The following is a 57,671-nucleotide window of genomic DNA, read 5'->3' as shown; positions in this document are numbered from 1 at the left end:
CCTAATAATAAGAAGATTACTGAGACTAATACTAAGAATTGATTTTCAACAAATGCTTTCCAGATAGGCTTACGCTTCTCCGCTACCGGCATTTCAATTCCTTGAGCAGAAGCAAACTTATTAAGTGTGTTGTTTACCAAAAACAATACAGCAACAAGAAGCAACAACACAAATCCAAGAATCGCAAGGATAAGGTTATTTGAAACTCCACCTCCTTTATTTCCATCTGCACCTCCAACGACAGCTGTTGGTGCTGGCGCTTCTGGTTTTGGCGTATCCGTATACGCAAGAATGTTATCTATATCTGCATTAGACAATGCAGGAAAAGAGTTCATCACTTTATTACCATTCTCCTCATATACTTTTACAGCAAGAGGGTCTCCAGACTTAATAAGTCCCTGGCTATTCTTGATCCACTTATATAACCACTCACGGTCGTACTTCTCAGAAACCTGATGAAGTAACGGCCCAGTCATAGGCTTATATAATTTGTGACAAGCTGCACAATTTGCTTTAAATAAAGCCTCACCAGCCTTAGCATCTGCCGCAGGTGCATCTTGTGCAAAAAGAGAACTAGATAAAGTGAGAAGCACTACCGCAGCTAGGGTAAGTATTCTCGAGAATGAATTTTGGCGTTTAACCTGTATCATATTAATATTGAATTAGCTTCAAAAAGATGGCACGGTTTTTATACTGTTAAGCTCGTTAAGAACCTGTTAAACCCGCGCACAAAATGGTATGCAAAAATACTACACAAACTGCATTTTTTGGGGCACCTTACAGGGGTTCTTACTAATTTATAATAGTTCTAAATAATAATATTAATTTGTTTAAGTTTTTATCTTTTACCTTTGTTCAAAATCAGCAAATTATGAGCGTACAACCGTTTCAACATATCGTAATTGCCATAGCAGTTACCCTTACTTTTTCCGCTTTCGCGAAAGCGCAATCTGCACAAGTAACCGTAAATCAAGACAATAGAATTACCGAATTACTTGATTTAAAAAGCAGCCTTACAAAAGACAACAAACTAGCAGACAGATATAAGATACAACTATACTCAGGGAGCTTAAACACTGCCAGCGCTACACTTAAGAAGTATCGTAACCGCATAGGCACCTGGACATCTGCCATTAAACACGAAACACCTAACTATAAAGTATGGATAGGAAACTTTAGAAATAGGCTAGAAGCAGATCGCGCTCTTATGGAAATAAGAAAGGAATTTTCTAGTGCTTTTATTTTTAAGCCAGATAACTAACCCACACGTAAAGACCCTATAAAACATCCTCAATACCTTTTTGATATTGAGGATTTTTTATGCTTTTTAATCTAAACAAAGCTCACACTCGCAGTGCATAATTTAAGGAGCTCAAACTACTAAGCAAACGTGCTCTCACAAATGACAGCACAATCCGTATGAGAAAGTCATATAAACGCCCTAAAACTGCTCAAAGGATATTTTTTTTAAGGCAATAATGCGCTTTCGCGAAAGCGCATAAAAAAATCGCCTTAGATATACTCTAAGGCGATTATATATTAAATATAGCTTTCTATTATTTAAGCTTCTTCTTTACAGCTACTTCTTGGAATGCTTCTATAACGTCATCAAGCTTGATGTCATTATAGTTTTTAATCTGCATACCACAATCGTATCCTTTTGAAACTTCCTTTACATCATCTTTAAAACGTTTAAGGGCAGCAAGCTCACCTGTATAAACTACTACACCATCACGTATAAGACGTATGTTTGAATTTCTAAATATCTTACCATTTGTAACCATACAACCTGCAATTGTACCAACTTTAGATATCTTAAATGTCTCACGTATCTCAGCCGTACCTGTAATCTCCTCACGCATCTCTGGTGATAACATTCCCTCCATCGCATCTTTAAGATCATTGATCGCATCATAGATGATAGAGTATGTACGGATATCGATTTCTTCCTTATCTGCTACCTGTCTAGCATTACCTGCTGGACGCACATTAAACCCGATTATAATCGCATCTGAAGCTGAAGCAAGCAATACATCACTTTCTGTAATAGCTCCTACACCTTTGTGTATAATATTTACAGCTATCTCCTCTGTAGATAATTTTTGGAAACTATCTGTAAGTGCTTCTACAGATCCATCCACATCACCTTTAAGGATAATATTAAGTTCTTTAAAGTCTCCTAGAGCAATACGTCTACCTATCTCATCAAGTGTGATGTGACGTTGTGTACGCACGTTCTGCTCACGTTGCAGTTGTGTACGCTTAGTAGCAATATCTTTTGCCTCACGCTCATCTGTCATTACAACAAACTTATCACCTGCTTGTGGCGCTCCATCTAGTCCTAAAACAGATACTGGAGTAGAAGGCCCAGCCTTCTTAATTTTCTTACCACGCTCATCGTGCATCGCTTTTACTTTACCAGAGGTAGTTCCCGCTAGTAAGTAATCACCCACTTCAAGCGTTCCTGCCTGTACAAGAATTGTCGATACATATCCTCGACCTTTATCTAAGAATGCTTCTACAACCGTACCATTTGCATTTCTATCTGGGTTTGCTTTAAGCTCTAAGAGCTCAGCTTCAAGTAATACTTTCTCAAGTAATTCTTTCACTCCCGTACCTTTCTTTGCAGATATTTCTTGTGATTGGATTTTTCCACCCCAATCTTCTACAAGAAGATTCATTTGCGCAAGTCCTTCTTTAATCTTCTCAGGGTTTGCCGCTGGAAGGTCAATTTTATTTATTGCAAAAACTATAGGCACTCCTGCCGCCTGAGCGTGAGAGATTGCCTCTTTAGTTTGTGGCATTATATCATCATCTGCAGCGACTACAATAACAGCAATATCTGTTACTTGAGCACCACGAGCACGCATCGCCGTAAAGGCCTCGTGACCTGGAGTATCTAAAAAGGCAACTTTTTTACCATCTTCTAGTTGCACACCATATGCACCTATGTGCTGTGTTATACCTCCACTCTCGCCTGCAATTACATTTTCCTTACGGATGTAATCCAGTAACGATGTTTTACCGTGATCTACGTGACCCATAACGGTTACAATAGGAGCTCTTTCTACTAAGTCTTCTGGAGAATCTTCAACATCTTCTATTGCATCTTCAAGATCTGCAGTTACAAACTCTACAGAGTATCCAAACTCATCTGCAACAATAGATAATGTTTCTGCATCTAGACGCTGGTTCATCGTTACCATCATACCCAGTGACATACACGCAGATATAATTTGTGTTACACCCACATCCATCATTGTAGCTACTTCACTTACTGTAACAAACTCCGTTACTTTAAGGATTTTGCTTTCTGCATCTTGTTGAGCTAGATCATCTTCTGTCTTTTGACGGTGCTGATCCCTCTTATCACGACGGTATTTTGCTCCTTTACCTTTATTAGACTTTCCTTGAAGTTTTTCAAGAGTCTCACGTATTTGTTTTTGTACTTCTTCTTCTGTAGGCTCTGCCTTAACAACACGCCCTCTACCCTTTCCAGAATTACCACGGTTGTTGTTATTATTGTTTCCGCCACGGTTATTTCCTCCCGGCTTACCTCCACCTGTACCTGGTTTTGTAATACGACGGCGACGTTTTTTCTTATCGTCTGAAGATGATTTCTTTTCTGGCTTCTTAAACTTAGAAAGGTCAATTTTTTGACCTGTGAAGTTAGGTCCGTCCAGTTTTTTATAGTCAGTCTTGATAACTTCATCACCTAAACCCACTTCTTTTTCTGGAGCATCAGCTTTCTTAGGCTCTTCCTTTTTAGCCGCAGGAGCCTGAACTTTCTTTGCTTCTTTTTCTATAGGAGCAGCTTGTTTTGGCTTTTCTTCTTTTTTCTTTTCTTCTACAGCAGGTTTTGGAGTAGGTTTTACCTCCTCTTTTACAGGGGCTGCAGAAACTTCTGGCTTTTTAACCCCTTCCTTCTTGACCTCTGGCTTTTTCTCTTCCTTAACAGGTGCTGGTTTTCCAGATCCCTTTGAAAGATCGATTTTCCCTACTTGCTTTGGTCCATCTAACTGTGCTTTAGCTTTAACGACCTCTTGCTTTTTAGGCGCTGCTGCTTTCGCTTCAGCTTTTGCCTCAATTTCTACTTCACGAGCGGCGCGCAATGCTTCCTTCTCCTTTTCTTTTGCCTCTGCAACCTCCTTAGAAGCTACTCTCTTGTTGGCATCCGTTTGAAACTCACCCGAAAGCACCTCGTAAATTTCAGTCGAAATTTTCGTAGTCGGACGTGCCTCTATCTCGACACCCTTAGAATTTAAAAATTCTACGGCACGATCAAGAGAAATGTTCAATTCCCGTAATACCTTGTTTAATCGCATTGTTGCTGCCATAAACTGCTCTAAATTATTATCTATACCTACTTTACTATTGCGAGTAGGATACTTTATTCTTCAAATTCTTCCTTGAGGATACGCATCACATCAAGTACTGTTTCTTCTTCTAGATCTGTACGACGTACAAGATCACTTACTTCTTGCTCGAGTACACTACGCGCTGTATCTAGCCCTATTTTTCCAAAAGCTTCGATTACCCACGCTTCTATCTCGTCTGAGAATTCTGTAAGCTCGACATCTTCTTCTACACCTTCTCTATACACATCAATCTCATAACCAGTAAGCTGGCCAGCTAGACGTATATTATGACCTCCACGACCTATTGCTTTACTTACCTCTTCTGGCTTAAGCACTGCTTGCGCGGTCTTATTTTCTTCATCTATCTTAATACTCGTGATACGAGCAGGACTTAAAGCCCTAGTAATATATAAATTAAGATTAGTCGTGTAATTAATAACATCAATATTTTCATTACCCAACTCTCTCACGATACCGTGTATACGAGATCCTTTCATACCTACACAAGCCCCTACTGGATCTATACGATCATCATAAGAATCTACTGCTACTTTTGCCTTTTCACCAGGGATACGCACTACATTTTTAACAGTAATTAAACCATCAAACACTTCTGGTATCTCTGACTCAAACAACTTCTCCAAAAACAATGGAGATGTTCTAGACATAATAATTGCAGGCTTATTACCCTTAAGCTCAACGCTTTCTATTACCCCACGTACATTTTCTCCTTTTCTGAAAAAATCTGAAGGTATCTGGCGGTCCTTTGGTAATATAATTTCGTTTCCATCATCATCAAGCAATATTATTGCTCTGTGACGTATATGGTGAACCTCTGCTGTATACAAATCACCTTCTAGCTCTTTAAACTGCTTGTATATGTTTGTATTATCGTGCTCGTGTATTTTACTTATTAAGTTTTGACGTAGTGCCAAAATAGAGCGACGGCCTAAATCTATAAGCTTCACCTCTTCTGATACATCTTCACCTACCTCAAAATCTTCTTCAATCTTACGTGCATCTGTTAATGAGATCTCTTCATTATCATCTTCCACCTCTCCATCTGCAACAACCACACGGTTACGCCAGATCTCTAGATCTCCTTTATCAGGGTTTATAATTATATCAAAGTTATCGTCACTTCCAAAACGTCTCTTTAACGTACTTCTGAACACCTCTTCTAAGATGGCCATTAGGGTCACACGATCTATTAATTTATCGTCCTTAAATTCTGAAAAAGAATCGATTAACGCTAAATTCTCCATATCAACTTTTGTTAAAATTTAATCATCACTTTTGCTTGCACTATCTCACTATAAGAAATCGTTTCTGTCTTTTGAACAGTGACTTTCCCCTTTCCAACAGGTTTTGGCTCTCTTGTTTTCCAAGTGAGCGTTACATCTGTATCTGTAGCATCGGTCATTAATCCTTCGATTTTTGTCCCATCCTCTTTCTTAACCTCAAGATGCCTTCCTACATTCTTTTTATACTGCCTAGGTATAGCCAAAGGGCTTGTAGCACCAGCAGACATTACCTCTAAAGAAAAATCTTCTTCTTCCCTATCTAGGTTATGCTCTACCTTGCGACTCACTGCAATACAATCTTCTACCTTTACACCATCATCTCCATCTATGATAATTTTAACCTCGTTATTCCCTTGAATATCAAGACTAATCAAAAACAAATTAGGATTTTCATCCAGTGCCTCTTGTAGTAAATTGGTTACTTTTTCCTTCAACATATAAGCCTATAAAAAGAGGGGACCGCTGTCCCCTCTGTATTCACTGCGTCTTTCAACGGTGCAAATATACTATAAATTATCCGTTATTAAAAGCCTTAATAGCTCCCTATTATTTTGTAGATTTAAGAGACCCTTCTTTTAAAGTATTTAAAGCCATATAACTAGCCCGCAAGGCATAGCACTATGGTATTGTTTAACTATAAACTATGCTCTTATGATCAAAAAAATACTTGTACCCACAGACTTTTCAGAACAGGCCGAAAATGCCCTAAGAGTTGCAGCAGATCTTGCAAGGAGACACAAGGCCTCCATAAACCTTCTTCATATGGTAGACTTACCTATGCAACTGGTAGATGCTGTGTCTGGACAACAAAGCGATTTACCAGAAGCTATTTTCTTTATGAAACTCGCACATCAAAAATTTGAAGCAATGATGAATGCTCCATATCTAGATGGTATCACTGTAGAAGAAACTGCCGAGTTTGATGGAGCCTTTGAAGGCATTATGGACTACGTAAACAAATACGAATCAGACATAATCGTGATGGGATCCCACGGCGATAGTGGCTTACACGAATTTTTTATAGGCTCTAATGCTGAGAAAGTAGTAAGAAACTCAAAAGTGCCCGTTCTTATTATTAAACAAAAGCACGAATTGTTCAAACTAGACAAGTTTGTGTATGTATGTGATTTTAAAGAAGAAAATCATACTGCCTTTAAAAAAGCAGCTGCTTTTGCTCAAGATAGCGACATAAAACTACATATGCTTTACGTAAATACCCCGAGCAACTTCCAGACCACACACGACATAGAAGAGGTAATGAAAGAATTTATGGCAAAAGAACCAGACATTAAAAATTACTCACTCAATATTTATAATGACAATAGTGTTGAGAGTGGGGTTCTCCATTTTGCCGAAATGATTAATGCAGGAATTGTAGGCATAGGCACTCACGGCCGAAAAGGACTCTCTCATTTTTTAAACGGCTCCCTAAGCGAGGGGCTTGTAAACCACGCCAAAAGACCCATCATTACTTTTAGAATTTAAATCAATACTTAATTATTATACATCAAGACACTTTCACTCACTATGAAGGTGTTTTTTTATGCTTTCGCGAAAGCGTAATTACACCACATAAATGTGTTAACTAATTGCTAATTAGCATTTTATTACGATTTTACAAAGAGAGATGTGAGTACTTTTAAACAAAATATTGGTTATGAACAGATCATTAAAACACACCGTTCTCACAGAGTTGCATAATCTTATAGATTATAGTTGCAAATCACACCCTAGCCAACCTGTAGATTTTACAAGTCTTCACAAAGCACTTATTAAAAAATATTTCCAAGCAGAGGCAGTACATTTTGAACCACAAAATCAAGTTGTTATCCTTGAATTAATGGTAGACAGTGCTCTTAAAGAGACTGCACGCGTTCAAGTCCCTGTAGATTACAGAAGATTTAATGAATTTTTAAAGTCGTGTATAGAAGATACGCATAGCTCATTACGCTTTTATAAAAATATGCTCACTTATTACCACGTGATACAGCCACTGTCTGCATAGACCTTTTGTCAGACAAGCCGCACGAATAACCGATTAATTTCCCCAATTTATTTCGTGATTATTGAAATAAAAAAACCCGACCTAATAAAAGGTCGGGTTTTTAAGTTGGCCCACTAGGTCTCGAACCTAGACTCTTCTGTACCAAAAACAGACGTGTTGCCAATTACACCATAGGCCACTATGTTTTTTCAATAGCGAGTGCAAATTTAAAGGAAAGTTTTACATTCACAAACATTATTTAAAAAAAAATGACTCATTTTTAAAAAAATGTTTGTGATGGCCCTGAAAACTCGTGATAACCAGCTATAAATGAATCTCAGAGCATAATTGTTAAAATTTCAAACATTCATTTTTATGAAATAATTAATGCCACCACTACGTTACCACAAATCAGGGGTATTGCTTAACTTCGTCCCTTTACAAAATATAACATAATGAGCGACTTCAACTTTGCGAAGTATAATAAGATTTTAGGGTGGACCGTATTTGCCATTGCCCTTATAGTATATTCTCTTACCGTAGAGCCTACGGCTAGTTTTTGGGACGCAGGAGAGTACATATCTACCTCGTCAAAACTTGAGATAGGCCATCCACCAGGAGCGCCTCTTTATCAAATACTAGGAGCCTTTGTTTCTATTTTTGCTCCAGACCCAACTTATATAGCGCTTGCTGTAAACTACCTGTCTTGTTTAAGTAGTGCATTTACCATACTGTTTATGTTCTGGTCGCTTACTTTGCTTCTTACAAGAACGCTCACAGAAGAAAAGGAACTTCTCACAAAAACTAAGCAGCTTGCCATCCTTGCAAGTGCAGCTATAGGATCACTAGCATTTACATTTACAGACAGCTTCTGGTTTAATGCCGTAGAGGCAGAGGTTTATGCACCTGCTGCAGTTGTACTATCCTTACTATTCTATCTTGGGTTATTATGGGAACGTGATATGCACAAACCCCGTGGTAACCGCTGGCTCATACTTATCTCATTTATTGTGGGACTCTCTTTTGGGATTCACTTTATGGGATTACTCACCATACCAGCAATAGGTCTTCTTTACTTTTTTAAAAATACAGAAAAGGTTACCCCAAAAAACCTTCTTATCGCGCTAGTTATTGTGGTAGCCATATTGATGTTTATTTTCAAACTACTGCTTCCTTACACTCTATCTCTTTTTGGATACCTAGAAGTATTCTTTGTTAACTCTATAGGGCTTCCATTTAATAGTGGGACTATTATTGCTGGCTTACTTCTAGTAGGATTGTTTTATTATGGGTTAACGCTTTCGCGAAAGCGTAACAAACCCCTCATACATACAATGCTGTTATGTATGTTATACATTTTTATAGGATTCTCAAGCTGGATGATGCTTCCTATACGTGCAAATGCAGGAACAACTATAAATGAGAATAATCCTTCTAATGCACGATCACTACTCTCTTACTATAATCGTGAGCAGTATCCAGAAACAAAACTGTTTTACGGACCACAGTTTACAGCAGACTATGCAGGGCTAGATCCAGATACGCCCTACCTAGACAAGCCAAAGCTTTATGAAAAAGATGAAAAACTAGGCAAGTATGTAGTTGTAAACCAGTGGCGCAATGCAAAGCAAAATCTTGATGATGCACATAGTGCCATTTTACCGAGAATGTGGAGCCCAGAAAATAATGCAAACTATATGCAGTATACAGGGCCACTTAAGTTTAGTATTAAGTACGACCCAAATATGTCTGAAGAAGATCGCCAGTATCTTCAAGATGTCGTAACTCAGTTCAAAATAGACTTTAGAGAAGGTAAAGTAAACTATGAGGGATATGATGCCTTCTTAAAAAGCCAGATAGGTCAATATCTCGATGTAGAAAAACCATCTTTTGGTGATAATATGAACTATATGTTCAGCTTCCAGTTTGGGTATATGTACTGGCGCTACTTTATGTGGAACTTTGTAGGTCGCCAGAACGACATCCAAGGTAAAGGTGATGACTTTAACGGTAACTGGATTTCTGGTATAGACTGGCTGGATGGTATCTTTTTAGGACCGCAAGAAAACCTACCGTCTGATGTTGAGAACAACAAGGCACGCAACACGTACTACTTCTTACCATTATTATTAGGATTACTAGGTCTACTCTTTCACGCAAGTAAAGACTGGAAGCGCTTTGCAGTGTTACTCGTGTTTTTCTTGTTTACAGGCCTTGCCTTAAAAGTATACCTCAACGAGCGTGCTTTCGAACCTCGTGAACGCGACTATGCGCTTGTAGGCTCCTTTTATGTGTTTGCAATGTGGATAGGTTTTGGTGTTTATGCCCTCTTTGATATTGTAAAAGATTTTATAAAACCTAAAATAGCAATGCCTATTGTGGCTGTAGTATGTTTACTAGCTGCACCTGTACTTCTAGCATCTCAAAACTGGGATGATCACGATCGTTCTGGCAGAAAGACAGCGCTAGCTATGGCTAGAAAATACCTAGACTCTGTAGATGAGAATGCCATCATATTTACCATAGGTGATAATGACACCTTTGCCCTATGGTATGTACAAGAGATAGAAGGCTATCGTACAGATGTGCGTATTGTAAATACAAGTTTAATAAACACAGACTGGTATTTTGACCAGATGAAGCGCGCAGCTTATAAAAGTCCACCGGTGCCTAGCACCCTCACTCACGACAAGTATGCGGCAGATAATAGAGAGGCCTTGTTTTATCAAGAGACCAAAGACTCCATTATCCCAATCGCACAATGGATGAACTTTATCGCAAGTGACGACCCAAGGACTAAGGTTGAGTATGCAAAAGGACAGTTCTTTAATACCTTCCCTAGCAAGAAAATAAGAATCCCAGTAGATAAGGAGTCTGTACTTAAAAACAAGATTGTCCCTGTAGATGATGCAGATGAGATTGTACCTTACATAGACATCGAGTTAAGTGGCAATGTGCTTTATAAAAACAGACTGCTTATGCTAGATATTATAGCAAGTAACAACTGGGAGCGTCCTATTTACTTTACGGGTGGAAGCTTTGGTGATGATGATTACTTATGGATGAAGGATTACCTGCAGCTAGATGGTGTTACCTACAAGCTCATCCCTATACGCACACCTATAGACCCTCGTAACCCTTATGATATGGGTCGCGTAGATGCAGATAAGATGTATGACATTGTAAAGAAATGGTACTGGGGTAATAGCGGTAGTCCAGACATTTATCACGATCGTGAGACGCGCACAAACGCAATTACCTACAGAGGTAATATGGCACGTCTAGTAGAGCAATTACTAGCCGAAAATAAGCCAGAAAAGGCTAAAGAGGTTATGGATCTCGCGATGGAAAAAATGCCAGTAGACATCTTTGAATTCTACACACTGGTTGAACCTTACATCACAGGCTATTATGAGATAGGAGAAAAGCAGCGCGCTCAAGCCATATGGCAAGAAGTAGCTGCAAAATACCAAGAACAACTCAAATACTTTAGCGCGCTAGATGCAGAGCTACAATACAAGTACTACGAAGAGATACTTACAAACATTGAGAAGTATAGAAGCCTTGTAGACCTACTTATCATAAATGATGATAGAGAACTCTTTGAAAAAGAGGCTCAAATTTATGACAACTATATGCGCTCATTCCCCTATCTACTAGGAGATGATGAGGAGCCAGAAAATGGTGCTGTAGTAGCGCCATTAGAAACTGTACCAGCAACGGATGGTGCGATTAATGCTGACTCAATTATAGAGGAGTAGATATATTAGCACGTGTACTTAAAACTGTCCAGAGTCCCAGCATTCCTTAAGTGGTTATATCCACAATGGTATGTTTGGGACAAAAAGACTAGTAAGAAAACGGTCTATCTCACTTTTGATGATGGCCCGGTACCGGAGGTGACAGAGTTTGTTTTAGATACGCTTTCGCGAAAGCGTAAAAACCCCATTCCCGCTACCTTTTTCTGTATAGGTGATAATGTACGGAAGCATCCAGAAATTTTTAAACGCATATGCCAAAGCGGTCACTCCATAGGAAACCACACCCAGCATCACTTGAATGGTTGGAAAACAAACACAGACGCATATATAGATAATGTTAGGCTCGCCGAAGAGGAAATATCGACATATCTGCCTAAGACAATAAACACCCCTACTACGCCGCTCTTTAGACCTCCCTACGGAAAGATAAAACGCAAGCAAGCTAGAGTCTTAAAAAAACTTGGTTATACAATTATAATGTATCGCGTGATTGCCTTTGACTGGGATGCACATACTTCTCCAGAACAGTGTCTTGATAATGTAATTAAGAAGGCAAAAAATGGAGATATCATCGTTTTTCACGACAGTGTAAAAGCCTTTAAAAATATGAAATATGCACTACCGCGCGCTATAGCTTATTTTGAAAACGCGGACTTTACTTTTGGAAGGTTAGAATAATCTAAGAGGCATATTCTTGCATAATACCTATAATGGTATTTGCATCTAGCTCACCACTCTGGCGCCATATCATCTCGCCGTTTTTATAGATAATGAGCGTAGGCAAGCTTTTGATGCGTAGCGCATCTGCTAGTTCATTGTTCTTATCTACATCTATTTTTATGACTTTACCCTTATCTCCTACTGCCGCAGCAACATCTCTTAGTATAGGATGCATTGAGACAGAGTCTTCATTCCACTCCGTATAGAAGTCCAGAAGCACTGGAATATTAAGGTCAATAAGTTCACCAAATTTTGACATACCCTACAATTTTAATTAAACAATCAGGGGTTTCAAGCTTCGTAAAGATAGTATATTCTCCTTACTATGCGTTTTTACCACTTTTTTTCAACTCTATAACAGTTATCTCTGGCCAGATTCCTACCCTACCAGGGAAAGCTAAATACCCAAACCCTCGGTTTACATTTATGTATTGCTTTGCATCTTCATAAATACCTGCCCAGTACTTGTAACGCCACTTTACAGGGCTCCACTTAAACCATCCTGGTATCTCAATACCAAACTGCATACCGTGGGTATGACCGCTTAGTGTAAGGTGAAAATGCTCTGGGTGATCTTTTACCTCATACTCCCAGTGTGATGGGTCGTGACTCATCAATATTTTAAAGTCATCTTGAGCAAGTCCAGAGATTGCTTTATTAAGATCTCCAGCTTTTTTAAATCCGCCTTCACCCCAGTTTTCTACACCTACTATAGCGAGACGTTGCCCATCTTTTTCAATATAATGATGCTCATTAAGGAGAAGCTTAAACTCCATCTCTTTTTGAATTTCTTTAAGTCTATCAAGATTTGCAATCTTAGCTTCTGGCGTAGGCCAGTCTATGTAATCACCATAGTCGTGATTTCCTAAAACAGAAAACTTACCGTCACGTGCTTTGAGTCTTGCAAAGGTGTCTTTCCAAGGCTCCATCTCTGCCGCCTCATTATTTACCATATCTCCAGTAAATAATATAGCATCACTTGCCTGCTCGTTTATTAAATCTATAGCGTAGTCTAGCTTTTCGGCATTATCAAAACTACCACTATGCACGTCACTTATTTGAGTAATCTTATATCCATCAAACGCTTCAGGCAAATCATCAAAACTGAGTGTATACTTAAGCACCTTAAAGTTATAACGACCCTTGATTACACCATACAAAATAGATGCAAAAGGTATCGCTGCTAGACCCAGTGCAATCTGGCTTACAAACTTACGTCTGGATGGAATTGCACCGCCCTGTGTATTTCCAGTAAGCTTATTGAGGCCTCCCTTTATAAGCCTGAATATATCCTCACCAAACATTGTCGCGATAATGACCAACTTACAAACTATCAAAATCACAAAAGAGACAATAAAGAACTGTGTAAGCGTGCTCATATTGCGCCTACCTCCTGTAGAGAATTGATAAATCATCCCTCCTATTATAAATAAGGTGATAAGAAAGTATAGTATCGTACCCCATCTTCCTTTTACTAAGAATCTGAATGCTTGGTAGGCATAAATATCTAGGGCAATAATAAAGGCAATAAAAAATATGAGTCTAAGCACAAATAAAGAATTTTAACAAAAATAGCTGGTCACAACCTCTCAATACTGTATTTCACTTTTCTTTAACTATTAGTGAGCTATACAGTTACTTCAAGAATAGTAGCGCGGGCACTTATAAATTGTACAGTATCAACCTTAGCTGGAAGCACAACTGTCTGACCTTGCTTAAAATCATAGGCCTTATCATCATACATAAAAGAAGTACTTCCTGCCACACACATTAGTATGGTAAAAGAATCTTGATGACTATAATCTCTAAGTAATTCACCTTCTAAATCTAACACTGCTGTCGTAAAGTAATGATCTTCTATAACTGGAACAGAAGTGTTAAGCTCAGCCTTATAAGGAGTCTTGTAATATTCACACCCGTTATAATCTAGCACATCTGTAGCCTGCTCCGTATGTAGGTCTCGTTTCTTACCAGTCTTTACATCCACCCTATCATAATCATACACTCTGTATGTCACATCTGAGGTTTGCTGTATTTCGGCTAGCATAATACCAGCTCCTATTGCGTGTATTCGTCCTGCAGGGATATGAATAATATCACCTTTAGAAACATTTTCCTTGTGAAGTAAATCGATTATAGAACCCTCACTAACTGCCTTAGTGTAATCTTCTGGTTTTGTATCATTCTCAAAACCCACTATAATCTCTGCATCTGGCTCTGCATCCATAATATACCACATCTCATTTTTACCATAAGAGTTGTGACGCGCTTTTGCTATCGCATCTCCAGGATGTACTTGCACCGAAAGTGGCTTTTCTGTATCTAAAAACTTTATAAGTAATGGAAAATGGTTCCCAAATTTATCAATCACTGCTTCCCCTAGAAAGTCTGCACCATAACTAGCTATCAACTCATTGAGGGTTTTACCTGCAAGTGGTCCATTTGAGACAATAGTCTCACTGCCAGTAACACCAGAAACTTCCCAAGACTCACCTATATGATCTCCATCAAATTCTTTATGAAGAACTGTACGTAATTTTGTACCACCCCAAAGGCGATATTTAAAAAGCGGAGTGAAATATAAGGGGTATAAATTCATAATAGTATAAGACTGCAAATATACGTATAGCTTACTAAAGTCGCTCTCTGCGTTTATATCTTACCCGTGATCTGTATTTTTGTAAACGCTATGCTTATAATTACAGATGTCTTATTTTCTATTTCTGAACGCTTTAATGTGGGACCTATACAACTTCAAATTGAAAAGGGTACACACGCAGCTATTATAGGCGAGAGTGGTTGTGGCAAGACCACTCTATTACAAATGATTTACGGTCTTTATGATTTAGACCAAGGCTCTATAACTTTTGATAATAAAAAGGTCACTGGTCCCGAAGAAAATCTTATCCCAGGGATGCCATATATCAAATATCTTTCGCAAGATTTTGACCTAATGCCTTACACATCCGTCACAGAAAATATTCATAAATACTTAAGCAGACTAGAGCCAGAAACTAGCCAGGCCAGAACCGAAGAATTACTAGAAGTGGTAGAAATGACTCCCTTTGCTTCTGCTCACGTAAAAACACTTTCTGGCGGACAAAAACAGCGAGTAGCGCTGGCACAAACACTCGCCAAAGAACCAGAGCTCCTATTACTTGACGAGCCATTCTCCCACATTGATAACTTTAGAAAAAACAAGCTGCGCAGGCGTCTCTTTGCATACCTAAAAAAGCAAAACATCACCTGCCTAGTTGCTACACACGACAGCACAGACGTTTTATCATATATGGATAAGACTGTTGTTATGCGAGATGGAACTATAATCGCTCACGAGCAAACTCAAAAACTATATGACAACCCTCCTTCGTATTATGTAGGCTCCCTTTTTGGAGATCTTAATAAGCTACCTAAGCAATGTTTTTTTTCAGATGCACAAAAAGATGAGCAGCTACTGCGCTACCCACACCAGCTCACAATCTCTCCAGAGGGTATAAAGGTTGAGATTACCAGAAGTTATTATATGGGAACCCATTATTTGATAGAGGCTTTGTGTGACGGGCAATCTATACTTTTTAATTCTGAAAGCAACCTTGTTAAAGGAGACACTACATACATTAATCTCAAGTAACTAGTAAATTGTAGTGATCTTTATTACGCTTTCGCGAAAGCGTACTTCATCACCTTCTCGTTTACCCATTAGTAATTGACCTATAGGTGAGCCTATACCTATTGCATAAAAAGTGCGACCATCTACTTTTATAGCTCCTACAGGAATAGAAATAAAATAGGATGCCTGTGAGGTAACGACAACGCTACCCAAGTGCACTGGACCTTCTGAAAGATCAAGCTTTATTCTAAGAAAGATTTGTTCTAGTTTTTCTATAGCTGCCAGTTGCTTGCCGGCATTCTCACGTTCTAATTGCAACATCGCCCTGCCCGTCTCGTGTTTATCTCCAGCTGTACTCTTAGTCTCCTCTCTTAATGAAGTTGCTACATTATCTAGAATTTGCTGCACCACATCTCTGCGTTGCGCAAGATGCTCTTTACAAGATTTGAGAAGTTCTTCTTTTATTTCAGGATGGGTCATAGGTGATATTACGATCTGTAAAAATAGTCTATTATAAACCTACACTACGCAATAAGATTTGCTAAGTCTTCTCCCACAGTAGCGCCTATGGCAACGCCCATACCTCCTAGCCGAACCCCGCAATACGTGTGGTCTGATAATTTTTTAAGTAAAGGCTGTTTCTGGCTACCTACTCCCATAATGCCACTCCACCTATGTGCTATTTCAAACTCTGTATGTGGCAGTATAACTTCGTTAAGTAAGCGTTCTAGCTCTTGCTGTATGACTTCTGTTTGTGCGATTACAGTGGTTTCCTCTCCTGTAAAATCGAGGTTACGACCACCGCCTAAAAGTATCCTGCCATTTATATTTCTAAAATAGTAATATCCTCTATCAAGATGAAAGGTCCCTTTAAGATGCAAATCGGGTATTTTATTAGTTATCAAAACTTGTGCTCGTGCCGGTTTTACTTGATTAAGACCGAGCTTTTTTGCAAAGCCATTTGTAGCAATGAGGAGCTTTTTTGTTTTGAACTGTACAGAGCTAGTGACAACGGTTACTTCACTAGCATTTTCGGCATAAGAAATTATGTTTGTATTGTTCAAAATCAAGATTCCTTTAGACTGAGCGAGTTGCAAAAGTGATTGCATCATACGCCCAGTATCTATTTGCCCCTCACTATTATTAAAGATAACTTGGTCGTGGATTCCATCACATTGCAGGTCATTTGATTTTAAGCTATATACTTCCTTTTTAAAAATAGGGAACAGCAATTTATTTATAGTAGGTATGGCTTCAACACATTGCTTAAAGAGACTGTTGTCCTTCTTTAAAAATAGCTCGTAGCCTCCGTTTTCTTGATAGTCGATACTCTTATCAGTAAGCAACGCTCGCAGTTTTGTTAGGCCTTCTATTCTTTTTTTAATAAGCGCTACGACTTCATCTTCTGAGTGTGATTTTAGATCATCCAGTATTTCTGAAATACTACCAAAACAGGCAAAACCCGCATTTTTTGTACTTGCACCATTAGGAAGCATTCCTCTTTCTAACACGAGTATCTTTGCTTTTGGAAACCTTTCGCGTAAGCGTAAAGCACACGTAAGCCCTACAATACCGCTTCCTACTACGGTATAATCTACATTAGTAAACCACGTTTCTTGCTCCCAAAAACTAAACTCCATACATCTGTTTTTGTATAAAAATACATTTTATGTGTTAGTGACTCTAACTTCTCTCGTCTAAGGTGCTATGACAACCAAAGGTTTTATCATCTTTATTTTTGCCACCCAACTGCTTTTTATAGCAGAACCAAATAGTTACCATAAGGAGTATCATAACAATGGTACTATTAAGGCCGAGGGCTGGGTTATGGGTGAGCAAAAGATTAAGTACTGGAAATTTTACCACAGTAATGGCGAGCTTATGTCTCAAGGTCACTATGCAAACAACCTTAAAACCGACTATTGGTATTTTTACAATTCCCACGGAAAACTAGTGCGCGAGGGGCATTATGAGCAGGGAAAAGCGCAAAATTGGTGGATTTTTTACGATATTGCGCGGCAAGAAACACGCAAAACTCAATATGTTAATAATGAGCAAGAAGGTTTTTGCTTAGTCTATAAAAACAACAAACTCATCAAAGTAGAAAAATACGAAGCAAATCAATTAAAAGGTGAATGGACAAGTGTAAGAGCTTTTCGCCGTGATAATCCAGACATCTCTTTCTACTAGCATTATGGAGCCCCTTATAAAAGTTATTATACCAGCCTACAATGAACAAGATTCTATAGGACTTGTTCTGCAAGACATTCCCGCTATTGTTAACGAAGTAATTGTAGTAAGCAATGCCTCTACAGATAACACAGAGCAAGTTGCTCAAGAAAATGGAGCTACCGTTTTAAGAGAAGAGCAAATGGGTTATGGCTATGCTTGCCTTAAAGGGATGAATTATATTGCGAGCCATACTCCTAAGCCAGACATCGTTGTTTTTTTAGATGGTGATTATAGTGATTACCCAGAAGAGCTTACTAAGTTAATAGCACCTATTGTGCAAGACAACTGTGATATGGTGATTGGTGCTAGAGATAAACGCTTTCGCGAAAGCGGGTCTATGACAGGACCACAAATTTTTGGAAACTGGCTAGCCACAACGCTTATGAGTCTATTTTTTGGCGCACGTTTTACAGATCTTGGCCCATTTAGAGCAATGAAATATGATAGCCTCCTCGCCTTAGAGATGGAAGATAAAACATATGGCTGGACTGTAGAGATGCAACTTAAGGTCTTAAAAAAGAAAATGAAATATACCGAAGTGCCCGTAAACTACAGAAACCGCATAGGCGTTTCAAAAGTATCTGGTACTGTAAAGGGCGCAGTTATGGCAGGAGTAAAAATATTAGGGTGGATTTTTAAATACAGTTTTAAGTAATGATTTTAGAAATATCTATCATAGTTATCTACACGATATCGCTAGTTATCATATTTGCCTACAGTCTATCGCAACTCAACTTGCTTTTTAATTACCTAAGAGCGCAGCGCATTAAAGATGATGCTCCAAAGTTTAATTTTAAAGACCCGGCTCAAATCCCACTAGTTACTATACAGCTACCTGTATATAATGAACTCTATGTGATGGAGCGATTACTAGACAATATTGCGTTGCTAGACTACCCAAAGGAGAAGCTTGAGATACAGGTACTAGACGATAGTACAGATGAGTCTTTTGAGCGTACAAAAAATCATATAGAGAGACTTAAAAATCAAGGTTTAGATATAAAGCACGTTACTCGTGAAGACCGTTCTGGCTTTAAGGCTGGTGCTCTTAAGGAAGGGCTTAAGATTGCAAAGGGAGAGTATATTGCCATTTTTGATGCAGATTTTCTTCCCGAGCCCAACTGGTTGCAACGCACGGTACCTTACTTTAAAGATCGAAACATAGGTGTAGTACAGACTCGCTGGGGGCATATTAATAGAGAGTACTCACTACTTACTCGAGTACAAGCTTTTGCTCTAGATGCTCACTTTACATTAGAACAAGTAGGTCGCAACAGTAAAGGTCACTTTATAAACTTTAACGGTACCGCAGGGCTATGGCGTAAGCAGTGTATTGAAGATGCTGGCAACTGGGAAGGAGATACACTTACAGAAGACTTAGACCTAAGTTATAGAGCACAGCTTAAAAACTGGAAATTTAAGTATCTAGAGGATGTAAAAACTCCTGCAGAATTACCTGTGGTTATAAGTGCAGCACGCTCACAACAATTTAGATGGAATAAAGGTGGTGCAGAGAACTTCCAGAAGATGTCTAAAAAGGTGGTCACAAGCAAGAGCCTTTCTACAAAAACTAAGATGCACGGCATACTGCACTTACTTAACAGCACAATGTTTTTAAACGTGCTCATCGTAGCGATACTTAGCATCCCTATGTTATATATCAAGAACGAGTATGCTCACCTTAAGCCTTACTTTTACGTGATGTCTTTCTTTGTCATAAGTAGTGTGATATTCTTTATATGTTACTGGTTTATGTTTAAGAGTATTTACGGTGGCGGTTTTAAGCAATTTATACGTTATATAGGGATGTTCTTTACATTCTTTAGTATCGCAATGGGCTTCTCATTGCATAACTCTATAGCAGTAATAGAAGGGCACCTAGGGAAACGTAGTGACTTTATACGCACCCCAAAATTTAACATAAGCGAACTCAAGGAATCTTGGAAAGGGAACAAATACATCAAGAAAAACATCTCTATAAATGTGATTTTTGAAGGGCTATTAATGCTATACTTTGCCTTTGGGATGTACTCTGCCTTTGTGGTAGGAGACCAAGGAGGAGATTTTGGATTATTCCCTTTTCACCTAATGTTATTTATAGGTTTCGGGTTTGTATTCTTTAAGTCATTAACGAGCAAAGCGTGATAGCAACCCTGTGGAAATATCAAAAAACCTCATTGCTTCTTGCAGTTATTTCCCTTGTTGTTTACTACCTATTTGCACATCACTTACAAAGATCAGATTTTCCTCTTCTAGTAAGTCTTTACAGTATTTTATTTGCCTCTTTTTATCTAATCGTAAAGAGCAGTAAAAACGATTTTGGCCTCCTCTTTTTAATTGCCATTCTCGCTAGATTAATTTTTATAAATACCACGCCTAATCTCTCTCAAGACTTCTATAGATTTATTTGGGATGGTCGTATGCTCATACAAGGTTACAACCCGTATTTAAGCACTCCACAGAGTTATATTGATGCGGGCACAACAAACATTGTAGCACAAGCTCAAGAGCTGTATGCAGGTATGGGTACACTCAATGCTAGTCATTTTACGAACTACCCACCTGTTAACCAACTCATATTCTTAGTTGCAGCACTTTTCTCAAGTAAAAGTATCCTAGGAAGCGTTATCACATTTAGAATAGTAATTATACTAGCAGACATAGGCACAATCATCTACGGTAAAAAATTACTTACTAAGCTCGGTTTACCCATTTATAACATCTTCTGGTATGCCTTAAATCCTTTTATCATCATCGAGATGACGGGCAACTTGCACTTTGAGTCTGTGATGCTTTTTCTTGTTGTACTATCCCTTTACAAGTTATCGCAAGGCAAGTGGATTTTAAGTGCTGTGTTCTTAGCACTCTCCATATCAACTAAGCTGTTACCGCTGTTGTTTTTACCCCTATTTATGCAATACTTCTTAACCAGGGGTGGCGGTAAGACAACCCACTTTAGAAGTTCATATCCTTGGAAAGTCCGCTTTCGCGAAATAAAAACAAACATACCTAGACTCATTTACTTTTACCTCATCACCCTAGGAGTTATGGTACTCACATTTATACCATTTTTAAGCGGTGCTTTTGCTGAAAATTTTGGCACCACCATTGCCTTATGGTTTCAAAAATTTGAATTTAATGCAAGTATATATTACATCATAAGGTATATAGGCTATCAAGTTATAGGCTGGAATATTATAGGAGATGTAGGGCCCTTGTTACCCAAAATTGTAGTTGTACTTCTTGTAGTACTCGCTTTTATACGTAACAATCGAAGCTTGCAGGCTATGATAACAGCCATTCTCATAGGGATGTTTTTTTACTTCTTATTATCGACTACCGTACACCCTTGGTATGTAGCAACACCATTATTACTCTGTGTGTTTACTCGCTATCGCTTTCCTTTAGTCTGGAGCGCTACAATCATATTAAGCTACGCTGCCTATGGTGCAGATGGGTTTAATGAAAACCTATGGCTTGTCGCTATAGAGTATATCACTGTTATAGGATTTTTTGTTTGGGAAGTGTTTTGGAAGCCAAAACCCGCTACTCAACTAGATAAACACTAGCCACTTTTCTATCTGTATAATTGCGACTAGCTGGGTCTGCTGTATTAAGTTCTAAAGTAAACATAAACTTATGTTGCATATCTGGAAAGGTTTCAGATACGAGCCAATCGTCTTCAAAGAAAACAAGTGTATAAAAACTATCCTTACCTGAGATCACAAGCTCATCATCTTTACAAAGCCTTGGGATTTTTTTACCTGCAGCCCACACCATTTCTGGAGTGGCACCATTAAGTCCATACACAGGTAGTGCCGGTAAGTTCTCAAAGGCTTTAAAAGAAGTCTCAATTCGATTATCTAGTGAGCTACTCTTGACAGACTGGTGAGCATACTTCTTAAATTGAGATCGTTCATTAAAACCGACATTAACGAGTAATACAAGAGCAATAACAAGTGATAGTAAGCTCTTATAGAGCTCCTTTTTTACTAGAAAGTAAATGATACAAACCCCAGCTAAAACAACAAAAACACCGGGTAAGATATCTAATACAGAGAGGTAAGCCAATTGCCACCCCAGTGTAAGCAGCGCTAAACCTCCCAGTATAATTAAAGTGCCTATTAACCCAATATTGAAATAAACCGGCAAGGTCTCTCTTCTATCTGTAAGCTTACTAAAACTCCTTATCAGGTAATGTATATAAAAACCTATTGTAAATGCAAGCGGTATTAAAACAGGCATCAAGTAACGCGACTTTTTCTCTGGTATGATAGAGAGTAAAACGACAGCCAGTAAGGTCCACAATAAGGTAAATGTGTACTCTTTACGGTGTAACACACGCGTTTTTAAATAAGGATAAAGGAGACTTATAAAAGCAGGTATCGTCCAGAGACCACTTTGTACAAAAAAGCTCCAGTAGTAATAAAAAGGACGCACATTATAACTTGTCCAGTTACCTGTCTCCCTTTCGGCGATTCTTGCAAAGGTTACGGGATCTGCACTTCTTACATAAATATACCAAGAGAAACCTATCACGAGCCCCATACATATGGTTATTATAAAGGGCAACCACTTTTTACGACTCGTCTCTCTCCTATATTGTATTAGGTAAGCTATCACAAAAGGTAAAAACAGTGCATAGAGCGACACAGGCCCTTTGCTTAGTATAGATGCACCTATGCATAATGCTGCGACTACCCATTTCAAGATATTACTTTCTCCAGACGGACTTCTTAAATTACTAAAAAGACAATAAATCCCAGAGAGCATAAATGCGTGTGCATAAATATCCCAAGGAGCCTCAAAAATGATGAGCACCACATAAAGAGATGTAACACTTATCAATCCATTAAGTAAACTATGACGAGGAGAAAGAGTAAGCTTTCGCGAAAGCGTAATAACAACACTCCCTAATAATACAACCATAAGTACTGCAGGAAGTCGCATTGCCCAGACACTTTTTATACCAAACACATAGCCTGATAGTGCCGTAAGCCAGGTAGGTAATGGTGGCTTTTCATAACGGGGCTCTCCGTTCATTGTAGTGAGTAGCCAGTTATTATCTGTGAGCATCTCTCTTGCAGAGATAAAATTGCGCGCCTCCATTATGGTTACTTCTAGCGCATCTAGAAAAGGCAATAACATACCAAGCACCACAAAGGTGATGACTAATACAGGACGCTTTTCTAATTGCTCTATCACGCTGTTTTTGATGTATAATAAAGGTAAATATTACGTGCGTAAATGAAAGTACCTAGCGAGTAAGAGAGGACCATCACATAATCTACTCTGTATAAAAAGTATACGAGTGACAGCAGTCCTCCAGTAAAAGAAAATAGCCAAAAGCCTAAAGGTAGTGTCGCCTCTTTATTCTTTTCTGCATAAAACCATTGGTATACAAAGCGCAGGGTAAATAATACTTGTGCTACAATACCTAAAGTAAGTAGCCAGGTAGCCATCTCATCTTTTGAGAAGAGAGCGGCTAGATCAAACTTTCCATTATTCCAGCCATATGTGATAATGCCTATGGGTATGGCTATAATGAGAAACTGAGACCATTTAGGCAAGAGTTTCCACTGCTTTTGTATCTGTAGGTTTCTTATATAAATGATGTATCCCAGCACTTGCCCCAGCATAAGCGGGAAGTCTGTACGGAAGTAACCGTATATAAACAGTACAAAGGACCCCGAAAGACTAAGCCACCAGAAGGTTAAAGGTGTTACTACCTTCTTGCTTTTTTCTGAAAGTAACCACTGCGATAGCATTCTTCCTCCAAAGAGGATTTGGGCAAGCACAGCAAGTAACGACAGACTATCCACGGCTGGAGTTTCCTACTTTATAATTAATATACTTTTTCTTCATCCATAGATAAGCAAAGCAATCCATAAGTGGCCCTAGAAGGCGGTTCCAAACCCCAAATTTTGCCTCACCCGCCACTCGCGGAAAATGACGCACTGGCACTTGTTTTACTTTACCTTCTTGTAATAATATCATTGCAGGCAAGAAACGGTGTAATCCCTTAAACATAGGGATGCGCTGTGCATAATCTGTTTTGATAATTTTGAGCGGGCAACCTGTATCGTCCATCCCATCGTGGGTAAATGAACGACGTATCCCGTTTGCAATTTTTGAAGACATATTCTTAACAAAAGAGTCTTGCCTATCTGCACGTACACCGGTAACTAGGTCGTAAGGTCCTATCTCCTCTATAAGTATATTAAAATCATCTGGAGCAGTTTGTAAATCGCTATCTATATACCCAACTAACTCAGTATCTGCGTGATCAAAACCTGCTTTTATAGCGGCACTTAAGCCACAGTTTTCTGTAAAGGCGATGTACTCAAAATCTGTGCTACGTGCACAAATGTCTTTTATGATATCTAGACTCGTATCCTTAGAGCCATCATTTACAAAAAGCACTTTACTCTTTGCTTTTGCGGTTTTAAAATAGGCGTTAAATTCAGATTCTACTCGTAAGAGATTATCTTCTTCATTATACACAGGTACAACAATGGTGAGACGATACTCCATAACCTATTAACCGTTTTTAAGATTGATCACCTCTTGTTTTGTAAGGTGACGCCAGTGACCACGTGGTAAGTCTTTCTTAGTTAATCCTGCTATAGTAACACAATCTACACGCACCACCTCATAATTAAGATGTTCAAAAATAGTACGTATAATACTATTACCTGTATTTTTAATACGAAGTCCTACTTCTTTCTTAGGAGCTCCATCTACAAAGCTTATTTCCTCTACCATTATCGTCTTACCTCCTATTTTGAGGCCTTCTCTTATACGCTCTGCATCTGCAGCTTTAAGATTATTAGATAGCTCTATATGGTATAATTTATCTACTCCCTTTTTTGAGTTTGTAAATCGTTGTACAAGCTCATCATCGTTAGTAAAGAGCAGTAACCCCATTGCGTTGCGCCCTAGTCTACCTATAGGTTGTATACGTGATTTTGTAGATCCCGCTACGAGATCCATCACCGTATTTCCTTTATCATTACTTGTGGTGGTTGCAAACCCTTTAGGCTTATTAAGTAACACATATGCCTTTGCCTCTGGGTTAATACGACGCCCGTCAAAACGCACATCATCTTCAATTTTTACTTGGTAACCCATCTCATTAATCACCTTACCATTTACGGTAACTTGACCTATAGATATATACATATCTGCCTCTCTACGAGAACACACTCCAGAGTTTGCTATATATTTATTAAGACGCATCGTCCCATCATCTTTCTTACGTTGCGTTTGTTTTTTTGGTGCATCAAAGGCTTTATCTTTTGCCTTTGCGGTAGGTCTTCCTCCTTGTTTACGTACGGGTTGTGTACCACGAGAACCGCTTTTTTGCTTTCCTCCTGCGCCACTGCGTCCAGATGGTTTTCCTTTTCCTCGATTATCTGCTCCTCTGCTCATTACATTTTATTTAAGCTACAAAGGTAAGATTTAGTCTGTTGTGATTAGTAGTATGTGTGTAGAATGTTGTGATAACCGCTTTCGCGAAAGCAATATAAGCCCACCACACCGCCTCAACATCATAAGTCACTCATTTTAAAACAGCTGCTTCGGCACAGAACTTGATTCTGTATAGGTGTTCAACATTTTAAAACTTTATATTATGAGAAGACGTACTACTCCAGAAGTAAATGCGGGGTCTATGGCAGACATTGCATTCTTATTACTTATTTTTTTCTTAGTCACCACCACCATCGAAAAGGACAAAGGCATCGCCAGGCAGCTACCACCAGCACTCACAGATGCTACCGAAGCTCACGTAAAAGAAAAAAATCTATTACAAATTATGGTCAATCCTGAAAATGAAATTCTTGTAGAAGAAAAGCGAGTCCCTATTACAGATCTAAAAGAGGTGGTTATTGCATTTTTAGATAACGGCGGCATACCAATGGGTATGGAAGGTCATTGCGATTATTGTCTAGGTGAGCATAGCCTACTCTCTTCAGATAATCCTCAAAAGGCAGTAATATCCCTCTCCCCAGATAGACTTACAGACTATAACACCTATATACAGGTGCAAGCTCAACTCACTGCGGCTTATGAAGATTTGCGCCAGAGAGCATATAAGCGATTATACAAACAAGACTATTCATCTATTAACAAAGCGGTGCGGGAAGGCTCCTATGATGGCAATCTAGAGAAAGTAAAAATGCAACTTAAAAAAGTGCGTTCCCTTTACCCGATGCTCATCTCTGAAACTACTACAAAAAGAGAGTTAAGACTGTAAACTCATAAAAGAGGTGTAATCATAATCTGGATTACACCTCTTTTACATTAATCATTAAACTTAACTACCCGCTGGCGTTCTCTGTTTACTGTAAGCTGAGTTACATCTGGACGCGAGTAGTGACCTGATGGGTCAAAGTTTTGTCGCTCCTCATATACCTTATTAAAATCTAGGGTGTGATAAATATTACCTTCTGTTGTGATATCTGGTGGCAGTATAAACTCTCCATCTGGCCCGGCAATACAAGAACCTCCATTTGAAGAAACTTCTGGAGCACATTTTAAAACTTCTTGTAAATGAGGTGTCTCATTTGGAAAATCTGTTGCGATTGCCATTCTACTTGATACAGATATAACATAACTGCGCGACTCGCGAGCAATGAATCGTGTGATGTCTTTTGTATTATAATCACTGCCTGGCCATACGGCTATGTGCAAGTTTTCTCCTTGTGCATACATTGCAGCACGCGGTAGCGGCATCCAGTTCTCCCAGCAATTAAGTCCACCTACAGTAAATTGTTTAAGCGGGTGTACTCGTAAACCGTGACCATCACCTGGCGCCCAGGTAAGGCGCTCATCATAAGTAGGCTGTAACTTACGGTGTACAGATTGTATAACGCCTTCTTGATCTATATACACAAGAGAACAATATAGACTAGCTCCACCCCTATCCATTGGTTTTTCTATAATTCCAAGATATATTGCAATATTATAATTTTGAGCAAGATCACATATCTCTTGTAAATCTCCTCGTTCTATATCTACCGCATTTCTAGTATAGTGTGCGTGAAGCTCTTTTACCACCTTTGTGTCCCAAGCGGCTCCATCTGTAAGTGACAACCAGTATGGATAACCTGGCAAAAGCCCCTCACCAAAAATGATGAGCTCTGCATCATTTGAAGCCGCTTCTATTATAGCTGTTTTTATTTTCTCAATCGTGGCATCGCGATCTCCCCAGACTGGAGCGATTTGAGCAAGAGCAACTTTAAGGTGGTTAGGCTGTGACATATAGTGGTTATGATTTGTTTAAATAGGTTATCATCATTAAAAATACATAATAGTAGTCGGTGATAAGTGATTACGCTTTCGCGAAAGCGCACAAAAAGATTTCAAAATCGTTCACTATAATTAGGAATTTATCTTATTGTTAGGAATATTTCCATAATTTTGACATAAATCCCAAATTATGAATTTTGAACGTATTAAAGAAAAACTAAACATCCTTGCAGATGCTGCAAAGTATGATGTCTCTTGCTCCTCTAGTGGTAGTAAGCGTACAAATAAGAATAAAGGTTTGGGAGACTCAAGTGGTATGGGCATTTGTCACACGTACACAGAAGATGGTAGGTGTGTGTCTTTACTTAAAATTTTACTTACCAACCACTGCATCTTTGACTGTGCATACTGCGTCACTCGCAAGAGTCATGATATAAAGCGAGCTGCATTTAAAGTTCAAGAGGTGGTAGATCTTACCATTAACTTTTACCGCCGTAATTATATAGAAGGATTGTTTTTGAGCAGTGGCATTTTTAAAAATGCAGACTATACAATGGAGCGACTTGTTGCTGTGGCAAAAAAGTTGCGCGAGGAAGAAAACTTTAATGGGTACATACATCTCAAATCTATACCAGGAGCTAGTGACGAGCTTATGCGAGAGGCAGGCCTGTATGCAGATAGATTATCTGTAAACATAGAGATCCCATCAGAAAAGGGATTAAAACTACTTGCACCAGATAAGAAACGGGAAGATTTTATAAAACCTATGCAAAAAGTGAAAAATGAAATCATACAGTACAAGAGCGAGAAGAAACTCATAAAAAGCACACCTATTTATGCTCCGGCAGGCCAGAGCACACAAATGATAATAGGTGCAAGCGGCGAGACAGATGCAGAGATTATGTATACCAGTGCATACTTTTATAAACAGTTTAAAATGAAACGCGTGTACTACTCTGGCTACATACCTATAAGCTATGACGAGCGTCTACCATCTATAGGCACAGAAGTACCTATGATGCGAGAAAACAGATTATACCAGACAGACTGGCTGTTGCGTTTTTACGGGTTTGATATACGTGAGTTACTTAATAAGGAGCACCCTAATCTTGAGACAGACATAGACCCAAAGCTAAGCTGGGCACTACGCAATCTAGAGCACTTTCCCGTAGATATTAATAAAGCAGACCGGAGAATGCTCGCACGCATACCAGGTATAGGGATGCGATCTGTGCATAAAATTATACAAGCACGCCGCTATAGAAAACTAAACTGGGAGCACCTTAAAGCGATAGGCATCTCTATGAACAGAGCGCAATATTTTCTCATATGTGACTCTGCAACTTTTGAGACCAAAGACCGTACTGCCGCACAATTAAAGAGCTTGATTATGGGAACATCTGGCAGCAAGTGGCGTGGTGCATATAGCAACCAGCTCAACCTTTTTGGCTCAAATGCTCCTTTAACCACTTCTTGATATGGGAATGATAGATCAATACATATATGATGGCACCTTTGAAGGTTTTCTTTCGGCGGTGTTTGAGGTATATGAGCGCAAACCTTTGGTGGTAAAAATAGTAAGCGAGCGCATCGCTACCGAAAATTTCTTTGATGAAGAGCACACTGTTTACACAGATCAAGTAAAAGCAGACCGCGTATGGAAAGGCATACAAACCAAAATAGGCAAAAAAGCAGGCGACTGGATTTATCGAGCTTTCCTCAGTGAAAAACCAGATCGTGAGCGTGTGCTTCTACGCATTATAAAAAAAGGTTTTTTAGGACATCGGGTTACAGAAGATTATGCAGATGTAGATGTTTTGAGACTGAGCAATCTTGTAAAAATGGTGGGTAGAGAAAAACACAGGATGGATGCCTTCGTACGGTTTAAACTCACAAAAGACAATGTTTACTTTGCAGAGATAGAACCAGATTTTGACACGCTACCACTTAATGCGATTCACTTTAAAAATAGATATGCAGACCAGAAGTGGCTCATTTATGACAGGTGCAGACATTATGGGGTGTACTACGACCTGCATAAAATCTCATACGTAAAGCTAGAGATTTCAAAAGATATAAATACGAGTGAGGCAGCGCCTTTTTATTTCACCCACGACGAGATGCACTATCAGGATCTCTGGAAAAACTATTTTAAGAGCACAAATATTCCTTCAAGAAAGAATATGAGACTGCATTTACAACACGTACCTAGAAGATACTGGAAGTATCTTAGTGAAAAGCAGCCATAGCGATGGTTGCAATACTTAGTTCGCTTTCGCGAAAGCGTAACTACTACTAGTTAATTCCGCGTTTATCAATAAAGAAGCTTTTCATTATTTGCTCACACTCGTGCGCGAGAATACCACGCTCCACTTTAGTTTTAGGATGCAAAGTTGTGCCCATTTTCTCATAACCACGACGTTCATCACTTGCTCCATACACAATACGCCCTATCTGGCTCCAGTACAACGCTCCAGCACACATCTGGCAGGGCTCCAGCGTCACATACAAGGTGCACTGCTGTAAATATTTACCTCCTATATAATTTGAGGCACTGGTAATAGCCTGCATCTCCGCGTGCGCAGTTACATCTGTGAGACGCTCTGTAAGATTATGGGCTCTCGCTATAATCATATTATCAATCACAACAACAGCTCCCACGGGTATCTCACCTTGATCAAAAGCGGCTTGAGCCTCTTGTAGTGCTTTTTTCATAAAGTAGGTATCGTCGTATGGTTCTAGCATCTGTTCTGTTTTATAGGATATAAAAATACAGATTCAAGACGTACCTTTGTGCGATGCAAAAAAGTATTCTAGATACCATTTTAAGTCCAGCGGACTTGCGCGCTTTAACTCCGGAGCAATTACCAGTACTTGCCCAAGAGTTACGTAGGTTTATCATAGATATTATTGCTACCAAAGAAGGGCACCTAGGTGCAAGCTTAGGAGTTGTAGAACTTACCATAGCACTACACTATATATTTAACACACCTAGTGATAACCTGATTTGGGACGTAGGTCATCAAGCTTACGGGCATAAAATCCTTACAGGCCGTAAAGACATCTTTCATACTAATAGACAAAAAGGTGGTATAAGTGGTTTTCCTAATAGAGCTGAGAGTATTTATGACACCTTTGGTACAGGGCACAGTAGTACCTCAATAAGTGCTGCACTGGGTATGGCGATGGCTGCTGGTCTCAAAGGAGCGCACAACCGTCATCACATAGCGGTAATAGGCGATGCATCTATAGCCAGTGGTATGGCTTTTGAAGGGCTTAATCACGCTGGAGTTACAGACGCAAATTTGCTAGTAATACTTAATGATAACGCTATAGGTATAGATCCTAGCGTAGGTGCTCTCAAGAGGTATCTTACTAACGTAAAAAAAGGTACCGCTCGAGAAGAAAATATTTTTGAGGCGCTTAATTTTAGTTACTTTGGGCCTGTAGATGGGCACGATTTAAATGCCTTAACTGAGGTTTTACAGGAATTAAAGAAAACTAAGGGTCCTAAATTTTTACACGTAATTACTACAAAAGGTAAAGGTCTCGCTCTAGCAGAGCGTGAGCAAATCACCTATCACGCCCCAGGCAAGTTTGATGCTACAACAGGCATTAGAGTGGCAAAAGATAGCACTCCACAGCCTCCTAAATATCAAGACGTTTTTGGCCATACCATTGTTGAGCTCGCTACTTTAAATAAAAAAATTATAGGTATCACACCAGCAATGCCTACCGGCAGCTCTCTCAAGTATATGATTGAAGCTTTTCCAGATAGAGCTTTTGATGTGGGTCTTGCTGAGCAACACGCAGTAACACTTTCGGCAGGACTGGCAACTGAGGGTATGGTTGTTTTTTGTAATATATACTCAACGTTCTTACAACGTGCTTATGACCAAGTGATACACGATGTAGCGCTTCAAAACCTACCTGTTATCTTTTGTTTAGACAGAGCTGGGCTTGTGGGGCAAGATGGTGGCACACATCAAGGAGTTTATGATCTAGCGTATCTTAACTGTATTCCTAATCTTATTATTTATGCGCCTAGCGATGAGATTGCTTTGCGTAATATAATGTACACTGCCCAGCAGGGCCTCGACCATCCTATTGTGATACGTTACCCTAGGGGGAGAGGTGTTCATATAAACTGGCAATTACCATTTAAAGAAATCACTATTGGTAAAGGTTACAACATTATCAAAGGAAAGAAGACAGCAGTTGTAACTTTAGGTAGCATTATCAAAAATGTACTGACTGCTGTAAACGAGGTAAATGCAAGTTGTAGTGTGTATGATATGGGGTTTTTAAAACCGCTAGACACGGCTCTACTAGACACTATTTTTACTACTTATGACCATATCATTACTGTAGAAGATGGTTCTAAAATAGGCGGTCTGGGTAGTAGTGTGGGTGATTACGCTTTCGCGAAAGCGTACAAAGGCTCCCTTACCATCTTAGGCATACCTGACAGGTTTATAGAACACGCTACGGTAGAGCAGCAATATGCAGAAGCTGGTATTTCTGTGGCTTCACTTTCTTTACTTCTTAAAAACTTAGCATAAAAAAATCGGCAGGCTTGTGACCTACCGATTTTAAATAATTTAGACTTAAAGCTACTACTCAATAATAAGTTTTGTAGTCTCTGTCCCTAGGTCTGTCTGTACTTGTAGTAAATATATACCTGTTGCCAGACCTTCTGCCTGTAATCTTACTGTATCTTGAAGAACAACATCTTTTGAGTATACTGTACGACCATTAATATCTACAATCTTCACCGTTCCTGCTCCTTGAGGAGTTGCTACTGCAATGTTTATCTCTCCATTAGTAGGGTTAGGGAAAATACTAAATACACCTTCTCCTACCTCTGCAACAGAAAGTGGACCATTACAAGGGTTTAAGTTATCTGGTGGTAAATCTGTAGCAGATGTACCATCTTCTCTTTCTCTCCAGTCACCTTGATCTGCAGACCATCCTAAACCTCTATTTGCAAAAGAATTCCAGATGATACAACCCACGGCTGCTTTTTCATCCTCATCTGCTAGGTAAGGACTCATCTCTACGGCTGCTAGTATGGCATCACGACCATCTACAAATCCTGGGTTACAAGGTTGTAACTTAAGACCATCTATTACTAATTGTAATGCGATGTTATTACCTCCAGTACCGTTGTAAATATCTGCATCAAAACCATATTCTTCTATAAGGTTCCAAGTCATATCCCAGATCATAGTCGTCCAAACATAACCTACTGGATGAGGTGCTGTAGTACTTTCAAAAACAGCAACGCTATCATAAGTTGAGTTATTTACTGCAAAGTCTGTACTATATGGAGTAGGTCGTATTCCACCACCATCTGTATCTTGTCCTATTGCAAAGGTCCCTATACCACGAACATCTGCCCCAGTATCTCCTTCTTCCATTGTAAGCATTAGCCCAAAATAATCTGACCATCCTTCACTCATCACCTCTGTAGCCTTACCAGCAACACAACCATTTGCGTCAAACTGAACGCAGGTACGCATACAGTTAGAATTATTTCTTCCCCCTGTAAGTCTGTTAGACACACCGTGCCCATACTCGTGTGCGATTATACCATTATCAAGGTCACCATCTACTTGGTATGGCCCTGCAAATAAAATAGAAGCGTTTATAGTTTCACCAGCAATTAATGCGGCTATGACAGCCTCACCGTCTTCTAATGACACCATCAGGTTAGGTATCGTTACCTGATCTCCTACGGCTCCAGGAGCCATTGCGATAGGTGCATCTGCGACATTATTGACTACAATAACGGCTACAGCACCAGCATTTTCGGCAGCAAGAACTTTTACCCCGAATTCACAAGCTCCTCTTCTTAATACAGCAATTTTACCTGCTAGGTCTGCCTCATTTGTAATAACATCACAGGCATCTAACTCATCTGTAGACTCTCCTCCAGAGTTATCATCTATGGCAAGAGCAAGGTCTGCGACAAGAGCCTCCTCTTCTGGAATAGGCGCTCCAAACTGTGAAGGAACTCCCACATAACCTCCAGCTAGAGGACCTTCGTCAATAGTAACTAGATCACCAGGAGGGCCTGATGCAGAAAATAAGAACATTTGCATTCTTGGATTAATTCCGTCTGGAGGCGTTGCAAAGTTTGCGTTATTTAATCCAGAACCATCTTGTGCATCTGCAACTACAAAGTCGTCACCATCTGCCATACCCGTATAGTTGGTTTGTTGAAAATTTCCATTTTCTTCATCAAAACCATATTGATATAATATATCGTGTACGATGTTATTCCAATAAAACAAGTTAGTTGTCGCTGCATCTAACATATTTACAGGATTTGTATCAAAGTTGTAAGGAAAGTCAAAATTAAGTGCATCACCCCCGTCTGGTGACGCTCCTATGGTTTCTTCATTATCTCCTGCGGTATCATCAAGTGCATATACATTATTACCTCTTGTAATTGTAAACTCTGCACCCTCTACCCCGTCTGTATCGTGCCACCCGAAAGGTGATGCAACAGGGTCTTGAGGTTCTACTACTAAAGCAGCGTCTCCGTGGTTAGGACTTTCTAAAGGAAGTGGATATACAAAATACTGTTCTCCAGCTAAGGCTCCATTTGTTTGATTTGTCTTAAAAAGTGTAAAGTTGTTTTCTTCTTTTACTTTTCGACTTGTAACAGCTTTGTGGTTATGCGTTCCAAAAGAACAAGACACCACCCAGTCATTCTGGTCAAGAATCTCTCCGCTACTTGCATCTATGCGTACACTCCACCAGTGTTTACCATCTAGGGTATGGATGTTAAGATCCCAAGCTAGCACAAGTGCATCACCTACCGGTACATACACAAGCTCTACAGGTACATCTTCTAGAGAAACATTACCGGTGTTAAGTAAGAACTCCTTGGTAGTAACTGTTTCAATTATTGAGAAAGTCCCCGTACCTAATCCTAATCTCGTTGCTGCAGATGCTGCTGCTTGTAAAGGATTAAGTTGTGGAACCGCTGCATTAACACGTGAAGCTACGTTTGCCTCTAGTGTATTTGTCATATAAACGAGCTCTTGACCATTAAAAGCACCGTTTACAGCAGCATTAAAAATAGAAATATCATTGTATTTCTGTCCAGCATACACGTGCGTGATGCCTGTTTTTTGCGTTCTAGACTGACTGTATACATACAAGTCGTCTACATCTGAGGTTGTAATTCCAGACTCAGATCTTTGATTGATTAATTGTTCTTGCAATAGAGTTACATAATCTTGAGCCTGCAAACCAGCAGCACCAAACAAGAAAAGAATAGCAAGAAATTTTGAGTAGTGTTTGAACATATATTTAGGATTTTAATAAGCTCGGTAAAGTTATGTCAACAAATGTGTTAATACAAATGCAAAATAATGATTAACAGTCTTGTTTAACTGGAAATATTCATTCCCTTAAGCTGTTCAAAAATTTTCAACGACTTGCTATCTGTCATAACAGATACCTGATTGCATATTTCCAACAATTCTTGATAAAGGGAATTATCTTCTCCAGTACGTGTTTTAAATAATTGTATCACCAGCTTATCGTAGTGTGTCGGCTTTTCTGTAATAGCCTTACAACGCGCTGTTAATAATGTATTTAAAATTTCATATCCAGCAATCTCTTTTGAGATCACCTCGTCACTCTGGTAAATATTTGAGACACTTATTTTAAGTACGTCGTTAATTTGTGCTTCATAACTAGATTTATCTAATAAGCCTTTTGCAAAAGTACCATTGAGTATAGCCTCTTCATTATCCATAAATATAGAAACGGCTTCATCTATTAAAGTTCCTATAGCGAGCGCACGCAAGTAACCTACTCGTGCAGACTTCTCGGTAAGAGAAGCATATTTAGACCTATTAATATGAGGAACTAGTTTAATAAGATACTCTAATGCATACTCTTCTGGTATAAGTCCAAGGTTAATACCATCCTCAAAATCTATAATTGTATAACAGATATCATCTGCTGCCTCTACTAGAAATGTAAGTGGGTGTCTTGCATAACTTATATCTTCTCCTGTACGAGTCTGGATAAGCCCCAGCTCCTCTGCAACTTCTTTAAAAGCTTCCTTATCTTCTTGAAAGAAACCGTATTTCTTATCGGCTATATGATTCGTAGGTTTGTGAGGGAGTGACTCTTTTGGATATTTCATAAAAGTACCCAGAGTCGCATAAGAGAGTCTCAAGCCACCATCTGCACCAGGTCTTGACTCGGTGAGAATTTTAAATCCGTTTGCATTACCTTCAAAGCTACAAAGGTCTTCATACTCCTTTTCAGTAAGCTCAGACTTAAATCGTTTACCATCTCCATTTTTAAAAAAATCACCTATAGATTTCTCTCCAGAATGACCAAAGGGAGGATTACCTATATCGTGAGCAAGTGCAGCCGCAGCGACTATAGCTCCAAAATCATTCATCTTATAACCGTGTACTTCTGCCAGATGCGGGTATTTTTCTAAAATACGCTTCCCTACTTGCCTTCCTAAAGATCTTCCCACAACAGCAACCTCTAGACTGTGTGTGAGTCGTGTATGAACAAAATCTGTTTTAGATAAAGGGATTACTTGTGTCTTGTCTTGTAGACTCCTAAAAGCCGATGAAAATATAATACGGTCATAGTCTACCTCAAAACCCAACCTCGTTTCATCTTGCTCTGCTCGTAATCTTTTATTTGTATCTCCCTGTCTTTTGAGTGAAAGTAGGCGTTCCCATTGCATCATAGTTATCTATTTCTTTAAGGTAGACAAGATAGTGGGTTTTACGCTTTCGCGAAAGCGTAATCTACATCTCCTCACAAATGTTAAGCAAAACAAACCCTCTTAACATTTAACTAACATAAATATTACCTGTTAATAAAGGAAGCGTAACACACCCATAACCCACCCGCTAGAAAATGTGATGATATTTGCAGCGAACAAAACAAGATTCAAAACTAACTCGATTAACAATGAAAAAATTCTTTTTAAGCGTAGCATTCGCAAGTGCACTACTAGTAAGTTGTGGAGATGATGACCAACCAATAGTTATTACAGAACAGCCTACTGAAACACCAGGAGAGACAGTTAACGGAACCCTTACAGGTGAAATCAATGAGGATCTTACACTTACAGCAGATACAATCTGGGAACTAGATGGACGTGTTACAGTAACTGCTGGTAATACACTTACTATAGAGCCGGGAACAATCATAAAGGCCTTTGCAGGTCAAGAGGCAAACGCATCTGTACTTGTAATTGCAAGAGGAGCAAAAATAGAAGCAAACGGTACAGCAACTGCACCTATCATTATGACATCTGCTGCAGATGGAATTGCAGTAGGACAGACAGTAGGAACTCTTGATGAAAACACTCGTGGTTTATGGGGAGGGCTTATCGTACTAGGAAGAGCACCTATCTCTGAAGATGGTGATATAGAAGCAACACAAATTGAAGGTATCCCTGCAGATGATACAAACGGACTTTACGGAGGTACAGATGCTGCAGATGATTCTGGAACGATATCTTATGTTTCTATCCGTCACGGAGGAACTTTAATAGGAGAAGGAAACGAAATTAACGGTCTTACACTAGGCGGTGTAGGTACAGGTACAACTGTAGATCACGTAGAGGTTGTAGGAAACGTAGATGACGGAGTAGAATTCTTTGGAGGAACAGTAAACGCTTCTAACCTATTAGTATGGGCACAAGGAGATGACGGTCTTGATATCGACCAAGCATACTCTGGAACTATCACAAACTCTGTAGTAGTAGCTGGAAACATTTCTGACCACGCACTTGAAATAGACGGACCAGAAGGATCTTTAAACGGTGCTTTTGTAATAGATGGTCTTACTATCATAGGTAGCGCTGATGCTTCAAATGGTGAGTATGCAGATTACCGTGATGGTGCTCAAGGAGCAACAAACAACGTATATGCTACAGGATTCCAAGATGGTAAAGATGTAGAGCTTGACAACAATGGAGTTGCTCAAAACTACATAGACGGTTTAGTAAGCTTCTCAAACTGGGTAGTAAACGGACCAGCAGAGGCTAACAGCATCTTTGTAGAAAAAACTGGAGACGGTGAGTCTACAATAATCACTCCTTCATTTACAGATCAAGCTGCAGACTGGGCAACAACAGGAACATCTGGCGGTGCAGACCTTACAGTATTTGGATGGACATTTGCAGCAGCAAGTACATCTGGTGTGATTGACTAATTAATATAATATCACGATACACCAAAATTATCAATTGAGATTTGCCCGCTAGCTATAGCGGGCAATCTTATGAATTATAACACCTATGAAAACTTTAATTTATTCATTCTTTCTTTTAGTAACTGCCATAAGCTTACAAGCTCAAACTGGTACCATTGCAGGTACTGTAAATGACGGTCAACTTAATGACATTTTACCTTTTGCAAACATCCTCGTTCAAGGAACTACTAAAGGAACCACCTCAGACTTTGATGGTAAATACACGCTGGATGTCGAGCCAGGAACGTATGTAATCGAATTCTCGTTTGTGGGATACACTACACAACAAATTTCTGAAGTTGTGGTAAAAGAAGGAAAAACCACTGTACTAGACGTAACACTTTCTGGAGCGTCACTAGACGAGGTTGTCATCACAACTACTGCACGTAAAAACACAGAACAATCTGTTTTGAATCTACAGAGAAAATCTGTGCAGTTACTAGATGGTCTTTCATTAGAAAGCATCAAGAAAAGTGGAGCAAGTAACGTAGCCTCTGCGGTACGTAATGTACCAGGAGTATCTGTTCAAGGAGGTAAATATGTTTATGTACGTGGTCTTGGAGATCGCTACACAAAAACAATACTTAATGGTGTAGATGTACCAGGTCTAGATCCAGACCGTAATACACTACAACTAGATATCTTTCCATCATCACTACTTGAAAACATTATCGTAGTAAAATCATCTACTGCAGATCAACCTGCAGATTTTACAGGTGGAGTTGTAGATATTGTAACGAAAGACATCCCTAACGGAAAGCAGTCTAGCGCATCTATTGGGCTAGGTTACAATCCAGACTTTCACTTTAACAGTAATTATATTACTAACGAATCTAGTGGTACTGACTTTTTAGGTTTTGATGACGGTTTACGTAGTAACCCTTTTAATGAGAACCAAGAATTCAACTTCCCTACGACTACGCCAAATACGGCAGAGTTTCTTGCTGGAAGACTTAACCCCACCCTGGCAGCAGCACGTGAAAATAGTGGTGCAGATATGAGCCTGTCGTTTACCACAGGTAACTCTTATGATGTAGGTGACAACAAACTCGGTTTCCTTGCTTCTGTTTCTTACAAAAACGAAACTACTTATTATGATGATTATGTAGATGGACAACGTTTTAGAAAAGATACAGATCCTAGTATTTTTGAGTTAAATACTGATAGAACGCAACAAGGTGAAAGAGGAGAAAATAATGTACTTATAAGTGCACTAGGAGGCCTATCTTACAAGACAGACCGCTCTAAGTATCGCTTTAATGTACTACACATACAAAATGGTGAGTCTGGAGCATCTCTCTTGACACAAACTAACCGTATAGACAACAGTAACACGATTAAAAAAGACGTTCTTATTTACACAGAGCGTGGTCTTACTAACCTCTTTTTTAGTGGTAAACACACTAATGAAGATGCAAGCTGGACAACAGAGTGGAAATTATCTCCTACCTTTTCAAATGTAGATGACAAAGATTTCAGAACTACTCCTTTCTTAATTAATGAAGATTCTGGAGATTTTATTATAAGTCCATCTGAGTCTGGTGATGCTTCACGTTTTTTTAGGGAGCTAGATGAAATAAATGTAGCAAGTAAACTAGACTTAACACGCAAGCACCAACTTTTTGAAAAAGATGCTAAGCTTAAATTTGGAGGAGCATTTACATACAAACAACGTGATTTTACTACAGTACGTTTTTCTACACCATTTAGAAACTTCGACTCTACAATATTAAACGGAGATCCAAATGCTATTTTAGGTCAATATGCTTATAGCGCAACAGACGACTCTGGATTTTTTGTAAGACAAGATTCAAACGAAAATGATTCTTTCGATTCAAATATTAATATCGCTGCACTTTATGCATCAGAAGAGTTTAGACCTTATAGCTGGTTTACAGCAATTGTAGGTTTACGCGCTGAGAAATTTGATCTTATTTATACAGGTCAAGACCAGAATGGAAACATTTTTGACGAAGAAAAAATCTTAGACAAATTTGATCTTTTCCCTTCAGCAAACTTAATATTTGATATGAATGAAGAAGGTGCTCAAAAACTGAGAGCTTCTTTTGCTAGAACAACAGCGAGACCATCTTTTAAAGAAGCTTCGCTTGCACAAATTTTCAACCCGATTGAAAATGAATTATTTATTGGTAACATAAACTTACAGCCTACCTACATTAATAACTTCGACCTTCGTTATGAGATTTATGGAGAAGAAGAAAAGAAGTTTGGACTAGGTGATTTCTTAGCACTTTCTGGATTTTACAAAAAGTTCAAAGACCCTATAGAACTTACATTCTTTGCAGAGGCTACAGGCCAAGTAACACCAAGAAACTTAGGAGATGCCGAAGTGTATGGAGTAGAGCTTGAGTTACGTAAAAGTCTTGACATTATAGGACTTGACAACTTCTCTCTTAACTTAAATACATCTATCATTGAGTCTAACGAGACATATAATGAAGATGAACTTATCTTAAGACAAGCTTTATTAAAAGATGGAGAAGACTTAGGAGACGGGCGTGTATTACAAGGGCAATCACCTTTCTTACTTAACGCAGGTATTGCTTATGAGTCTAAAGAAAGTGGCTGGAAATCTGGTCTCTTTTACAACGTACAAGGTAAAACACTAGAGATTGTTGCCGCTGGAGAAATTGCAGATGTGTATACACTTCCATTTAACGATCTTAAGTTTAACCTTTCAAAATCATTTGGAGAAGATCAAAATCAAACAATCACCTTCAAAGCAGGTAACTTACTTAATGATGACCGTGAGAGTGTTTTCCAATCGTTTGGAGCACAAGACCAGTTATACTCTAAGTGGAGCCCTGGACAAGATTTTAGCTTAAGCTACAGCTTTAAGTTTTAATCAACAATTATTTGAATTAGCCACAAAAAAAGGTCTCCATAACGGAGACCTTTTTTTTATAATATATGGGGGAAATATGTTCGCTTTCGCGAAAGCGTAAATATTATCTATTGCTTACCACTCGAGTCCCTTCGTTTTTCCAAGTGTTTACCTCTGCAACTCTAGAATCTCTATAGTTAACCTCCGTAAGCTTCTCTGATGACCAGAAAAACCAAGTACCTACTTTTTGTCCCTTATCGTATTGAGCTGTTGCTGTTTTGTTTCCATTACGATCAAAACTTGTCCATTCTCCTGTAATTTTACCATCCTTTGTAAAGTAACCCGTCTGACTTACCTCTCCTGTATCAAAATGAATTGTCGCTTCAATGACATCTCCATTTTCTACGTATGTGTTTTTTACAACATCATCTTGTGCCTGTACAGAAACTACCATTAAAAGTGCTGCCGCTATCATCATTATCTTTTTCATATTCTTCGCTTTTGAATTATTTACCCTGTAAAGATAACTTAAACTTTACCATTAATCAACAATAAGGTAACTTTTTATTTACATAAAATTTACATTAAATCTATATTTATCTCATTTTCAATGATTTATATAATTTATTTTAACAATTATAATTTACATACAGACAGATAGTTAGCATTAAAAAAGTCCATTTTATCATCACATTAGTAATAGTAATATTGTTCTTCACGCTATAAAACTTCTTATCTTTCGCACGACTTAACCTTTAGATAATACCTAGGGTTTTTAGATTTAAGATTTTTGCACTTTTAGCCTTTTCAGTACATTTTTATGGATAACATTTACATATTTATGATTGCCGCTCTTGCAATTCTTGCGATTGCAGATCTTGTAGTAGGAGTGAGTAATGATGCGGTAAACTTTTTAAACTCGGCTATAGGATCAAAAGCTGTCACGTTTAGAACAGTGATGATTGTTGCTAGTGTAGGTATTGCCTTTGGGGCTTTATCATCAAGTGGTATGATGGAAGTTGCTCGTAAGGGAATTTTTGACCCTAGCCAGTTTTACTTCAATGAGATAATGATCATATTTATGGCAGTAATGATTACAGACATCATACTGCTAGATATTTTTAATAGTTTAGGTATGCCTACCTCTACTACCGTATCTATTGTATTTGAACTTTTAGGTGCAGCCGTGGTGATGTCTATTATAAAAATTTCTAACAATAGTGACTCACTCTTACAACTAGGTGAATATATTAATACTGATAAGGCTACAGAGATCATTTTAGGTATTTTGCTCTCGGTATTTATTGCATTTTCTGTGGGAGCTATCATACAGCTCATCACGAGAGTACTCCTAACTTTTGATTTTCAAAAAAAGGCTTCTTGGGTTGCAGCTGTTTTTGGTGGTATTGCCGTGTCCGCAATTTCTTATTTCATCATCATAAAAGGGCTTAAAGGTGCAGATATACTTCCTCCTGCTTTTAGTAGCTGGGCAAATGAAAACCTTATACAGTTTTTAGGAGCTAACTTTATTGTGTGGACCATACTATCTTGGGTATCTCACGCAATTCTAAAACAAAACATTTATAGACTTGTAATTATATTAGGAACCTTTGCTCTTGCAATGGCATTTGCTGGTAATGACCTAGTAAACTTCATAGGTGTGCCTATGGCAGCTTATAACTCTTTTGGAGCGTGGTCTGGCTCTGGTATTTTACCAGAAGCTTTTAGTATGGAGCAACTCGCCGAAAAAGTACCCACACAACCTATACTCCTCCTCATTGCAGGACTTATTATGGTGTTAACACTTTGGTTTAGTAAAAAGGCAAGACGCGTAGTAAAAACCTCTGTAGATTTATCACGTCAAGACGAGGTAAAAGAACGCTTTAAACCTAACTGGGTTTCTCAAAATCTAGTACGCCTAGTTATCATCGCAAATACCGGGGTTAATAAAATATTACCTGCTCCTATTAGAAATAGAATAAACAAAAGCTTTACCCCTGTCTTGATGACAAGCACAAAGGCAATAGACGCTCCAGCTTTTGATATGGTGCGTGCAGCAGTAAATCTTGTTGTTGCGAGTGTACTTATCTCAATAGCTACGGGTCTTAAATTACCATTATCTACCACCTACGTTACGTTTATGGTTGCAATGGGAACTTCTCTTGCAGATCGTGCGTGGGGAGCAGAAAGCGCCGTATATCGTGTTGCGGGAGTACTTAATGTAATAGGAGGATGGTTCTTAACAGCATTTAGCGCATTTACAGCGGCTGGTATCTTTGCATACCTAATGTACTTAGGTGGCAACCTAGCTATAATAGGTCTTTTTATACTCGCCATAGCTATGCTCGTACGTAACTATATAGCAACAAAAAAGAGTAATAAGGAAGCGCAGATAGAAGAAGACTTACGTAAAGCAGAGAGTCACACCATCTCTGGAATTATAGAAGAAAGTGCAGACAATATTGCAAAAACAATCTTACGTACTAATAAGATTTACACAGGCACCCTTAAAGGCCTTGCAAAAAATAAAGTGAGCAGCCTTAAGAAAAGTAGAGGCACCGTAGAGAAGCTAAATGATGAGATAGATGAACTGCGCAACAACATCTTTTACTTTATAAAGAATCTTGAAGAAACCTCTGTACGTGGCTCTAACTTCTACATTGAGATATTAGGCTATCTAGAAGATATCACACAATCACTTGAGTACATCGCAAAGTCTAGTTACAAACACGTAAATAACAACCACAAGCCACTGCGCTTTACACAAATCAAAGACCTACAAGAGATAGATAACAAGCTAAGTGAGTTCTTACAAGAAACAGCCACTGCCTTTAATGATCGCAACTATATGCGCATCGAGGCACTTCTAGGTAAGAAGGATGAGCTTTATGGTCAGGTTACAGACAAAATTCAAAAGCAAGTAGAGCGCACTCGCTCTGAGGAGTCTTCTCCTAAGAATACCACTCTTTACTTTGGTTTACTACTAGAGACAAAAGACCTAATTGAGGAAATTCTAAATCTTCTTGATTTATATAATTCAGAGCATAAGAGATCTTAATCTCATAATTTAGTTTACAAAAAGCCCTATACATCGCGTATAGGGCTTTTTTTATATAGGAGACAAGTACGCTTTCGCGAAAGCGTAACAGCACTAAAAACGTTAATGATACGTCAAAACCGCTGTTAATAATACTTAACGCCAGGCTTAATAGACCTTTGTTCACGTAACTTAGTGATCTAACCAAAAAAATAGATTTATGTCAGATATAATAAAGGATAAAGAAGACCCAACTGAAGAGTATTTACTTCAAGATAATAAGAAAACACGTTTTGGAGCTACGTTTATAATTATCACATTAGTGATTCTTATAATCGCCGTAGCAGCGACCTATTTTGTATTAGGATTCTAAAATTAAAACTGTTTAAATAAAAAACGGCTCTCTATAAAATAGAGAGCCGTTTTTGGTTAGGTATGTTTGACGGTTTATGAACCGCACATTAAACAATCGTCATCACCTTCGGCAGCTTTTGCTTGTGCAATGATAGCCTTCATTTCTTCTGGCGTCATAGGGGCTGTGTTAGGCTGCTGCGCAGTAGTTTGCTCTTTAAGTTGTGCTTGCTGTGCTTCATAAGCAGGAGCAGGCTCTTCTAAGCTCATTTGCACTTGCATATCTGCAACGTTTTGCGCGTGTTGAGCGATAGCATCTACCTTAGATATCTCTGCTTGTGGAGCAGGTATAGGTGCTGGTGCTGGTGCTTGAGTTGCTGTAAGCGTTTGTGCAGCTCTTGCCGCTACTTGCTGTTTTGGCGCTGTAGGTGCAGTAACCGGAGCTTCTTTTTTCTTTGCAGAAAGTGTAAATTTCTTAGCATCTACCGCAGATTTTGTACGGAGGTAATACATACCTGTTTTTAATCCGCTTTGCCACGCATAGAAGTGCATAGAGGTAAGCTTTGCAAAGTTTGCCCCTTCCATAAATAAGTTAAGAGATTGTGACTGGTCAATAAAGTACCCTCTCTGGCGAGACATATCTATAATATCTTTCATAGACATTTCCCATACAGTTTTATACAGTTCTTTTAAGTCTGCAGGTATCACATCTATCCCTTGTATAGATCCATTTGCACGCATAATAGCTGCTTTAAGATCATCGTTCCAAAGGTTAAGTGCTACAAGGTCTTCTAGTAAGTGCTTGTTTACCACAATAAACTCTCCAGATAGCACACGACGTGTGTAAATATTAGAAGTATATGGTTCAAAAGCTTCGTTATTACCAAGTATTTGAGAAGTAGATGCTGTAGGCATAGGTGCTACAAGTAGCGAGTTACGCACACCGTGCTCCATTACTTCTTTACGAAGCGATGCCCAGTCCCAACGACCACTTAATTCCTCATCCTTTATATTCCATAAGTTATACTGGAACTCTCCTTGTGAGATAGGTGATCCTTCAAAACTTTGGTAAGGTCCTTCTACCTTAGCCATATCTTTAGAAGCTGTTACCGCTGCAAAATATAGTGTCTCAAAAATCTCTTGGTTAAGCTTTTTAGCCTCGTCACTTGTAAAAGGTAAACGCAGTTTTATAAAAGTATCTGCAAGCCCCTGCACGCCAAGTCCAATAGGACGGTGACGCATATTAGAATTTTCTGCCTCAATTACTGGGTAGTAGTTACGGTCTATCACCTTGTTAAGGTTCTTAGTAGCGCGTACTGTGATATTGTAAAGTTCTTGGTGATCAAAAGCACCGTTCTTTACAAACATAGGTAATGCTATAGATGCAAGGTTACATACTGCCACCTCGTCTTCTGAGGTATACTCAAGAATCTCTGTACATAAGTTTGAAGAACGTATGGTACCAAGATTTTTCTGGTTAGACTTACGGTTTGCAGCATCCTTGTAGAGCATATATGGCGTACCTGTCTCAATTTGAGACTCCATAATTTTCTCCCACAGTTCACGTGCTTTTATAGTCCTGCGACCTCTTTCTTCTTGTTCGTACTTTGTATAAAGCGCTTCAAACTCTTCTCCGTGTACATTAAAAAGATCTGGACATTCATTAGGACACATAAGTGTCCACTTTCCATCCTCTTGTACTCGTTTCATAAACAAGTCTGAGATCCACATTGCATAAAAAAGATCACGAGCTCTCATCTCCTCTGCTCCGTGGTTTTTCTTAAGATCTAAGAAGTCAAAAATATCTGCGTGCCAAGGCTCCATATAGATTGCAAAAGAACCTTTACGTTTTCCTCCACCTTGATCTACATAACGTGCCGTGTCGTTAAACACTTTGAGCATAGGCACAATACCGTTAGACGTACCATTAGTACCTCCTATATATGCCCCCTTTGCACGTATGTTGTGTATAGATAACCCTATACCTCCTGCGCTTTGAGAAATCTTTGCTGTTTGTTTAAGTGTATCATATATACCCTCTATACTATCATCCTTCATTGTAAGTAGGAAACAAGATGACATTTGAGGCTTAGGTGTACCTGAGTTAAATAATGTTGGTGTAGCGTGTGTAAAGTACTTTTTAGACATTAACATATATGTCTCCTTTGCTGCCTCTAGATCGTTAAGGTGAATCCCTATAGATACACGCATTAACATATGTTGAGGACGCTCTGCTATCTGACCGTTAATTTTAAGTAGGTATGAACGCTCAAGTGTTTTAAAACCAAAGTAATCATATCCAAAATCACGGTTATAGATAATAGTAGAGTCTAGCTCATCTTTGTTATCCATAATGACTTTATACACCTCGTCTGCTACCATAGGTGCTTTTTTACCAGTACGTGGGTTAACGTATTGATAAAGGTCTGTCATCACTTCAGAAAATGACTTCTTTGTGTTCTTATGTAGGTTTGATACAGAGATACGTGCTGCAAGCTTTGCATAATCTGGGTGACTGGTAGTCATAGATGCTGCAGTCTCTGCTGCAAGGTTATCCAGCTCACTTGTAGTAACACCATCATAAAGACCTTCGATAACGCGCATCGATATCTTTACTGGATCTACAAAATCACTCAGTTCATAACATAACTTTTTCACCCTTGCGGTGATTTTATCAAACATAACCGGTTCCTGACGGCCATCTCTTTTTACTACATACATACACTTAAAATATTGTGAGTTCTCATAAGTTTCCCCCTTTTGAGAATTCGGTTAGAATTAGGAAAGTCAATCTCTTTTGGAGAAAGTATCCATTGGTTATTGTTATTGCGATTACGTGTTGTTACGCTTTCGCGAAAGCGGAAAAGAAAACCTCTCCACTATATGTTTTTATCATAACGTCTTAGAAAGATGCGTCAAAGCTTATAGACTGACCACTACCGTCGTCATCTTTATCTTTCACAACCCCTGCTTTTTGATACTCTCCTACGCGCTTCTCAAAGAAGTTAGTTTTACCTTGAAGAGAAATCATATCCATAAAGTCAAATGGATTTGCCGTATTGTATACTTTCTCACAATCGAGCTCTGTAAGTAAACGGTCTGTCACATACTCAAGGTACTGTGTCATTAAGTTTGAATTCATCCCGATAAGACTTACCGGAAGTGACTCTGTAATAAACTCACGTTCTATATCTAGTGCGTTTACAATAATCTCTGTAATACGCTCTTTTGGCACTTTATTTACAAGGTGGTGATTGTGCAGGTGCACAGCAAAGTCACAGTGTACGCCCTCATCACGAGAGATAAGCTCGTTTGAGAATGTAAGCCCTGGCATAAGTCCTCTTTTCTTTAACCAGTATATAGAACAAAATGCTCCTGAGAAAAAGATTCCCTCTACAGCTGCAAATGCAATAAGACGTTCTGCAAAGCTTGGTGAGTCTATCCATTTAAGAGCCCAATCTGCTTTTTTCTTAATTGCAGGGAAGTTCTCAAGTGCGTTAAAAAGTTTGTCTTTCTCTACTTCGTCTTTTACGTAGGTATCGATAAGTAATGAGTAGGTTTCTGAGTGTATGTTTTCCATCATAATCTGGAAACCGTAGAAGAATTTTGCCTCAGAGTACTGTACTTCGTTTACAAAGTTTTCTGCAAGATTTTCATTTACAATCCCATCTGATGCGGCAAAAAATGCGAGAATATGCTTTATGAAATAACGCTCATCATCTGTAAGTTTTCCTTTCCAGTCTACGAGGTCTTGGTGAAGGTCTATCTCTTCTGCAGTCCAAAAACTAGCCTCAGACTTTTTATACCACTCCCAAATATCGTCGTGTTGTATTGGAAATATTACAAATCTATCTTTATTTTCTGCCAGAATTGGTTCTACGAAGCTCATACTTTTTCTTTTAACTATTAATCTTTTTCTTTCTACTTGGGACTAACAAATATCAAGAAAAAAGAGCCGGAGGATTCAGAATTAACAGTGTCGTTATTCACAAAGTTTTCAACACAGCCTAATTTTTACTTTTCATAAAAATTTCTAAAAATTAATACGTAAAATCTTGATATTTAGATAATTAAACTCTATAATAAATCTTATTAACAATTATAATTTTAACGGTTCAAAACTAGCCTAGCAAGGGGTTTTAGGCTTGCTTAGAGCTGTTTTTAATAACGTCTTAATAAGAATTTGTAGAACCCGTTTGTAGGTCTGACTAAAAAGAATCATGACAAAAAAAATTCCGTTCAAGAACGGAATTTTTAAAATTTTTTAAGGGTTATTTAATTAATAAAATGAGCAATGAAATCTCAAATTATACTTTGCCAGGCAGTCTTAATAAATCCTTTATTTAAGAAATGAAAGCAAGTGCAAGCAGTAGAATAACAATAATAATGATCGTAATTTTCATAAATAGGTAAGTGTTTATTGGGGTTGCTTATACTACAAATATCGTCTGTACTAACTTTTTCTACTAGGGTCAAAAGCCCCCTTTTTAAAATATGCTCTAAATCACAACTACCTAAAATACAAGGATTTGTGTTTATTTCGCTTTCGCGAAAGCGCAAAAAAAATCTCAAACCTATATAGTTTGAGATTTTTATATCAATAATTTGTTAGGCTATAACACCTTATATATTATCCTTTTAGACTAGCAGAAAGGTACTCACGATTCATACGTGCAATGTTCTCAAGAGAAATCCCTTTAGGACACTCTACCTCACAAGCTCCTGTGTTTGTACAGTTTCCAAATCCTTCTTCGTCCATTTGTTTTACCATATTAAGAACACGATCTGTAGCCTCTACTTGACCTTGTGGTAATAAAGCAAACTGGCTCACCTTTGCAGATACAAATAACATTGCACTGGCGTTTTTACAGCTTGCAACACACGCACCACAACCTATACAAGTTGCTGCAGCAAAAGCGTCGTCTGCATCTGCCTTTTCAATTGGAATTGAGTTTGCATCTTGTGTATTACCAGAAGTGTTTACAGAAATAAACCCTCCAGCGTGCTGTATACGATCAAAAGCCGAACGATCTACCATAAGATCTTTTATCACTGGGAATCCATCTGCTCTAAAAGGCTCTATTGTAATAGTCTCTCCATCTTTAAACTTACGCATATGCAATTGACACGTAGTTACAAGACGATCTGGCCCGTGTGCCTCACCATTAATAAACATAGAGCAAGACCCACAGATACCCTCACGACAGTCGTGATCAAATACTACCGGCTCTTCTCCCTCACTGATGAGCTTATTGTTAAGCACATCCATCATCTCTAAGAAAGACATATCTCCATCGATACCATCGATAGGGTATGTCACCATTTGTCCTTTAGCTTGTGCGCTTTTTTGACGCCAAATTTTTAACGTTAGTTTCATATATCTTTCTTATTTATAGCTTCTTTGTTTTACTTCAATATTCTCATAGTTGAGCTCTTCTTTATGCAATACTGCATCTTTCGGCGCTCCTTTATATTCCCAAGCAGATACGAATGTGAAGTTTTCATCATCACGTAGTGCTTCACCTTTTTGTGGTCCGTCTAGCTCTACAGATTCTTCTCTAAAGTGACCTCCACAAGACTCGTTACGAGTAAGTGCATCTTTTGCAAAAAGCTCTCCTAACTCTAAGAAGTCTGCCACACGCAGTGCTTTTGCAAGCTCTTCGTTAAACTCATTTTGAGTACCTGGCACTCTTACTTCTTTATAGAATTCATCACGTAATGCAGAGATTTCATCTATGGCGCTCTGTAGGTCTGTCGCATTACGCGACATTCCACATTTGTTCCACATAATCTTTCCAAGCTTTTTGTGGAAATAATCTACTGGTTTAGATCCTTCATTATTAATAAGCGCATCTACCTGCTTACGCACGTTTTGCTCTGCTTCTTCAAACTCTGGAGTTTCTGTTGAGATAGGTCCCGTACGTATATCGTGTGATAAGTAGTCACCTATTGTGTATGGTAATACAAAGTATCCATCTGCAAGACCTTGCATAAGTGCAGAAGCTCCTAAGCGGTTTGCACCGTGGTCTGAGAAGTTTGCTTCTCCTATCGCATATAACCCTTCTACAGTAGTCTGTAAGTTATAATCTACCCAAAGACCTCCCATTGTGTAATGTACCGCTGGGTAAATCATCATAGGCGTGTTGTATGGATCTTGATCTACAATCTTGTTGTACATCTGGAATAAGTTACCATACTTTGTTTTTACAACTTCTTGACCAAGTTTCTTTACAAGTGCTTTATCATTTGCATCAAGGTGTTGTACATAAGCTTGCTCTTTACCATAACGCTCTATTGCTGAAGCAAAGTCAAGATAAACAGCCTCTCCTGTTTTATTTACACCAAAGCCTGCATCACAACGCTCTTTTGCCGCTCTTGAGGCAACATCACGAGGTACAAGGTTACCAAATGCAGGGTAACGACGCTCTAGGTAGTAATCTCTATCTTCTTCCTTAAGATCTGTAGGCTTGAGACGCCCCTCGCGTATTGCGATTGCATCTTCTTTCTTTGCGGGCACCCATATACGACCATCATTACGTAGTGACTCAGACATAAGGGTAAGCTTAGACTGGTGATCACCAGATACTGGGATACACGTAGGGTGTATTTGAGTATAACAAGGATTTGCAAAGTAAGCACCACGTTTGTGAGCTTTCCAAGCAGCAGTTACGTTAGACCCCATCGCGTTAGTAGAAAGATAGAATACGTTACCGTATCCTCCAGTTCCTAATACAACGGCGTGCGCACTGTGACGTTCTATCTCACCTGTGATTAAGTTACGCGTTATAATACCACGTGCTTTTCCGTCTACTTTTACGACGTCTAGCATCTCGTGACGGTTATACATTTTAATCTTACCACGACCTATCTGACGGTTCATTGCAGAGTAAGCACCTAGTAATAATTGTTGTCCTGTCTGACCTTTTGCATAGAAAGTACGACTTACGAGCACACCACCAAAAGAACGGTTGTCTAATAGTCCACCATAGTCACGTGCAAAAGGAACTCCTTGTGCGACACACTGGTCAATAATATTTGCCGAAACCTCAGCAAGACGGTATACGTTAGACTCTCTAGAGCGGTAATCACCACCCTTTACCGTATCATAAAATAAACGGTATGTTGAGTCTCCATCTCCTTGATAGTTTTTTGCAGCGTTTATACCTCCTTGTGCAGCAATAGAGTGTGCACGACGAGGTGAATCTTGAAAACAAAAAGCTTTTACGTTATACCCAAGCTCTGCAAGCGTTGCTGCTGCAGATCCTCCGGCAAGACCCGTACCTACAACGATTACATCTATAAGACGCTTATTTGCAGGGTTTACAAGATTAATGTCATTTTTATGTTTTGTCCACTTATCAGCTAGTGGTCCTTGAGGTATTTTAGAATCTAATGCCATAGCTATATTTTTTAGTGAGGAATTTGGTTAAAGTGTAAGTATACAGCAATAAGTATAAAACCTACTGGTATTGCAACTGCCCAAACCTTTGCAAATTTTGAAAGTCCTTTTGAGTACGCATTATTAAACCCTACAGACTGAAAAGTAGAAGCAAACCCGTGCCATAAGTGTAGTGCTAGTAATACAAATGATATTACATAAAGTGCTACACGCACTGGGCTTTCAAACTTATGCACAGTCTCCGCATAATATCTTGTAGGATCTTCTGGAGCAAACTCAACATATTTATGAATCATCTCTGGAATCCAGAAATCATAAAAGTGAAGACCTAAAAATGCAAGAATCACCAGTCCTGATAAAATCATATTACGAGAAGTCCAAGGTGCTGCTTCTCCTCCTTTATAGTTTGCATACTTGATAGGACGCGCTTTTCTGTTTTGTATTTCAAGCACGAAGCCCATCACAAAGTGAAATACCACTCCAAAAATTAATACAGGCTGCAATGCAAACTGCACAAGTGGATTTGTACCCATAAAGTGGGACCAAGCATTAAACGTATCTGGATCAATTACAGCTGTACTGTTGATCACGAAGTGTTGTGTCAAAAAGATCACAAGAAAGAGTCCGGAAAGTGCCATTGCTACTTTACGCCCTATTGAAGATTTTAATAATCCGCTCATTTAGTTTTAGTTTGGAATAATCCCAACAAAAATACGGCGCAAACGTTGTTTTGGCAACCTTAGAGCGTTTGTATTCTCGCTATTTAGAATCATTATAAAAACCTTAACGTGGCTGTTCAAGATTTAACAACAACCTCTTACTTAAACTAATGTTTGATTAAACACTTTCAATATTTTTGAAAAAGACTTTTACCACATAAAAAGCCCATTAACTCTTGCGAGATAATGGGCTCTAAAAGTAATTTAAATATCCTGCTATTTAACTAACAGCGTGGTAGTTGCAGCTTCTGTATTACCTCCCCCACCGTCTAAAACAACAGTATATGTTCCTTTAGGGAGATAATATTTTCCGTTTTTAGTTTTCTTAATATTAAGAGAACTATCTGCTTTTTCAAGATGTTTTTTTCCTTTTTCAGTAATTGTAAGGTCATATGAGACTTGGTTAATCCCCGCTGCTGGATTTACCGCCATACGCCTTAACTCCTTTCCTTCTGTACTTTTTACGACTAACTCGTATTTACCTGCGTTGCTCGTGTAGTAACTTATAGGCGTAGATGGCTCAAAAGGATCAGACCAATTACTCCAGCTTGTTCCCCATCTTCCGCTATGCTCAACTTCGGCGATATCAAAAATCTCTGCCGTTTTATTAAGAGACACATTTTGAATAGCACTAAGATCTGTTCTGTAGATGCTTCTTCCGTGTGTACCTAGCAAGAGGTGGTTTGCTTTCTTTTGAATTTTCATATCGTGTACGGCTACCACTGGCAGTGGTGCTGTGCTGTCTCCAGATTCCGCTTTCGCGAAAGCGTGATAAGAATTACCACCATCTAGACTCACGTAAGCACCATTATCTGTACCTACATAAACGATATTATCCTTTACTGGGTCTTCTACAATAACATTTACCGGAGACATAGGGATGTTTGCCGAAATGTCTTTCCAAGTCTCCCCATAATTATCAGAAACATAGACGTAGGTTTTAAAATCATCCCATCTATAACCGTTAAGGGTTACGTATACACGCTCCTTTTTATGCTCACTTGCCACAATGCGAGATACCCATAAGTCTTTTGGCAATGTACCTGTAATATCTTTCCAGTCGCCACCACCATTAGTCGTTACACTTACCTTACCATCATCACTACCTGTATAAATAAGTCCAAACTCAAACGGAGATTCTGAAACTGTAGCGAGTGTACCGTAAGCGACGTTACCCGGCTTACCACCGTTAGTAAGATCTGGGCTTATGGCTACCCAATCATCACCTTGATTCATAGATCGCATTAACTTGTTACCACCCAGATATAAGATGTCTTGGTTATGACTACTTAATAAGATAGGCGTCTGCCAGTTAAAACGATAAGGCGTTTCTCCTAACTCGTGCTTGATATCAAATCTCTTGTTTTCACCCGTCTCACGGTTAATACGATAGTAGCTCCCAAACTGAAAACCTGTGTACACAATATTTGCATCTCTATTATCTACCTGTACCTGCATACCATCACCACCCATAATCATCTCCCAAGGGTACTGTCCTCTTTGCAGCCAAGATTTATCTTGCGCGGCATCGCTAGGTGCAACCCATACACCATTATCTTGAAGACCGCCGTACACGTTGTAAGGCTCTTGATTATCTACCTGTATGTAGTAAAATTGCCCTACAGAAGGGTCGTTTGCTTTTATCCAGTTTGCACCATCATCATAACTTATGTTTACACCACCGTCATTGCCATTTATAAGGTGCTTTTCATTTTTGGGGTTAATCCATAGTGCGTGATGATCTGAGTGCACATTTTCTGCACTTATGCTTGTAAAGGTTTTACCTCCATCTTTAGACTTTACAATAGGCACTCCGTAAATATAGATATCTTCCTTATCTGACGGATTTACATTAATCTCTCCAAAGTAATAGCCGTAACTATAGTAAAGAGCGTCTATGTAACCTTTATGTGTTTTTTTCCAGGTCTTCCCTCCATCATTAGATCTATATACCTCTGCCCCTACTACAGGTGTGTCAAAAAGCTGTGTGTTTGCCGTTTGTAAATAGGTTGCAATATCTGCAGGCACAGCATCACCTTGTCTCACAATAGACTTTACGTTTGCAGCTCTGTACTTTTCTTGAAAGCCGTTAGACTTCAAAAAGTTATCGAGTCGCTTGTTATCTAAGCTTAAAAACTGAGCAACACTCATTGTCTTAAAATCATCTTTGTATAAAGCATCAGATTTTTGTGGTCTTTTCTTACCCTCTTCTCTTCTAAACTGGCTATCGTGCACAGCATATACCGTATTTTTATCATACACTGCAAGACCTATACGACCTACTCCTTTACCAGCAGGAAAGCTATATAACTTTGTCCAGGTGTCACCAGCATCTGTACTCTTGTAAATACCAGAGCCACTACCAGAGCCTTCAAAATTCCACGCCTTTCTATCCTTCTCCCAAGAAGAAGCATACATAAGGTTAAAATCATTTGGATCATTATCTATATCAATAATACCAGAAGCATCATCTACATACAGGGTCTTTTTCCAGGTAAGGCCACCATCTGTAGTTTTATAAATTCCACGTTCTTCATTTTTTGAGTATAAGTGTCCTACAGCACCTACCACAACCTCATCTGGATTTTCTGGATTAATAAGGATGCGCCCTATATGGTGCGAGTCTGTAAGACCCATATTTTTCCAAGTCTTGCCGCCATCTGTAGATTTGAGAAGACCTATCCCTGCATAACTAGAGCGCGATGCATTGTTTTCTCCCGTACCTACCCAGATAGTATTACTAGGCCAGTGTACTGTTACTTCTCCTACGTTTTGTGTAGGAGCGTTATCCATCACTGGGGTAAATGTGGTCCCATTATTATTAGTATACCACAACCCTCCAGAGGCATAACCTACATAAAACTCTGATGGCATATCTGGATTAATAGCTAGATCTACCACACGGCCACTCATAATAGAAGGACCTATGTTTTCAAAAGGAATATTTTTTACAAGACTATTTTGAGCTGCTAGCATTTTTTCTTTAACAGCCTGCTCTTGTTGTTGCGTTGTAGATGCAGCTTGCTGTGAGTTTCCATTTGCAAGCGCAAAAAGCAGCGCTCCAGATGCTAGAAAGTAACGTATGTTCATTTGGTTTGGATTTTATAAGGCAATGAAAATACGCAAAGGACTTATTTTAAGAAAACTTTTGGATTTAGTTTAACAAGTAGAAGTCCTTTTTTAGGGTTATGAGTTGTTACGCTTTCGCGAAAGCGTACCCAAATTTGTATTTTTACATTCTAATCTAGAGTTACAATGAAATACGACCTTATAGACAACGCACTTTTTGTAAAAAATCGCAAGAACTTTATGGCACAAATGAAGCCAAATAGTCTAGCCGTTTTTAATAGTAATGATATTTACCCCGTGAGTGCAGATAGCACACTCCCTTTTGAGCAACACCGTGATATTTTTTATCTAAGTGGTGTAGACCAAGAAGAGTCTGTGCTTGTTATGTTTCCGGACTGTCCAAAAGAGAAGTATCGCGAGATTCTTTTTGTAAGAGAAACAAATGATCATATTGCTGTCTGGGAAGGTGAAAAACTTACCAAAGAAAAAGCCACAGCTACTTCTGGAGTTAAAACGGTACTCTGGCTGCAAGACCTAGAAAAAGTATTTGCAGAACTTATGACCTATGCAGAGACAGTATATGTAAATACTAATGAGCACTACAGAGCAAGTGTTGAGACAGAGACTCGTGAAGATCGCTTTACAAAATGGTGGAAAGCGAAGTACCCTGCTCACAGTGTAGCAAAGAGCAACCCTATCTTACAACGCCTGCGCTCTGTAAAAGATCAAATAGAGCTAGACCTTATGCAAAAGGCTTGTGATATTACTAATAAAGGTTTCCGTCGTGTGCTTGGATTTGTAAAACCTGGTGTATGGGAATATGAGATTGAGGCAGAATATATACACGAGTTTTTAAGAAATCGTTCTAAAAAGTTTGCCTACACACCAATTATTGCTTCTGGTAATAATGCAAACGTACTACACTACATAGAAAACAACCAGCAGTGTAAAGCTGGAGATCTTATCCTTATGGATGTAGGTGCAGAGTATGCAAATTACTCTAGTGATATGACACGCACCATACCTGTGAGTGGTCGTTTTACAGATAGACAAAAAGCCGTTTACAATGCTGTTTTAAAAGTAAAAGACGAGGCAACAAAACTCCTAGTACCAGGAACTTTATGGGAGCAATACCACGTAGAGGTAGGTAAGATTATGACTTCTGAGCTACTAGGCTTAGGACTACTAGACAAGGTAGATGTACAAAATGAAAACCCAGACTGGCCAGCATACAAGAAGTACTTTATGCACGGTACTTCTCACCACATAGGTCTTGACACCCACGACTATGGTTTACTACACGAACCTATGCAGGCAAATCAAGTCTTTACCGTAGAGCCAGGAATTTACATTCCAGATGAAGGTTTTGGGATTAGACTAGAGGATGATGTGGTTATCCAAGAGTCTGGCGAGCCTTTTAATCTTATGCGTGATATCCCTATCACAGTTCAAGAAATAGAAGATTTAATGAATAACTAGACACGCTAGTAACATCATATAAAAAGCCCATCATTTATAAAAATGATGGGCTTTTGTTTTTATTAGATTCTCTAATTAAGCAACCGGGGTTGCAAACATATATTCTTGTAATAAAGAAAGTGCTCGTTTTTTATCTTCTGTGGCAACTAGTATAGATATGTTATGATCACTCCCTCCAAAGGAAATCATACGTACTTGAACATCTTGCAGTACTTGAAAAAGTTTGTGAGTATCTGGATGACGGTTTACCGCATTACCCACTAAGCATATAATACTTTGCTTATCATCTACCACAACTTGTGAGAATTGAACAAGCTCTGTTAAAATGGCATCAAGATTACTCGTGTTATCTATGGTAAGTGACACTGCGATTTCTGATGTGGTAATCATATCTATTGATGTTTCGTAGCGTGCAAATACGTCAAACACTTTGCTTAAAAAACCGTGGGCGAGTAACATTTTACTCGACTTTATTTTAAGTGCGGTTATACCGTCTTTAGCCGCTATTGCTTTGATTCCTTCACCTTGTGACCTGTGTGTAATTACAGTACCAGAAGCATCTGGCTCCATTGTATTTTTTAAACGTAACGGGATGCGCGCTTCTCGCAAGGGTTGTACAGTCTGGGGGTGTAATATTTTTGCGCCAAAGTAAGCCAGCTCTGCCGCCTCATCATAACAAAGGGCACCTATTGCTTTTGTCTCCTCTACAAACCGCGGGTCGTTATTATGAAAACCATCTATATCTGTCCAGATTTGCACCTCGCTAGACTCAATTGCAGCACCTACAATCGTTGCTGTATAATCGCTTCCCCCTCGCTGTAAGTTTGATATCTCACCACTATAGTTGCGACATATAAAGCCTTGCGTGATGTAAATGGTATGCTGACCGGCATTTTCTATCACCCGCTCAAGATTCTGGCGTATATAAAACTGGTCTGGCTCATTATCCTTATCTATTCTCATAAACTCTAATGCTGGTAATAAAGCAGCACTAAGACCTTCTTGTTGTAAAAAGTGACAAAATATAAATGTAGACAACAACTCACCTTGAGCGACAATAGCTTCTTCCATTTGCAAGGTGATCTCCTTCTCTACCGTGATTCTCTCTACCTCTGCAAACACCTCATCTACATATCCTATAACCAGAGATTTAATATGTTTATCTGTAAACAATTGCTCAATAACATCATCATATCTAGATTGTAATTCTCCTCTTGTTTTATGTGCTGTAGCTACGTCACCTTCTCGTGCTGCAGCTGCAATAGCAACAAGAGCATTTGTAGTACCAGACATTGCA

General features: G+C 38.9%; 44 protein-coding genes and 1 tRNA gene (2 of these 45 only partly in view). 19 read left to right on the top strand and 26 right to left on the bottom strand.

Annotated features, from left to right (window positions below; translation table 11 throughout):
* A protein-coding gene (locus ACFO5T_RS09175; RefSeq protein WP_380033781.1) for a c-type cytochrome crosses the window boundary here: on the bottom strand, positions 1-650 show its 5' portion. 649 nt of this gene lie to the left of the window's left edge; the window shows 650 of its 1,299 coding nt (coding positions 1-650); its start codon is at positions 648-650; the stop codon falls past the left edge of the window.
* Between the two features lie 221 nt (positions 651-871).
* Here ACFO5T_RS09175 and ACFO5T_RS09170 point away from each other — a divergent pair, with 221 nt between their 5' ends.
* Positions 872-1,261 carry an SPOR domain-containing protein gene (locus ACFO5T_RS09170; protein ID WP_035329008.1) on the top strand — a complete coding sequence of 130 codons (390 nt, stop codon included), beginning with the start codon at positions 872-874 and terminating at the stop codon, positions 1,259-1,261.
* A gap of 295 nt (positions 1,262-1,556) precedes the next feature.
* Here ACFO5T_RS09170 and infB read toward each other — a convergent pair whose 3' ends face one another.
* The 3 genes from infB to rimP are packed head-to-tail and all read right to left on the bottom strand — an operon-like array spanning position 1,557 to position 6,099.
* Entirely contained in the window at positions 1,557-4,337 is a 2,781-nt protein-coding gene (infB, locus tag ACFO5T_RS09165) for a translation initiation factor IF-2 (RefSeq protein WP_380033778.1), read from the bottom strand.
* A gap of 53 nt (positions 4,338-4,390) precedes the next feature.
* Positions 4,391-5,623 carry a transcription termination factor NusA gene (gene nusA / locus ACFO5T_RS09160; RefSeq protein WP_035327153.1) on the bottom strand — a complete coding sequence of 411 codons (1,233 nt, stop codon included), beginning with the start codon at positions 5,621-5,623 and terminating at the stop codon, positions 4,391-4,393.
* Between the two features lie 11 nt (positions 5,624-5,634).
* Positions 5,635-6,099: a ribosome assembly cofactor RimP gene (gene rimP / locus ACFO5T_RS09155; RefSeq protein WP_035327150.1), complete on the bottom strand. Its 465-nt coding sequence runs from the start codon at positions 6,097-6,099 to the stop codon at positions 5,635-5,637.
* Between the two features lie 214 nt (positions 6,100-6,313).
* Here rimP and ACFO5T_RS09150 point away from each other — a divergent pair, with 214 nt between their 5' ends.
* Entirely contained in the window at positions 6,314-7,147 is an 834-nt protein-coding gene (locus ACFO5T_RS09150) for a universal stress protein (RefSeq protein ID WP_380033775.1), read from the top strand.
* A gap of 172 nt (positions 7,148-7,319) precedes the next feature.
* Positions 7,320-7,667 (top strand): hypothetical protein, encoded by a 348-nt coding sequence (locus ACFO5T_RS09145; RefSeq protein ID WP_380033773.1) that lies wholly within the window; start codon positions 7,320-7,322, stop codon positions 7,665-7,667.
* A gap of 105 nt (positions 7,668-7,772) precedes the next feature.
* Here the strand turns inward: ACFO5T_RS09145 and ACFO5T_RS09140 are convergent.
* Positions 7,773-7,845 (bottom strand) — tRNA-Gln (locus tag ACFO5T_RS09140).
* 256 nt (positions 7,846-8,101) lie between these two features.
* Between ACFO5T_RS09140 and ACFO5T_RS09135 the strand changes: the two genes are divergently transcribed.
* Both ACFO5T_RS09135 and ACFO5T_RS09130 read left to right on the top strand, forming a co-directional pair.
* Positions 8,102-11,407, top strand: a complete 3,306-nt coding sequence (locus tag ACFO5T_RS09135) for a glycosyltransferase family 117 protein (protein ID WP_380033771.1) — start codon at positions 8,102-8,104, stop codon at positions 11,405-11,407.
* Positions 11,408-11,419: 12 nt separating this feature from the next.
* Complete coding sequence (locus ACFO5T_RS09130) at positions 11,420-12,085, top strand: polysaccharide deacetylase family protein (protein WP_380033769.1); 666 nt, start codon at positions 11,420-11,422, stop codon at positions 12,083-12,085.
* Position 12,086: 1 nt separating this feature from the next.
* On the opposite strand, the gene ACFO5T_RS09125 is transcribed toward ACFO5T_RS09130, so the two are convergent.
* The 3 genes from ACFO5T_RS09125 to ACFO5T_RS09115 form a co-directional block, all read right to left on the bottom strand.
* A complete protein-coding gene (locus tag ACFO5T_RS09125) occupies positions 12,087-12,386 on the bottom strand; it encodes a thioredoxin family protein (RefSeq protein WP_035327138.1) in 300 nt (99 codons plus the stop codon).
* Positions 12,387-12,450: 64 nt separating this feature from the next.
* A complete protein-coding gene (locus tag ACFO5T_RS09120; protein ID WP_380033766.1) occupies positions 12,451-13,677 on the bottom strand; it encodes a metallophosphoesterase in 1,227 nt (408 codons plus the stop codon).
* Between the two features lie 77 nt (positions 13,678-13,754).
* Complete coding sequence (locus ACFO5T_RS09115; protein WP_380033764.1) at positions 13,755-14,726, bottom strand: type I phosphomannose isomerase catalytic subunit; 972 nt, start codon at positions 14,724-14,726, stop codon at positions 13,755-13,757.
* A gap of 90 nt (positions 14,727-14,816) precedes the next feature.
* Between ACFO5T_RS09115 and ACFO5T_RS09110 the strand changes: the two genes are divergently transcribed.
* On the top strand, positions 14,817-15,758 hold the full coding sequence (locus ACFO5T_RS09110; RefSeq protein WP_380033762.1) for an ABC transporter ATP-binding protein: 942 nt from the start codon (positions 14,817-14,819) through the stop codon (positions 15,756-15,758).
* Here the strand turns inward: ACFO5T_RS09110 and ACFO5T_RS09105 are convergent, their stop codons facing one another.
* Together ACFO5T_RS09105 and ACFO5T_RS09100 are read right to left on the bottom strand one after the other, a co-directional pair.
* On the bottom strand, positions 15,759-16,217 hold the full coding sequence (locus tag ACFO5T_RS09105) for a 3-oxoacyl-ACP synthase (protein ID WP_380033760.1): 459 nt from the start codon (positions 16,215-16,217) through the stop codon (positions 15,759-15,761).
* A 44-nt stretch (positions 16,218-16,261) separates the two neighbouring features.
* Positions 16,262-17,377 (bottom strand): NAD(P)/FAD-dependent oxidoreductase, encoded by a 1,116-nt coding sequence (locus ACFO5T_RS09100; RefSeq protein ID WP_380033758.1) that lies wholly within the window; start codon positions 17,375-17,377, stop codon positions 16,262-16,264.
* 67 nt (positions 17,378-17,444) lie between these two features.
* Here ACFO5T_RS09100 and ACFO5T_RS09095 point away from each other — a divergent pair, with 67 nt between their 5' ends.
* Genes ACFO5T_RS09095 through ACFO5T_RS09080 form a run of 4 tightly spaced genes read left to right on the top strand, consistent with a single transcriptional unit; the run spans position 17,445 to position 21,538 of the window.
* Positions 17,445-17,927 (top strand): toxin-antitoxin system YwqK family antitoxin, encoded by a 483-nt coding sequence (locus tag ACFO5T_RS09095; RefSeq protein WP_380033756.1) that lies wholly within the window; start codon positions 17,445-17,447, stop codon positions 17,925-17,927.
* Between the two features lie 4 nt (positions 17,928-17,931).
* Entirely contained in the window at positions 17,932-18,624 is a 693-nt protein-coding gene (locus ACFO5T_RS09090; RefSeq protein WP_380033754.1) for a glycosyltransferase family 2 protein, read from the top strand.
* Positions 18,624-20,114 carry a cellulose synthase family protein gene (locus tag ACFO5T_RS09085; protein WP_380033752.1) on the top strand — a complete coding sequence of 497 codons (1,491 nt, stop codon included), beginning with the start codon at positions 18,624-18,626 and terminating at the stop codon, positions 20,112-20,114. The genes ACFO5T_RS09090 and ACFO5T_RS09085 overlap by 1 nt, the downstream gene beginning before the upstream one ends.
* Positions 20,111-21,538 carry an MptA/MptB family glycosyltransferase gene (locus tag ACFO5T_RS09080; RefSeq protein WP_380033750.1) on the top strand — a complete coding sequence of 476 codons (1,428 nt, stop codon included), beginning with the start codon at positions 20,111-20,113 and terminating at the stop codon, positions 21,536-21,538. Before ACFO5T_RS09085 ends, ACFO5T_RS09080 begins: the two co-directional genes overlap by 4 nt.
* Here the strand turns inward: ACFO5T_RS09080 and ACFO5T_RS09075 are convergent.
* From ACFO5T_RS09075 to ACFO5T_RS09060, 4 genes are read right to left on the bottom strand one after another with little or no spacing between them, the layout of a single operon-like run.
* The gene (locus ACFO5T_RS09075; protein ID WP_380033748.1) at positions 21,516-23,174 is read right to left on the bottom strand and encodes an ArnT family glycosyltransferase; all 1,659 of its coding nucleotides are present in this window, start codon (positions 23,172-23,174) and stop codon (positions 21,516-21,518) included. The genes ACFO5T_RS09080 and ACFO5T_RS09075 overlap by 23 nt on opposite strands.
* Entirely contained in the window at positions 23,171-23,791 is a 621-nt protein-coding gene (locus tag ACFO5T_RS09070) for a lipid-A-disaccharide synthase N-terminal domain-containing protein (protein WP_380033746.1), read from the bottom strand. Before ACFO5T_RS09070 ends, ACFO5T_RS09075 begins: the two co-directional genes overlap by 4 nt.
* The gene (locus tag ACFO5T_RS09065) at positions 23,784-24,503 is read right to left on the bottom strand and encodes a glycosyltransferase (protein ID WP_380033744.1); all 720 of its coding nucleotides are present in this window, start codon (positions 24,501-24,503) and stop codon (positions 23,784-23,786) included. Before ACFO5T_RS09065 ends, ACFO5T_RS09070 begins: the two co-directional genes overlap by 8 nt.
* A 6-nt stretch (positions 24,504-24,509) precedes the next feature.
* A complete protein-coding gene (locus tag ACFO5T_RS09060) occupies positions 24,510-25,400 on the bottom strand; it encodes a pseudouridine synthase (RefSeq protein WP_038599021.1) in 891 nt (296 codons plus the stop codon).
* 202 nt (positions 25,401-25,602) lie between these two features.
* Between ACFO5T_RS09060 and ACFO5T_RS09055 the strand changes: the two genes are divergently transcribed.
* The gene (locus tag ACFO5T_RS09055; RefSeq protein WP_380033741.1) at positions 25,603-26,226 is read left to right on the top strand and encodes an ExbD/TolR family protein; all 624 of its coding nucleotides are present in this window, start codon (positions 25,603-25,605) and stop codon (positions 26,224-26,226) included.
* Between the two features lie 47 nt (positions 26,227-26,273).
* On the opposite strand, the gene ACFO5T_RS09050 is transcribed toward ACFO5T_RS09055, so the two are convergent.
* Positions 26,274-27,233 (bottom strand): carbon-nitrogen hydrolase family protein, encoded by a 960-nt coding sequence (locus ACFO5T_RS09050; protein ID WP_380033739.1) that lies wholly within the window; start codon positions 27,231-27,233, stop codon positions 26,274-26,276.
* 178 nt (positions 27,234-27,411) lie between these two features.
* Here ACFO5T_RS09050 and ACFO5T_RS09045 point away from each other — a divergent pair, with 178 nt between their 5' ends.
* Positions 27,412-28,698, top strand: a complete 1,287-nt coding sequence (locus ACFO5T_RS09045; protein WP_380033737.1) for a putative DNA modification/repair radical SAM protein — start codon at positions 27,412-27,414, stop codon at positions 28,696-28,698.
* Between the two features lies 1 nt (position 28,699).
* Entirely contained in the window at positions 28,700-29,470 is a 771-nt protein-coding gene (locus ACFO5T_RS09040) for a TIGR03915 family putative DNA repair protein (RefSeq protein ID WP_375252787.1), read from the top strand.
* Between the two features lie 46 nt (positions 29,471-29,516).
* Here ACFO5T_RS09040 and ACFO5T_RS09035 read toward each other — a convergent pair whose 3' ends face one another.
* Positions 29,517-29,966, bottom strand: coding sequence for a nucleoside deaminase (locus ACFO5T_RS09035; RefSeq protein WP_380033735.1), 450 nt, complete (start codon positions 29,964-29,966; stop codon positions 29,517-29,519).
* 53 nt (positions 29,967-30,019) lie between these two features.
* Here ACFO5T_RS09035 and ACFO5T_RS09030 point away from each other — a divergent pair, with 53 nt between their 5' ends.
* The gene (locus ACFO5T_RS09030; RefSeq protein ID WP_380033733.1) at positions 30,020-31,783 is read left to right on the top strand and encodes a 1-deoxy-D-xylulose-5-phosphate synthase; all 1,764 of its coding nucleotides are present in this window, start codon (positions 30,020-30,022) and stop codon (positions 31,781-31,783) included.
* A gap of 54 nt (positions 31,784-31,837) precedes the next feature.
* On the opposite strand, the gene ACFO5T_RS09025 is transcribed toward ACFO5T_RS09030, so the two are convergent.
* Together ACFO5T_RS09025 and dgt are read right to left on the bottom strand one after the other, a co-directional pair.
* Positions 31,838-34,540, bottom strand: coding sequence for a T9SS-dependent M36 family metallopeptidase (locus ACFO5T_RS09025; protein WP_380033731.1), 2,703 nt, complete (start codon positions 34,538-34,540; stop codon positions 31,838-31,840).
* A gap of 83 nt (positions 34,541-34,623) precedes the next feature.
* Positions 34,624-35,955 carry a dGTP triphosphohydrolase gene (gene dgt, locus ACFO5T_RS09020; protein WP_380033933.1) on the bottom strand — a complete coding sequence of 444 codons (1,332 nt, stop codon included), beginning with the start codon at positions 35,953-35,955 and terminating at the stop codon, positions 34,624-34,626.
* 230 nt (positions 35,956-36,185) lie between these two features.
* On the opposite strand from dgt, the gene ACFO5T_RS09015 reads away from it, so the two are divergent.
* On the top strand, positions 36,186-37,436 hold the full coding sequence (locus ACFO5T_RS09015) for a hypothetical protein (RefSeq protein ID WP_380033729.1): 1,251 nt from the start codon (positions 36,186-36,188) through the stop codon (positions 37,434-37,436).
* Positions 37,437-37,521: 85 nt separating this feature from the next.
* A complete protein-coding gene (locus ACFO5T_RS09010) occupies positions 37,522-40,341 on the top strand; it encodes a TonB-dependent receptor (protein ID WP_380033727.1) in 2,820 nt (939 codons plus the stop codon).
* A 103-nt stretch (positions 40,342-40,444) separates the two neighbouring features.
* On the opposite strand, the gene ACFO5T_RS09005 is transcribed toward ACFO5T_RS09010, so the two are convergent.
* The gene (locus ACFO5T_RS09005; RefSeq protein ID WP_038598995.1) at positions 40,445-40,810 is read right to left on the bottom strand and encodes a toxin-antitoxin system YwqK family antitoxin; all 366 of its coding nucleotides are present in this window, start codon (positions 40,808-40,810) and stop codon (positions 40,445-40,447) included.
* A 330-nt stretch (positions 40,811-41,140) separates the two neighbouring features.
* Between ACFO5T_RS09005 and ACFO5T_RS09000 the strand changes: the two genes are divergently transcribed.
* Together ACFO5T_RS09000 and ACFO5T_RS08995 are read left to right on the top strand one after the other, a co-directional pair.
* Positions 41,141-43,378 (top strand): inorganic phosphate transporter, encoded by a 2,238-nt coding sequence (locus ACFO5T_RS09000; RefSeq protein WP_380033725.1) that lies wholly within the window; start codon positions 41,141-41,143, stop codon positions 43,376-43,378.
* A gap of 199 nt (positions 43,379-43,577) precedes the next feature.
* Positions 43,578-43,730 (top strand): hypothetical protein, encoded by a 153-nt coding sequence (locus tag ACFO5T_RS08995; RefSeq protein ID WP_169741093.1) that lies wholly within the window; start codon positions 43,578-43,580, stop codon positions 43,728-43,730.
* 74 nt (positions 43,731-43,804) lie between these two features.
* Here ACFO5T_RS08995 and ACFO5T_RS08990 read toward each other — a convergent pair whose 3' ends face one another.
* The 6 genes from ACFO5T_RS08990 to ACFO5T_RS08965 all read right to left on the bottom strand — a co-directional run bounded on the left by ACFO5T_RS08990 (position 43,805) and on the right by ACFO5T_RS08965 (position 54,916).
* Positions 43,805-46,429, bottom strand: coding sequence for a ribonucleoside-diphosphate reductase subunit alpha (locus ACFO5T_RS08990; protein ID WP_038598989.1), 2,625 nt, complete (start codon positions 46,427-46,429; stop codon positions 43,805-43,807).
* Positions 46,430-46,610: 181 nt separating this feature from the next.
* Complete coding sequence (locus ACFO5T_RS08985) at positions 46,611-47,597, bottom strand: ribonucleotide-diphosphate reductase subunit beta (protein ID WP_038598987.1); 987 nt, start codon at positions 47,595-47,597, stop codon at positions 46,611-46,613.
* A 741-nt stretch (positions 47,598-48,338) separates the two neighbouring features.
* Positions 48,339-49,085, bottom strand: a complete 747-nt coding sequence (locus ACFO5T_RS08980; RefSeq protein WP_035327089.1) for a succinate dehydrogenase/fumarate reductase iron-sulfur subunit — start codon at positions 49,083-49,085, stop codon at positions 48,339-48,341.
* 9 nt (positions 49,086-49,094) lie between these two features.
* On the bottom strand, positions 49,095-51,107 hold the full coding sequence (locus ACFO5T_RS08975; protein WP_380033721.1) for a fumarate reductase/succinate dehydrogenase flavoprotein subunit: 2,013 nt from the start codon (positions 51,105-51,107) through the stop codon (positions 49,095-49,097).
* 11 nt (positions 51,108-51,118) lie between these two features.
* Positions 51,119-51,787, bottom strand: coding sequence for a succinate dehydrogenase cytochrome b subunit (locus tag ACFO5T_RS08970; RefSeq protein ID WP_035327085.1), 669 nt, complete (start codon positions 51,785-51,787; stop codon positions 51,119-51,121).
* Positions 51,788-52,042: 255 nt separating this feature from the next.
* Positions 52,043-54,916, bottom strand: a complete 2,874-nt coding sequence (locus tag ACFO5T_RS08965) for a WD40/YVTN/BNR-like repeat-containing protein (RefSeq protein WP_380033719.1) — start codon at positions 54,914-54,916, stop codon at positions 52,043-52,045.
* Positions 54,917-55,081: 165 nt separating this feature from the next.
* Here ACFO5T_RS08965 and ACFO5T_RS08960 point away from each other — a divergent pair, with 165 nt between their 5' ends.
* The gene (locus ACFO5T_RS08960; protein ID WP_375252038.1) at positions 55,082-56,374 is read left to right on the top strand and encodes an aminopeptidase P family protein; all 1,293 of its coding nucleotides are present in this window, start codon (positions 55,082-55,084) and stop codon (positions 56,372-56,374) included.
* Positions 56,375-56,449: 75 nt separating this feature from the next.
* On the opposite strand, the gene ACFO5T_RS08955 is transcribed toward ACFO5T_RS08960, so the two are convergent.
* Positions 56,450-57,671: the 3' portion of an aspartate kinase gene (locus ACFO5T_RS08955; protein ID WP_380033717.1), read on the bottom strand. 104 nt of this gene lie beyond the right edge of the window; only the last 1,222 of its 1,326 coding nucleotides appear in the window; its start codon lies off the right edge, out of view — the gene reads right to left on this strand; it ends in the stop codon at positions 56,450-56,452.

Origin of the sequence: Dokdonia genika (assembly GCF_042652845.1) — a bacterium.
Classification (GTDB): domain Bacteria; phylum Bacteroidota; class Bacteroidia; order Flavobacteriales; family Flavobacteriaceae; genus Dokdonia; species Dokdonia donghaensis.
The sequence above is the reverse complement of the archived record's forward strand: the minus strand, read 5'-3'. Positions and strand labels throughout refer to the sequence as shown.

What these genes read in the sequence shown, in the direction of transcription:
- ACFO5T_RS09040 (WP_375252787.1), top strand. Translation starts at nt 28,700, where the DNA reads ATGGGAATGATAGATCAATACATATATGATGGCACCTTTGAAGGTTTT.
- ACFO5T_RS08980 (WP_035327089.1), bottom strand. Translation starts at nt 49,085, where the DNA reads ATGAAACTAACGTTAAAAATTTGGCGTCAAAAAAGCGCACAAGCTAAA.
- ACFO5T_RS09060 (WP_038599021.1), bottom strand. Translation starts at nt 25,400, where the DNA reads ATGAGCAGAGGAGCAGATAATCGAGGAAAAGGAAAACCATCTGGACGC.
- ACFO5T_RS09055 (WP_380033741.1), top strand. Translation starts at nt 25,603, where the DNA reads ATGAGAAGACGTACTACTCCAGAAGTAAATGCGGGGTCTATGGCAGAC.
- ACFO5T_RS09050 (WP_380033739.1), bottom strand. Translation starts at nt 27,233, where the DNA reads ATGTCACAGCCTAACCACCTTAAAGTTGCTCTTGCTCAAATCGCTCCA.
- ACFO5T_RS08965 (WP_380033719.1), bottom strand. Translation starts at nt 54,916, where the DNA reads ATGAACATACGTTACTTTCTAGCATCTGGAGCGCTGCTTTTTGCGCTT.
- ACFO5T_RS09100 (WP_380033758.1), bottom strand. Translation starts at nt 17,377, where the DNA reads ATGGAGTTTAGTTTTTGGGAGCAAGAAACGTGGTTTACTAATGTAGAT.
- ACFO5T_RS09010 (WP_380033727.1), top strand. Translation starts at nt 37,522, where the DNA reads ATGAAAACTTTAATTTATTCATTCTTTCTTTTAGTAACTGCCATAAGC.
- infB (WP_380033778.1), bottom strand. Translation starts at nt 4,337, where the DNA reads ATGGCAGCAACAATGCGATTAAACAAGGTATTACGGGAATTGAACATT.
- ACFO5T_RS09125 (WP_035327138.1), bottom strand. Translation starts at nt 12,386, where the DNA reads ATGTCAAAATTTGGTGAACTTATTGACCTTAATATTCCAGTGCTTCTG.
- ACFO5T_RS09035 (WP_380033735.1), bottom strand. Translation starts at nt 29,966, where the DNA reads ATGCTAGAACCATACGACGATACCTACTTTATGAAAAAAGCACTACAA.
- ACFO5T_RS09110 (WP_380033762.1), top strand. Translation starts at nt 14,817, where the DNA reads ATGCTTATAATTACAGATGTCTTATTTTCTATTTCTGAACGCTTTAAT.
- ACFO5T_RS09115 (WP_380033764.1), bottom strand. Translation starts at nt 14,726, where the DNA reads ATGAATTTATACCCCTTATATTTCACTCCGCTTTTTAAATATCGCCTT.
- ACFO5T_RS09065 (WP_380033744.1), bottom strand. Translation starts at nt 24,503, where the DNA reads ATGGAGTATCGTCTCACCATTGTTGTACCTGTGTATAATGAAGAAGAT.
- ACFO5T_RS09005 (WP_038598995.1), bottom strand. Translation starts at nt 40,810, where the DNA reads ATGAAAAAGATAATGATGATAGCGGCAGCACTTTTAATGGTAGTTTCT.
- ACFO5T_RS08995 (WP_169741093.1), top strand. Translation starts at nt 43,578, where the DNA reads ATGTCAGATATAATAAAGGATAAAGAAGACCCAACTGAAGAGTATTTA.
- ACFO5T_RS08960 (WP_375252038.1), top strand. Translation starts at nt 55,082, where the DNA reads ATGAAATACGACCTTATAGACAACGCACTTTTTGTAAAAAATCGCAAG.
- ACFO5T_RS09145 (WP_380033773.1), top strand. Translation starts at nt 7,320, where the DNA reads ATGAACAGATCATTAAAACACACCGTTCTCACAGAGTTGCATAATCTT.
- ACFO5T_RS09090 (WP_380033754.1), top strand. Translation starts at nt 17,932, where the DNA reads ATGGAGCCCCTTATAAAAGTTATTATACCAGCCTACAATGAACAAGAT.
- ACFO5T_RS09000 (WP_380033725.1), top strand. Translation starts at nt 41,141, where the DNA reads ATGGATAACATTTACATATTTATGATTGCCGCTCTTGCAATTCTTGCG.
- ACFO5T_RS09025 (WP_380033731.1), bottom strand. Translation starts at nt 34,540, where the DNA reads ATGTTCAAACACTACTCAAAATTTCTTGCTATTCTTTTCTTGTTTGGT.
- ACFO5T_RS09105 (WP_380033760.1), bottom strand. Translation starts at nt 16,217, where the DNA reads ATGACCCATCCTGAAATAAAAGAAGAACTTCTCAAATCTTGTAAAGAG.
- ACFO5T_RS08970 (WP_035327085.1), bottom strand. Translation starts at nt 51,787, where the DNA reads ATGAGCGGATTATTAAAATCTTCAATAGGGCGTAAAGTAGCAATGGCA.
- ACFO5T_RS09015 (WP_380033729.1), top strand. Translation starts at nt 36,186, where the DNA reads ATGAAAAAATTCTTTTTAAGCGTAGCATTCGCAAGTGCACTACTAGTA.
- rimP (WP_035327150.1), bottom strand. Translation starts at nt 6,099, where the DNA reads ATGTTGAAGGAAAAAGTAACCAATTTACTACAAGAGGCACTGGATGAA.
- ACFO5T_RS09150 (WP_380033775.1), top strand. Translation starts at nt 6,314, where the DNA reads ATGATCAAAAAAATACTTGTACCCACAGACTTTTCAGAACAGGCCGAA.
- nusA (WP_035327153.1), bottom strand. Translation starts at nt 5,623, where the DNA reads ATGGAGAATTTAGCGTTAATCGATTCTTTTTCAGAATTTAAGGACGAT.
- ACFO5T_RS09045 (WP_380033737.1), top strand. Translation starts at nt 27,412, where the DNA reads ATGAATTTTGAACGTATTAAAGAAAAACTAAACATCCTTGCAGATGCT.
- ACFO5T_RS08985 (WP_038598987.1), bottom strand. Translation starts at nt 47,597, where the DNA reads ATGAGCTTCGTAGAACCAATTCTGGCAGAAAATAAAGATAGATTTGTA.
- dgt (WP_380033933.1), bottom strand. Translation starts at nt 35,955, where the DNA reads ATGCAATGGGAACGCCTACTTTCACTCAAAAGACAGGGAGATACAAAT.
- ACFO5T_RS09170 (WP_035329008.1), top strand. Translation starts at nt 872, where the DNA reads ATGAGCGTACAACCGTTTCAACATATCGTAATTGCCATAGCAGTTACC.
- ACFO5T_RS09095 (WP_380033756.1), top strand. Translation starts at nt 17,445, where the DNA reads ATGACAACCAAAGGTTTTATCATCTTTATTTTTGCCACCCAACTGCTT.
- ACFO5T_RS09030 (WP_380033733.1), top strand. Translation starts at nt 30,020, where the DNA reads ATGCAAAAAAGTATTCTAGATACCATTTTAAGTCCAGCGGACTTGCGC.
- ACFO5T_RS09085 (WP_380033752.1), top strand. Translation starts at nt 18,624, where the DNA reads ATGATTTTAGAAATATCTATCATAGTTATCTACACGATATCGCTAGTT.
- ACFO5T_RS09135 (WP_380033771.1), top strand. Translation starts at nt 8,102, where the DNA reads ATGAGCGACTTCAACTTTGCGAAGTATAATAAGATTTTAGGGTGGACC.
- ACFO5T_RS08975 (WP_380033721.1), bottom strand. Translation starts at nt 51,107, where the DNA reads ATGGCATTAGATTCTAAAATACCTCAAGGACCACTAGCTGATAAGTGG.
- ACFO5T_RS08990 (WP_038598989.1), bottom strand. Translation starts at nt 46,429, where the DNA reads ATGTATGTAGTAAAAAGAGATGGCCGTCAGGAACCGGTTATGTTTGAT.